The following is a 47,533-nucleotide window of genomic DNA, read 5'->3' as shown; positions in this document are numbered from 1 at the left end:
GAGGCTCAGCAGGCGGTCGCTGTAGCGGTAGTGCGCGAGCAGTGTGTTGGTGCCGAGTGTGCGTTCTTCGAGAATGGATTTGCCGTCGTACAGGTATTCGATGTCGCCGCGTTCGCTGTCGAGGTGGCGTACGCGCATGCCGAGCGCGTTGTAGTCGTAGAGGCCGCGGGATTCCTCGCTCTCAGGTGGTCCACGAATGACTTGGGTGAGCTGATTGCGACTGTCATACCGGAACGTGGTGAGCGCAGGTACGCTTTGGGTGTTGTCGGTTTTGGTGAGCGTGTTGCCGTTGGCATCGTAGGTGTAGTCGATGCTGTTGTTGTCGGGGTCTGAGCTGTCTAGGGCTAAGTTGTCGGTGATGCTGGTTAGACGGTTGTTCCCATCGTAGGCAGACGTGCGGTCTTTGATGGTGGTGGTGACACCGCCAACGGTTTGCTTTTCGACCTCGGTGACGCGGTTGTAGTTAAAGTCGAAAGTGTAATCCGCAGTATGTACGTCGCCGGTCTCCTGGTCGGTGATGACGTAGCCGGTCATGCGGTCCGCGTTGTCGTACTCGTAGGAGGTGGTCTGAATCTTACGTTCCGCAAAGCCATTTTGAGTCTCGGTCTGCAGCACGCGGTTGCTGTTCAGGTCATAGTCGTAATCAAAGCGTGAGATCAGCTCAACGGTGTTGCCCACCACACGTTCGTTGATGGCCGACACGGTGCGATCCGCCGCATCGTAATCGTAGCGCGTGATGGTGCCATTGGGGTATTCGACCTGCGCTTGCTTGCTGTCTGCCGTGTAAGTGTAGGTGCTGGTGCCGTTCTCAGTGGTCGCGGTGCGCAGGCGATTACGGTTGTCATAAGTGTAGCTGGTGCTGCCACCGACGGAGGTGACTTGGGTGCGGTTGCCGTTGTCGTCATACTGGTAGCTGATGACGTGCCCGCGTTGTGTGTCTTGCGTTAGGCGATCGAGCAAATCGAAGGTGCGCACAGACACGTCAGTAACGCCGCCACCGGTGCGGTTATTGACCTTGTGCTCAGTGGTCTGAATCGGGTTGTTATTGCCATCGTATTCCGTTTCGACCAGCTGGACTTGCATATACGGGCTGGGAACCGGCGGATACGACTCGGAGGTCTGACGATTGATGGCATCGTAGGTGTAGGTGAACTGGCGGCCATTAGGGTCTGTACGACCGACCATATTGCCCTCTGCATCGTAGCGGAAGGTAGTGACCACCTGATTGGGCTGTCGATGTTCGATACGTCGATCAAGCGCGTCGTACTCGTAAGTGACGACGTTGCTGTTGGCATCTCGATGTGAGCGTTGGTTGTCGTTAGCGTCGTAGGTATACAGTGTGACATTCAGCTCACCGTCGGTGATGCGTTCAACCCGATTCAACGCATCGTAGGCGTAGCTGGTTTGGGTGCCTTTGGGGCGCGTGGATTTGGTTTTATTGTCGTTAAGATCGTACTCGAAACGCGTGGTTTCGCCGGCGTGGTTAGTCGAAGTAAGCAAGCGATTGGCATTGTCGTAGGTATTGGTGGTGACCTGCCCTACTTCGTCTTTCACCGTTAAGGTGTTGCCCGCACCATCGTAGGTGGTCTCAATGACCGTGGTATCGGGGTTGGTAATTTTGGTTTGCAGATTACGCCCGTTATACGCGTACTGGACGCGATTATTGTTGGCATCAGTAACGGCACTCAGATTGCCTTCACGGTCGTATTCGTTGCGCACAATTTTGACCTGCGCACCGTTGCCATCGGGCTTGGTGCTGGTCAATAGACGGTTTAATGCGTCATAAGTGTTGGTGGTGACGGTGCCGCGCTTGTCTGTTACGGTCAGCGCGTTGCCAACGCCATCGTAGGTGGTTTCCACACGTTGATCCAAGGCGTCCACCGTGGCGGTAACGCGGTCGAGGTCATCGTATTCGTATGTGGTGACGAATCCACGCCGATCTTTACTGGTTAATTTATTACCAACCGCGTCGTAGGTGTAGGTGATGGTTTTAGTGTCGGGATCGGTTGCCGTGACCACGCGGTTAAGCGCGTCGTAGTCAAAACGCGTGGTGAAACCACGGAAGTTTTCAACCGTAATGGGGTTGTCGTTGGCGTCGTAGGTGGTGGTGCGCGTTCGAGCGATTGCCGTGCCTTGCGCTTCGGTTTCAGTCACCAATCGGTCTGATGCGTCGTAAGTGCGAGCGTACACCGTGCCGATCGCATCGGTGGTGGTCAGTACGTTGTCGTTGGCGTCGTAGGTATGCTTAATGGTGCCCGAAACCGGCGTGGTTTCTTCGATCAAGCGATTTAACAGGTCGTAGTCGTAGTGTGTGCTGTGGCCATTACCATCGGTAATCTGCGTGCGATTGTCGTTGGCGTCGTAACTGATTTTGGTGACAAAGCCGTCGCCGTCGAGGGTTTCAGTGATGCGATTAATCGCGTCGTAGGTGTTTTTGGTGGTGATGCCGCGGCGATCGGTGACTTCGATTTGATTGCCATTGCCGTCGTACTTAACGCGGGTTACGAATCCCAGTGCGTCTCGCTCTTCGACCAGTCGGTTTTGGCGGTCGAACACATATTTAGTGGTACGCAGCTCTTCGTCTGTGTACTCGATATTGTTGCCGCGACCGTCGTAGACCCATTTTGAGACGCCGTTAATGGCGTTGGTCTGCTCAACCTTCAGGTAGCGCTTGTCGTACACCACAGAGGTAACGCGGCCCTCAAAATCCGACTCGCTGAGCATATTGTTTTCGTTGTCATAGGTGAAGACACGCTCGTCATCCAAGGCGTTGATTTCTTTGACTTTACGGTTACCTTCGTCGTAGGCGTATTCCGTGATCTGGTTACGATGGTCGGTCATGGTGAGCATATTGTCGACCAAGTCGTAGGTCATGCTCACGGTGTCGCCGATTCGGTTTTTAGTTGACGTGCGTCGATACAGGGTGTCGTAGGTATGTGTGGTTACCTGCCCTTTCCAATCCGTCTCAGTGAGTAAATTACTCTGATTGTCGTAGGTGAACAGTTGCTCACCGCCGCCGAAACTTCGGGTTACTCGTTCTACACGATCTCGTTCGTCATAGGTATAGGTCAGCGTTAAGCCAAGCTTGTCGGTCTCGGTTAACTTGTTGCCTTTGGCGTCGTAGGTAAACGTCGAGGTGTGCTGATCTGGGTGCAGAATTTTGGTAACACGATCCAGGTCGTCGTAGGTGTATTTGGTTTGATTACGGTTGGCATCTGTTTCAGTTAGCTTGTTTCCGCGCGCATCGTTGTTGTACTTGTAATTGCTGCCTTCAGGAAAGCTGACTTGCTCCAAATTACCGTAATCGTCGTATTGATAATTGGTGGTCCCGCCACCGTCTGGATGTCGTGTGGTGAGACGTAAACCTTCACCGGAATATGTATGCCGAGTCGTGAAGCCTTCGGCATCTTCGGCTTCCGTCAGGTTGCCATTGTCATCATAAGAATTGGTGATGGTGTGACCATTGCGATCTGTACGCGACTCTAAAAGACTAAATTCCGGGTGCCAGGTTTGCGTGATGGTGCCCAATGGGTCGGTTTGTTTGACGACGTTGCCTTGATCGTCATACTCATAGGTGGTTACGCGGCCTAAGGCGTCTTTAAGCTCAACCATGAGCACGTCGTCGTCACCATTGTCGATGGTCCATACCATCTCTGTGCGTTTGCCGAGTGGTTCTTCCACCAGGTTCGGGTTACCAAACTCATTTAGGGTGTAGAGCTTTTGGTTGCCGTTCAGGTCGGTCACGCGACGCTGATTGCCGCTGCCAAACAAATACTCGACCTGCGCTACACCAGTACTGCCCGGATATCGAATCTCCGAGATAACGTCTGTTTCGAGCGTGCCTTTCGCAAATTCCAGCAAGGCCGCAGGCACCTGTGACGGCTCTAGATAACCGTATTCCGTGACATTGCCATTGGCGTCGGTGGTTGACGTGAGATTCGGTATTCGGTCGTCCAGTGATTTGAAATAGGTATACGACTCAGTAAAGCTTTCGCGACGAAACCCGGTCAGACCAACAATCGCTGGCGTATAGGTTTGCGAGTCCGGGTCATACTGAATTGGACTTAAGGTTTCGTATTCAAAATCCAGTGTGATGCCCATCTCTGGGCTCTCAACCTGCATCAAACGGTATTGACCAGCTTCAGAAACAAGCTGATAACTGAATTCCAAAGTGCGCCCTGAGGCATCGGTTACCGAGCTAACCAGTTGTCGACCGTTGAACGAAGCGTATTCGTAAACCAGCTCATTGTTATTCCGATCAACAATTTTCTCGACTAAAAAACGTTCATCAGCCGCTGATGAGACATTGGATTGAAAAACATATTGTGTGCCGTCTTTTGAGGTGTAAACGTACTGCCCGTCGACCAGTTCTAGCTTGCCGTGGAAGCCACGCGATGGTCGCCAGGAACCGTCTTTGAAAATAAACATGCCGCCATTGCTGACGGTGATCAGTTGTGGAATCTCAGTAATGTCTTCAAACTCGTCGAGTGGAATTATCTCGGGTCGGTCACCGGTTCGATAATCACGGATCCAGTTTGGCAGATTGTTGTCATACAAACCATCAGCATCACTGGTCGCGAGGATTTTTAAATAGATGTTGTGATTATGATTCCAGCCGGGTCCCATCGGGCCATCGGAATTCGTTAACTGAGCTTCGTTGCTGTAACTGCGAATAAAGTCCGGCTGCGGCCCAACGCCAGACACTTTGATGTCTTCGCGTCGAAGCGTGAGTGCGCCACGTTGAATTAATGAATCGTGCTCAATAACCTGCCCGAGAACCTCGCTGTCGACGCGTTCAGCCAGTTTGCCAGTGAAAAGTTGGCGGGTTTTCTCGCCACTGAAAATGCCTTCTTTATTGATCGCGATATAGAACGTATCTTCTGGGTTAACGTGTCGTTCCATATCACCATAGGTGACGATAAAGCCATAGGCTCCTGAATCGTAATCTTGGTTAAAAACCAAAGACCCTTGTGGACTGAGACCTTCATCCAGCACCTCGATATTGACGATACTTCGCTCATGCAACACAAACGGCAGCTTAATGAAACTGTCGGTAATGTCTTTAATCGTCGCGGTAGATGTCTCCGTCGAATTGAACGTGGCAATCGAAATAGTACGACTAAAACCAATCGTAGTGGCCTCTTCGAATTGGTACTCCCACAACGTATTGCCTTCGTCGCTATTGGCATATAAGCGAATATTTAGAAAGTCTTCGGGCGTAATTTGAGACAACGCGCCCAAGTTTTCGAACCGAAGATTGCCATTATTATCAATGGTGACACGCTGTTCAGACCCACCAAACGATAAAATCAGTTCGCGTTCACCGTCGATTGGGGTTAATGCTTCAACTTGGTCGCCGATAAGCGTGTAAATCACATTGATGACATCTTCATCGCCCGTAATCACCGGATTCGGAGAGTCGATTATGTTGATTTCGGTGGTGTCGCCTTCAGGGTCGGTGAGCTCACGGTTGACTTCTGAGACATCAAAATCATATTGACTAAATTGATATTCCGGTCGGTAACGCCAGGCGTAGACGGGTTCCGGTTTGATCGGAATATTTTCTTGCTCTTCCGACGTATCCACCGTGTAATTTGACAGAATAGACCGATAGCGCCGATATTCCATCCAACTACCGCGCTCGTGCCACAAAGGCGCTAGGAACGGTGTGAGCAATTCTGGGCGACCGGCTAGACCGGGGTCATCGCTGGTGACACTGAAGCTTGGACAACTGGCATCAGAAACGCATTCCTGATCTTTTGGTTTACCAATTACGTGCACGTAAAAGTGATCAGTACCGGCATTGCGCGTACCCGATCGCACGCGCAAAACCTGTGTGTTTCGTCCGGGGGCAATTGGAAACTCGGCGAGGTCGTCGGCTAACGCCACACCGCGTAACTGATTTGGGCTCGCGACTTTCGCCAGTCGGCCAGTCAGTCCGTATTGCGCACCGTCGTCCAACCCGAGCTCTTCGGGTAAGGCCTGACCATACTCGTCCAACCATTCAGTGTAGATGGTCACTTTTGAATCCGAAGTCAGTGCAGCGCCTTCGTTACCGATGGTATTTTGATGCGCGTCTCCTTCATTGAGGCCCGCCTCCACCTCAAAATCGCGTTGGGCCCATATTTTCAAGTTGGGCGGCGTCATAACGATGTGCGGCACTTCAACGTCCAGCAGACCAGCCACCACGTTATTGTTTGCCGCACTGCACAGAAGGACGCGCGCCGTACCCATGTAGCCAGTCGCCCGATTGATGGCAACGACTTTAATGAATTCACCCGGTCGCGGATGGTCTGACTCACGCTTCGCAAAAGGTTCAGTGAGCTGGTAATCGGTTGCCCATTCCTCAAAGCTCTGGCGTCGATTGACGCCACCACCAACATTCAGATTATAGTCATGGCTGCCACGCAGCATGACACGGTACGCAACCTGCTTTGCATCTTCATCGTATTCGACGGCCGTGCGGTATTCGGCCTCTTCAGGTTTCAATCCCCGTCGTTCGAGGATGAGCTGCCCGGTTGACTCGCGGAAGAACAGTAAATCGGTATTACGCATATCCTCCGTGCTGATCGATTTAAGTACGCCCGTATTCTCAAAGCGCTGCTCGTGGTCTGCGACACGCACCAAGTCTGGAAAATCGATGACGTTGTCTTGGCGGCCATCAAAGTACACACCTTGCCAAGGTCCGCCTTCTTCTGGGTCGTATTGCAATTCTGGGTGTTTGTCTTCACAGGTAAATCCCTGTGCGTACACATGCGGACTGCTGTCAATGTCGTCACGACTGACATCGTCAGAGAGAAATATACTTATTTCGCTTTCCTGACTGACCGGCGTCGGCTCGGGAGCTGACCCAGAACCAGGATCCGACGGTGGTGTCACGTCGATGTCGACCGCAGAGCAGTGTAGTATCCGCCCTTGAGAAACTTTATCTGGCACACCGTCCGCATTGAAATCGTAAAAATCCGGAATTTCACGCTCTGCGTCTTCTTCAAATACCGAGTAAGTGGTGTCTCCGATATCTACTGGTTCGTATAGCGGGTTACGCATTGAAATGCGCCCGGTTACGAACATAATATCTGCATAAAGGTTATGCTGAACAAACGGTACCGCGTAACCGGCTTGAATCGCGAACAAATTCGGTGCTATGAGTGCCGGTGCTAGTGTCGCATAACAGTATGAATAGCCAGGCGTTCGTAGGTAATACGGAATACTCGGCGCGCCCGTAGGTAAAAAGTTACGGTATCGAAGTTCGGCCCAAACATCGGTTTTGAAATCATAGCCGCCAAGTGGGCATGGTGGCATCAGGAATTGAAAACTATACAGTCCCTGATTATTGGAGACGTCGACTCCGCCAACATAGGCGTGCTGATCAACGAATACTTTGGTGTACGGAATGGGGCCGAAAACCTGATCATCGGGCCGTACAATGCCGCGTTGATAGCCTTCTTGCGGTTCGTTCGGGTCACCAAAAAAACCGACTCGATACCCAAATGCATTGGGTGACGAATCCATAATAATACCGCGGTCATTGACGATCAGGCTTTTATCGTTGTACGCCGGCGTTCGCCCTTGAGTTAGGTCAAACTGAAATGCCAATAGAATCAGACTCGCGCCGTCAGCCCGAAGACGAGCGCCCTGCCCGCGTACAAACACACTGTTAAACCCTTCAGGTAATGGCAGCTTCTGAATGGGTGTCACATTGTCTGCCATTAGAAACTCGGCACTTTCGTACTGAGCTCTAGACATCAACTCGGCGGTTTTCGCGGTACCATTTGCATGCTCGGTTTTATACGACTCAAGACGTAGTTTTTCAGCTAGGTAGTCATTGGCCGGCATAATCTTCAGGTCGAGCGCGTTATAACCCGGCACGTTGACCACGCGCTGTTCGGTGCCATCCGGCGCGAATTCAACGAGAATTGGCTGGCCGGTATCTGGATCAATCACGATCGAGCGCGCCATAACCCTGCCGACCTTGAAATCCGCGTTTGGAATCGGACCTACGTAGACAAAACCGCCAATTGAATAGGCCTCCGCACAGAATAGAGAAAGCACAAGAACAACCAGCAAACGCGAGTATCTCGCAAACGACACGCGCATGGCGTTGAGTTTTCGCAGCAAGACTACCTTCATTGGGTTCTGGTGATCGTTCATGATGTGCACGTGTAACTAATTTCCATTCGCTGTCTGTGTTTGTAGAGCAGCCTTTAATTGTTCAATTGAAATCTGACCATTGGCATATTCTCCTAACTCATCTAATAAGTCAGGCACCACGATTGCATAGCCCAAATAATCGAGCGACTCAGCGTGAACCTTACCAACACTAGTGACTCGGTAGTTCTCAATCCGCCCAACGCCAATAGGTTCCACAATCTGGCGTGTACCTGAATAACCTAGTAAGACAACATGCTGATACACATCGAGATTAATATAGTCATAGGAACCGCGTAGCCGTGGCATTGCTACATTGAGTGCGATGTTTCCTTCCACCGAGATACCTTTGGGTTGAATACTGTACAGCCAGTGCGGCATTGCGGATTGATACGTCCCGACACCAAGATGTTCAAACGGTAAAAACTGTGCGTGTACCGGCCCAGCGGTACGTGAATTGGGGAATATCAAGCGTGCTTCCGACAGATCAATCAGCAAGTCACCATCGAGCAATGTGTTGGCAGCACCTGAATTAAGATTGGCGAACGGTACATTTCTATCCAGTTCCTGTAAGGTGTATTTGGAGAGCGGATTGATCCGGTTTGGCTGTAAGTGAATAGTCGTTCGAATAGTGCCAAACCGCGGGTTACCAAACTCATCGTTGACAACTAATGTATAGCTTCCACCCGGCAATGTTTGATCTCCGGACTCTTGGTACCCAAAGGTAAAGCCGCCATCGCCATTCGTGGTCGTAGAGCGCGCTAGCTCGAGCAGGCTGACACTGATGCCCTTGAGCGGTTGACCGAATTGGTCTGACACGCTGCCGTTAACGAACGTCGGCAACTCACGAACCTTAAACCGCGAGCGCGAAAGACTCTGGTTGTCGTATTTGACTTCAACGAAGAGATCCGCATCGTACGCGAAATATCGAGATGCGCTGAAGACTGCACTGGTGTTGCCGGGTACCATGTCGGTCTGCCCTGTTACCGTCTCCAAATTACGGTTTACATCAGATAGGACATAACCTTGGGCGTAAATGAAGTCCTCTCCCAAGGCATCCGCATTGAGATAGGTTTTGCCGTTAAAGGTCTCTCGCACAGTCACCTCCAACAGTGTTGGGTCGATCGCACGATTAAAATACACTTCGATGGGCGAATTCGGTTCAACATGGCGTTGGTTATTCGCTGGTTCAATTCTGACCAACTCGACCGGAATGTCTTCGAATCGTTGTACGTTCAGCACACGCGAATCAGAACCAACCACATTTCCAGCGGCGTCGCGAAGCTCGTAAACAATCGTTTGTTGCTCTGCTGTATCAGGCACGGACAGCTCGGTGCTGGCGCGATCACCGCTAACACTCATGGGTTGTTGGCTTGACGTATCGCTGCTTAGATACACAAATGCATCAAGATCGGCGACCTGCCCAGTTAACTGAGCCACGATCTGCACCAACGCAAAACCTTCGCGGGCCACGACCGTGGTATCGGGTCCAGGAAGCAGTGCCGAAATTTGGGCGGGCGAGGTGTTGATGAATACGTACTCGACCACGGTGGTGTTACCACTGCGATCATAGGCATTAAATGCTACCGGAACCGGTGTACTACCGCCAACCGGCACGGTTAATTCAAACCGGTATTCACCTGGCGCATTGCCGGGCGTGAGCGTGAGTGATTGATCATTAACTAAAACGCCACTCAAATTGTCGTCCCGAATGACCCCGCTCAACGTGAGGTTTGATTGTGTCACTTGATTTTGGACTCCATCGGACAGGTACGGCTGATCTAATGTGATCGTCGGCCCGCTCATATCAAGATAATAAGCCAACGTCTGCGTGGTGAGTTTTCCAAGGGCGTCTTCCGCTTCGATTGTGGTAGTAAGTTGCGCCTGACCGCCGCCGAATGTGAGCTCTTCACTTAAGGTGTAGGTACTTCGACCGAGGTTTCGGTCCAGCAGTGACGCACCATCTAGGGTGACTGACAGCGGGCCGGCCAAACTCTCCAGATTCGCGACGATGGTGAATGAGGGCGTATTGAGTACAGCGCCGTTGGGCGGGCTGACACCGCTGATGATTGGCGGACGAATTTCATCCCCGATCTCTGGTAAATAGCGGACCAATAAGGTTTGCTCAACCCCACCGAGTTGACTACTTAAAAGCAAGTGAAATCTATTTTCACCAACCTCGAGTTGAAGGTTCTCAAAATCAAAGGCGTACACGCCAGGCTCACTCGTAGCAGATACATCGACGCGCGACTCATTCACCTCGAGTACGAAGTCAGTCGGTAAAAACGAGGTGCGGACTACACCACTGATATCGACAGTGGCTTCGGTGGTAACAGTGCCATTTACTGGCAGCAAGTTTTCAAAGGTTGGGACAGTTTGACGAGTCACCTGCAAGGTAATTGATACTCTGTTACCCCAATTGTCACTAGCAACCACATTCAATTCGTTTAAGCCGAGCGCCAGCGGCACTTCTATCTCAAAATCACCCGTGGTTTCATTGCGATTGCCGCGAAATACATTGTCTGCAAAGCGACTGGACTTGACCGTTACCTCTTTGAACCCAGAAGTCAGCTTCATGGGGTCAATGGCATGGCCGCGAATAATCAGCATGGAATCGGCGCTGAGTAGCGGCGTCGAGTTCTCTACAGTCAAGACCGGATCAACTAGGTCCGGATAGTCATTGGGGTCATTTGGGTCGGTACTGTTATCAACTTCAACGTCATTGTCCACGCCGTCGCCATCTCGATCTGGATCAACATCATCGGGTATTTTGTCGCCATCGATATCAGGTGGCGTGCTGTTCGGGTCACGCGGATCCGTTCCATATTCGTCTTCCAACTCATTGGAGAAGCCATCACCATCCCAATCATTGGGATCAATATCTTCACCCAGTAGCAAGTGCAACATGGGAACGATATGTGCGACTGTTTGCGGCTTTTCACTGATTCTGATTGAACGAACGGTGCCAGCCCACTTAGTAAAATCAGCCGTATTGCGCTGCAGGTCAGTGCTCTCACCCAAGTAAAATGGCAATTTGAAAAGGCGTGCTTGATACCTAGGGGCGACACGCACCGACCGCGTCTCCACTCTGAGCGGTACAAAGCCTGTATTGGTGGTGGTGCAATATTCTTCGCCATTAAAATCCGCTTGAGAGTACAAACAAACGTATGCACCGGTGGTTTGCGCAACACTGATGCGTGCCACGACCGCTATCATCAGTACAACAACCAGAAAGCACTTCGCAAGTTTGTGGCAGATCTTCAACACAGTCCCTGGTCTCCTATTGTCCTTCGCGCACGACTTCCGCAGATTCAAGAGCTTGCTCAGAAGCTCGTTTCACCAGCGTGCGCATCTGCTCTGCGCCGAGAATTTTGCGGATTTCATCGCGTACTTCGGCCAGCGGCTTAGGTGGTATTGAGCGCACCGACGTGAGACGAACGATATAAGGTTTTCCAAGACTAAAGAAGACATCGGACGCGTTGCCAGGCTTCAACCCGGTCACCACCTGTTCGATGGTCGCATCCATTAATCCTGGTCTGAGTGTGACCTCTTGATATCGCAGATTGAGCGAGCTGCTCTTCGCGTACGACGCCCAATCTTGTTGCTTTTTTAACTCGTCACTCAACGCAATAAATTGATTTCGTTCGGCGTCACCAGCTTGCTTAGTAAGCGACAACATCGTAATTAGGTGTTCGTCACCACCACCAAATTTAGTCGGGTTTCGGTCGTAGTAATCTTGGATGCGGATTGAATCAATCGGCATTGGTTTGGCGTGCACCGAGAGGTATTCTTTGACATACAACTCCTCTTCAAACGCACGTACTCGTTGGGCCAGATCTGTTTTGCGCTCTGTGCTGAGTGTTTTATCCACGACTTGCCGCATGGCGCTCGAGGCAATCAAGCTTTGCAAGGCCTTTTCTTTCACTGAGTCCGTGATGGCAGGTGCTGTGGGGTTGCCGAACAATCGCGTCAGCATAAAATCCACATCCGCCTGCGTAATCGCCTCACCATTCACCGTCGCCAAAACCGGATTGGTTGAATCAGCCATATCAGCCGGCGCGTTCTCATTTACCGAATCGCTACCGCAAGCACCAAGTGCACTTAGTGTTATCAGCACTACCATGAATCGGAACACATTCATGAGTCAGCAGGCTCCGGTGCCTGATACCCGGCTTCTTTCAGTAAGCGCTCGGTTTCAGCTTGTTTGGTTTTATTGCGTAATTGGTAGCGAATGTCTCCTTTGAGGCTATCGAGTGAACGTGTGACTTCTTGCGCGGGTTCAGTGACTTTGATGACATGAAAGCCAAACTCGGTCAGAAACGGTTCACTGATTTCACCAGCTTGCATATTAAAAACTTTGTCAGAAAACGTGGCTGACACAGCGCCTTCATTGATCCAACCAAGGTCTCCACCTTTGGTTGCAGAGATGGCGTCTTCTGATACTGCTTTGGCAACTTCCTCAAACGCTTCACCAGCGTTGACGCGGCTATATGCCTCAGTCGCTTTGGTAAGCACTACATCGCGCTCGGTTTTATCCATGCGCGGATTAGTACGAAACAGGATGTGTGAGACCTTAGCTTTGCGAGACTTATATTGATCAATATTTTCAGAGTAATAGTTTTGAATACCCGCTTCGGTAACCGACTCATTGAGGTACTGTTCGAAGTATCGACTGATAAGCAGTTCTTTGCGGAACTCCGCAACTTCTGCATCCAAGAGTTCTCGGTCCAGCCCGTCATCGTCGTAAATGGCATTGGCCAACGCAGCCCGGCGCTCAAACTCCGCGCGATAACGTGCAACCCGTTGCTCATCGTCCGGTGACACACGTTTTACCTTAAGGTAGGCCTGGAATTGACTGTCGTCGGTTTCAAAATTTTGTTGATTGCACGCGCTAAGCAGCGCCAGACAACAAACAGATAGAATAAATGTAGCTCGCATATTTTTCATAAGTTAAAACGGAGGAAACGTTGAGGACTCTGGCAGCGGTGTTGGGTCGGACAAGGCACCAACACCATCACCATCCCAATCACCATTGCTGGAAACCACGCTCAATAAATCGTGACCATAGTACCCGATCACAAAGTCGTTATAGCCGTCATCATCGATGTCACCAATGGGAGATAACGTTGGCGCCGGACTTTGAGAGCCGTAATCTTGGGGACCCGGTATTGTATGGATTAATACTCCGGTTGCACCCGAAATCGTGAAGACGGTGCTTGAACGGCGCCCGGAGGTGCCATAATCAGCGACCCCATCACCATCAAGGTCGCCCAGATTTGTGACAATCGAACCAGCTTGGCTGTCGTAACTACCCGTGGTTCGGATCTCTACACCGTCAGCCCCCGAATAGACGCCAACTGTGCCCTCGCCGTCCCAACCATAATAGTCACCAACGATCAGGTCGTTAACGGAATCGCCGTTGAGGTCTCCGGCACTATCGATTGACTCACCAAACGCGCTATCAAAGCCACCGCTTACTGCGCGGATAACACTAAAATCACTCCCGGACACAAGACGCACTGAGTTGCTGAAGCGATTTTGCAGGGCAATATCTGGAACGCCATCTCCATTGACATCAGCTAAAGCAGCCAATGCCTTGCCATACGAAATATCTTCGCTTGTTAGGAACTGGTGAATCAATGTGCCATCCACACCCGACAATAGTGTCACCGTTCCGATCGGTGGTGAGTCGAAGTCATACGTTTCGCCAGATGCAGCGATGGCGATATCGTCTACTTGGTCACCATTGAGATCGCCTGCATTTACGACAGTTTCACCGAACAAGGTGCTGCTACCTAGATCTGAAGGCCGGTCGCCAAATACGGTGTAGATCTCGGCACCATCGACACCAGATAATACGGAAACCGCGCCGACAGAATAACCATCGCCATCCTCGGTCCGAGAACTGCCAACAACAACTTCCTGAATGCCATCATTGTTTAGGTCATTAATGACGGTAATTGACGCACCAAACTGCCGTAAAGATGTATTTATTGCCGCTGCGTTAACTTCGTATAACAAGCTTCGAGCGCCTACGGAATAAGCACGCACAACCCCCGCATTTAAGTCGCTGACGAGTAAATCATCCACTGCATCCGAATCAAGGTCTGCAATGCGTGCGAGCGATCCCGCAAAACCGAACGATTTGCTCCCGGATCGAACTTCTAACCATGACGTCGGCAGCTCAATTGGTTTTGATACCGGATCATTCGGGTCGGTGCCTTGTAATACTTCCGCGTAGTCATCGATATTATCCAGGTCTGTGTCTGGATGCAGCGGATTGGTGAAATGCGTATTGACCTCAACACCATCGTTCAAACCATCATAATCGGAATCTCTTTTTGAAGGATCTGTACCAAGCGCGTGTTCTACAAGATCGGATAATAAATCACCATCTGTGTCATCTCCCACATTGGTATATTGCATTGGGAACGGATCATCTAGGTTAGCGAAACCATCGCCATCCCAGTCACCACCGAGCGAGAACACGACCGCTGCCCCGGTGTCCTCACGATGAGAATTAAAGCCTGGCGCGCCAACCACAAAGTCTGCTAACAGATCAGAATTAGAATCACTGAGCGCAGCAATCGCAATTCCAAATTGTGAATCAAGTTGTGATTCCAGCGTGATGAGTTTCTTGCCGTTTACTCCCGAGAAGACCTGCACCGCCGGCGGTAAAGCGCGGCCTGTTTCCTCGTTACTTCGATACGGAACGCCAACCACAAAATCTTCTATTCCATCGCCGTTCTGGTCGCCAAGGGTATCCAAGGCAATACCAAACTGATCCGTTCCTTCCTCACCAAAGATGGTGTATAGGTCAACTCGCGTACCCTCAGCAACGGAATAGGCACTCACTGCACCGACACGACTGCCCTCGTCATTGCGCTGTCTCACACCAGACACAAGCAAGTCACTCACTGAATCGCCATTTAGATCGCCAACTGACGAAACATTCCATCCGAAATTACTCGATTGAATTTGATAACGGTCGACCGAATTCGGATCCACGCCGAGCGGAATGGGATCAAGCGTCGACAGTAAGTTCGCATCCGCTCCGGAGAATATATCAACTCGGCCCACGCTCCCGATCTCAACACCGCCATCTGCATACGGATCGCCAACCACTACCTCGCCATAACCATCGCCATTTTGATCATCGAGGCCAGTCACTGAAAAGCCGAACCGCTGATGCGATAAACGACCATCAATATGGTGCAGCAAACTGCCATCAGCGCCAGAGAATACGCGCACGTAACCCTGTTCGCCATAGGTGTAGTTATACGTTTGCGGCGCGCCGACGATGATGTCGTTGACACCGTCACCGTTAACATCTGTATTCCCCGCAATCGCTGCACCAAAATTATCGTCGTCTGCGATGCCTAGGAACGAATAATACTCACTGCCATCAATTCCCGAATACACGATTAACCGGCCCACATTGCCCAGTTCAGAATGATAGTAATCGGACTCCGATATCATGTACTCATCATGACCATCGCCATTCAAGTCGCCAACATTCCCGCCAGCATCACCAAACCCATTCCAATTTGAATCGGCAACGTGCCGTCGAATGGTAGCGCCTGTATCACCTGATACAACCTTAACTACCTCCTCCAATATCTCACCGTAGCTTATCTGTCGGAGGAACACGAGAAAGTCGTCAATATCGTCGCCATCAACATCACCTGCGTTAGCAACCATACGACCAACATCTTCGTCCATTCTCGTGTCGGTTGGCTTTATGCCATGAACAAAAAATAGCCATTCGTTGATCGTGTCCGCATTGTCAATCAGGCCGTCAAAGTCGGTGTCAGCAAGTGTGGGATCGGTACCATTCTGAATCTCGACAGCGTCCGAGATGCCGTCAAAATCAGTATCTGCTAAATTGGGATTAGTGCCCCAGAAGGCTTCATCAACGTCGGCAATACCATCGCCGTCGCTGTCGGTGTCGTTTATATATAGACTATTAGTCGGCGTGCCGTTGACGACGGCGTAGAGTTCAACAACGCCCGATACCGTCGACGGCAACTGAAATTCAATACCGAACTTTGTACGCTCAAACTCGAAAACGGGCGCGCCATTAAACACAAATTCGGTATCGTTTGGATCAAGGTGCCGACCTAGCACAGTCATTCGGCTGCCTGAATCAAGGCTATCGAAATATAAGCCCGTGAGCTGTGGACTGTTGATCGATGGCGCGATAGATACACTGGCCATTTTTCCTTCAAATTCAATCTTCGCTGAACGGTGATTTTCACTCATCGTAAGATCTATAGTTGTACTGTGTACCCGGCCCTCTGATTGAGTACTTATTGGTGATTGGGATATCAAATTTATCCCAAACCGATCACTAAATAGGCTCATGTTAACTGTCTTACTTACCTCGGCATCCGCCTCAGCTTTAGCAACAACAACGTCTAAGCTGTTGACGTCAGAAAACACCAGCGAGCGAGTAAACACCGAGGTCAACTCATCGCTGTCGAAAACCCGTTGATAAATACCACCAGAGACGCGACTTAACTGTTCGTAGTCTGCCATCGTCGGTCCGCTTGAACAGCAGCTATCCGGTTCCTCCCCATAACCAAACAAATTGACGATCATGCCCGCATCCAGAGCTTTGTCTGCCAACGACATCGAACTGATTGGGTGCGCGTAGGCTTCTGAAATTAACGACAACGTAGACTTGCTCCAATCCGAGCTGTCATAGTTTCCTTGTATCCCCAGTAAGACGGGGGTCGCCGAGGGGTTGCTGCGTTCACTAGCCAGTTCGTTGTAGGCAGCTTCAAGGTAATTCTCAATATTAGGCGTATCACCGTAGTCCTCGACGGTTTGAATATCGTCCAGCGCGGCTAAAATCGCGGGCTCGCTGCTTGTCAGTGGCAACAAAATCCCCGGCCCGGTTCGATAGTAGCCATCACCAATATCAATTTGATGTGCTGACAAGCCAATCGCAACCTGATAGCGCGTTAAATCCACCGTTTCCAACAGCGTGTATACCGCGTCTATTTGCGCATCTAAATCAGCGTTATGTTGCTGCAAGTTGTCGATAAAAATAACCAGGTCCGCGGCGCCGCTGATATGTAATGTTTCTGCACTAGGAAACAAAATCTGCGCACCATCAGATAACGGAATGTTGTTGTATGACAACAATACCGAATTACTGCGCACGCCATCTGAGATTACGTATACTTCGGACCACAACCCAGCACTAGCAGGCAAAGTGAACTGCAGGCTGAATTTGTCAATTGCGTCGATTGCTACCAATTGGCCGTCGACATACAGCTCGGTACTCGCAATGCCTGAACCAGACCTGGATGGCTCATTATTCGCAATCTGAGCCAGATGCCGCGCATTGAGCGTAATCGATACGCCTTCTTCTAGAGCTCCATCGAAGTCCGCAGATTGCAGCAACGGCAATGTTTTTGTTGGCAGTAGTTGTGTACTTATATCGAAATAGCCTGCTTCAAATTCCGTCCACACGTAAGCTTGGATGCCGTTGTTTGACTGTTCGAAAGGCAGGTTCATAAAGTAGCCATTACCTTCTGCTGACACGTCCAATTCGACGTATTCGTAGCCTATCTCGGCTTTGAAAGTATGGGTCGTATCAGAGTCCGCATGTGGTTTGCTGGCAATAACCTCAAAACCGCTCTGATCTAAGAGGATCAAATCAGGCAGGCGCTCGACCAGGGTATGAGCCGATTCATAGGCCTGTATGAAGCCCACAGGCAACGCTGGCAATTCGTCTTGCACATATGCCAACGGTCCATTGACCGGTTCGTCAAGATCACATTCGTACATTGGTGGATTCTCGGTCGCACAGAGCTCATCGTAGTACGGCAACCAAATATGATTCCTGATGCGGTACTCCTCATCATAGAGTTCAAATACATTGAGTTCAGCATGTCCCAAAACTGCGATGTTGATAGCGATGCCGGACTCGCGCGCCTTGGTCATCGGATTAGCATCAAGCCTAGGAGGAATTTCCGAGTCTGGCTCAAAACCTAAAGGTGGAGTGTCGCCGACGATCCCAGGCGTTGTCATTATCAACATCATAGGTGTTGCGTAGAAACGTGAACCTGGCCCAGACAACATCTCAACTGCGCCCGCGACACGCGCATCCAACGTTGTCAAATTCTCCTCATCTGCGGTGCTGATCGACGCAATAGCTTGTTCCAAAGCAACGCGATCGTGTGTGAGTTCCTGCAACTCATTCGCCCCATCGGCCACCGCCATGATGCCAATCTTGGTGGTGCTGAGATTGATCTCATCCAGCAATGCCAGTGCAGCGGCTTTTTGTGCATCTAAGATACTGCCTGCTTGACATTCTGGTTCACTTTCACCGTCACAAGTAGTTAGAGCGGCGTCACTCGAGGTGACAGCAGAATTATCAAACACCAACACCAGATCAGTTGGATTGAAGCCGATTACCGCACCGTCAGTAGGCTTAACAAACCCATACTCGTCGGGCAGTACGATGGCCGGCGCAGTCACTGAAATTGGTATCAACGCATTGAGCACTGGGTTCTCGATAAAGACCACAGTCAATTCAGCACTGCCCTCACCGGTAAAGCTGAGTTCGCCGCCCCCGGCAGCGGTGAGCACCTGAGGATCTGACGATTGATACTCAACCAGCTCGTCGAGGTCGGTAATATTCACCAGTTCGACGCGACCCAACGCCTCGAACGTCGCTGACACGGTAACTTGCGTCGTATCATTATTTTGCCCCAGTGCATGCGTGATCTCGGTTGGCGCAACCGTGATCGCGGTGACAAAGAACGGATCGATATTACGTTCACTTGGATCCATTGGATCCGATTCTGAAATCGCCTCGATAAAATCAGAAATACCGTCAAAATCCGAGTCGCCTTCGGTTGGATCAGAACCATAACGGCGTACTTCATCAATGTCACTCAATCCGTCGCCGTCACTGTCAACAACATCCAACTCTGTACCAGCTTCGAGTTCTTCTATATTGGTAAGACCGTCATTATCGAGATCTTCTTCACCATCAGGAATGCCGTCACCGTCTGAATCCGCATTGGCTGGATCGTATCTAGGCAAGCTAAACTCAAGGCCATTTGGTAGACCGTCTTCATCGTAATCGCCATTCACCTGTAACACGCGCAACCATAAGGCATTGCCAACTGTCAGCGGCTGACCATCGCGCTGCAGATCGTCAATCGTTATCGCCAAAGGCTGACCGTCTGCTAGACCTGAATCAGTATGCACAGGCACATCAATACTGACGGTCGACGCAGTAATTGGGTATGTCACCACATCGGTGAACTCAAGTGGCTCCGTGGCCACGATTCTGCTGGCCGACATCTGGCCGCTCAACACACCACTGGAATCACTCGGCAACTGAATTTCAACCGTAGTGGTGGTGCCTTCCAGCACACTTAACTGCTCTGGAATCGACAATAGACTTTGGTACATACACACATCAATGTCTTGCACCAATACCGGATCATCCACTGCGGCGCCGCGCCACAACGAGCCAGAAGTATTTGCTGAAACACACTTCCCTAACTCAAACGGTTGATCAGGCGTGAAAGCTGCGACTGTGACAGGGTCCACACCAGTATCAAACGTGCCCAGCACTGGCTGACCATCCGACGTTAACGCTGCGATGACATTACCGCTGTCGATCAAATTTAACACTGGCTCAGAGTATGTGAGTTCCAGCGGCGTAATTTCGCTGTTGATCGCTTTGATAAACTGCTGATGGATTATCGCCGGTTTTCGTTTAGCGAATTCAACCTCGAGCGAGCCGAATTCGACCAGCGTCGTCGGCACATTGCTACCCGTCACACCGTCGATGGAAACACGCACAGATTCGGCTAAGTTATTACTCAGCTCAACAAACCCGTTGCCTTGAGCTGTGCTCAACGTGCTGTTGCTCAGCACTGCATTGCCGTCGACCGAGAGCTGTAAGCCAAGGTTTGCGTCAACCGGCTCCACCAAGTGGTTGAACGTTGTCACTGGGTTGAAATACTGGTCCAGTATCTGCGCATTCACTTGGACCGACTCACCAGCTTCCAATTGCCCCGCTTCGCCGAATTCGTGATTGGTTTGACCAGTCGCAGTTAACTGAACTTGAAATGCATCGGCTGCTGTCACCGTAATGGGTAACTGTGAACTCACCGCATGGCCTTGTGGGGTCGGAATCAAGGTCTCAAGGCCGTTATCGGGTAGAAGCTCAACATCATACGTGCCAGCAATGCGAGCGACTGACAGTGGAATACGAGCTTCACCGTGTTGCATCTGTAAAATGGCCTTCTCACCACCTGTTGGCAACAGGCTCACGCGCGTGTAATTCGCGAATCCAAAATTGAATCCCGGATACGGAACTTGGATCTCTAGCTCAGACTCGGAGTCGTGCACCACAAGATTGCCACCACGATCCAGTGCTCGAACAGATATTTCAGTGTGACCGCCCGCTTTCACGCTGGTATCGGCATTCAATTCAAAGCGAGTGGTAATACCACTATCGATGCGAATACGCCGTGCCACAGTAATGTGATCTCGATTCACAAGTGTGGCCGACAAAGTATAAAGGCCCGTTATTCGGCGTGGATCGAGGTTGATCGAACTCAGACCATGTAAGTCGCTGCTGGTTTGTGCGAGTACCACACGCTGACCTGAACCGACCGGGGTCAAACTCCATTCGAGCACCTGATTGGGCACACGGCGACCTGCATTATCTAATACCTCGACTTGGTAGACCGGGTTGGCGTCCACACTAACTGCGATCGGATTGAACTCCGTCTGGTCGCCCGCTTTATAGAATCGAAGCTCATTCGGCACACGCGTCAGCGCAACCTTGTGCAACGCGGTTTCATCGGTTTGACCTAAATGATCCGTAATTCGCACGCGAAAGCGATATTCATCATCTGGTATTTCTTCGTTAGGCAGGCGGAAACTGAGCGCCGTAGTCTGATCTAATGCAACAACCTCGGCCGCCACAATGCGTTTACCAGCTTGCGGTGATGCTTCAATAATTTCGAGCTTGACGGGATCATCACCATCATTCGATGCACGAACTTGAGACAAACTCACCATGAACGAATTACCGTAAAAGTCGTTGGCGTTGTAGTCGACTGCAAGGTTGTCAGCGATCGGCGGCAAGTCAGGCGTCACATCAACGTCGATCACTGCTTCTGAACGTTGTCCTAAGTCATCAATAACCGCTATCACCGCCGTCTGCGACTGCAAGGCCGGTAGTCGACTGGCGCGTCGGTCACGCATCTGAGCAGTGAGATTGAGCGATACCGGCCCATTCTGCGAACTGCTTACTGGCACATTAGTGGTAAAACCGTTCCAAATAACCTCTGCCGCAGCGATGGCTACTTGGTCCTCTGCTCGGAAGCGCACATTGAACTGTCCACGCTCCAACACGGGTTGTGGCGATATCACAAGCTCGGACAGGCTTGGTTTGGTGTCCTCAATAATGGTGTACGACCGAGTAATTGAGTCCTGATTTCCAGCGTTATCGCGGACGGTCAATGTGTAATTCAATACCTGATCGCGCTGTGCCGTCGTTTCCGTAAAACGGAGTGGTCCATCCTCGAATACGGCGGCAACGACTACCCCGTTGCGCGTCAAAATAGCCGAGTCGATACTGCTCTGTGCATCTGAGACATGGCTTGCGATCATAAAGTCATGTCGTTCTACTATTTGGCCACCAGGCATCAGCGGCCCCTCAATGGTAAAGGGTGTGATGACGGGCAATTGCGTGTCTGAACGTCGCTCGATGGCGATCGGGGTTGAACTGGTCACATTGCCGAACACATCGATCGCGCGAACCTGCAAGAATTTGCCGGAATCAGCTTCGTCATACTCACGAAAGATGACGTACTCTGGACCGTAATGCTTGCCAATGATGCGAAATGGACCATCAGCGTTGTCTGCCTCATAGTATTCAACTTGATACACCGGCTGTGTTGAATTACTGACTTGTGCACGAATTTCGAGAGGTTTCGGTGTAAAGGTCGGCACATCGGTGACCGGGTGCGTGATATTGACGCGGAAACTGTTCACCGGCAGGTCTTCGCCCTGGAGCAATACCTGGCGTGGCTCAGAGGTAACGAGTCGACCATCGGGCATTTCAATACGTGTACGCACGGTAAACGGTTGGCCATTGCGTAGGTTCGCAGGCACCAGTATACGACTCGCAAAGGGTGACTGGTCCGAGCTCACCACCAGCGTGTCGTTAATCAAATACTCGGCAGCCACTGTGCCCACGGGGTCGGCGATAGACAATGACAGGTAGTCGCCTTGCACCACTATTTTATCTGCGCGCGGAGCGACCGTTGCCGCGTTAGTGGAAGCTTCAGCGCTGTCGATCTGATAGATGCTCACACCTTGGCTACCTGTGGCAACGGCTAACGTCCCGGCATGGTAAGCCAGACTGGTGACCGCTTGATTCAGAGAGATCGATGCGTCTGGCAAGAATTGCCAACTGGTCACATCGATCGCGCGCAAGCGAACGGCGGTGCTGGTGCGGTCTGCAAGCCAGACTAAACCATCACCATAAACGAAATCGAACACGCCAACCGAGTCATTGAGCGACAAGGTGGCATCCGTATCATCGTTCAAACCAAGCCTGTGCAACACGCCATCGGAGGCAAAGAATAGAAAATCACCTGAAGTCGCGAGTGCATCAATTGAACCACCACCGTTTAATAAGGTTTTAGGCGCAACTAACTCAGGCACGATCGGCAGTGAAGTCAACTCATAGCGCAGTAGTGTATTGGACAACGTGGCTACAAACACGGAGTCGCCGAACACCACGAGATCTTTGACCTGTGCATTATTCGGCAACGTGATCGTGCCGGTGGCATTTAGGTTTTGTTTATCTGCGATATAAAGCTGATTCGCCGCCGCTGCCACCACAAATCGTTGGGTGAGTGCAAGCTGAGTCGCAACCAATCCACTGAAGACAACGTTCGGCTGCGTAGCCTGGCGAGGTGTTGTGCTAGATAAACTTACTGCTTCAACGACTCGACGGTCTTGTTGCGCGAGATACAGTCGCTGATCATCAATCGCACTGAGGTGGCTAGCGAGTGTATAGGCTTGCTGCGGATAGTGGCTCGACTGCCAGCTGCCGTTTGCTGTCTGGATAATCTGTGCACCGAACTCACTCGCAGCCGCGACCACCAAACCATTGTGGATCGCCACATCTTGCGTAAAGCCCCGTGCATTGGAATCCGCATACAATGTGGTAATTGGCTGCGCAGCGCGTGACATGAGTAACGCTTGCCCTGCGTCACCGCCAAACTCAATTCGACCATCGACTAAATCAGCCGACTGTCGCTCTGGCAAGCCACTGATTGGGTAGACGCCGACGCGTACCGGAGAGGCAGGATTAAGCGCGTCAATAAACACGAGTTGTGTGTCATTGAGGCCGAGCAGGTAGCGCCCGTAGGTGTGCAGCCAGTCAAGATTAACACCGAGATCAAATTGGCGTGCGCTTTGGCCAGATTGAATACTAAAGATGGTTTGGTTGCGACTAACCACAAGAAAACGCCCGCCCTTCTCAACCGCAGCGACCGCATCGGCGACTTCATAACTAACTGACTGCGCGGTGGTAAATTCAAGATCAAACTCACTCAGGTTGTCTTCGAACAAGACAGCAAAACCCGAGCTGGAATTGAGCAATTGAATCGCGTTAGATGTTTGTTCGAATGCGGTGGTTCGCGTTGCACTGGTCCGCAAACGTAGCCCCTGTGGGCTCAATTCGTTACCGGAACTGTTGAAGGCCGACACATTGCCGCCAATATCGCGCGCCAGAATACGATCACCGAAGGTCACCAGCTCGACCACGCGCGCACTGTGACGATAGTTGCCGACAACTTGGTAGTTTTCTACCGGATCAAGCACCACCAGCTGTTGGTCGGACAGCGCGACCAGCAACCGATCTGTCAAGTTGGCGAGGGCGGTAATATCGGCATCCAACTCTGCCAACTGGTGTCCGTTCTCGTCGAGCAGTAAGCGGCCTTGCGCCAACCAGGCACCAGCTGGTCGTGGCAAAATATGGTCATAGTCCAATGCGTTTTGGGTGGTCAGCGCGGGTTCAAACCCAGAGACCACGTTCACTCGCTGTTCAGTTCGACGCTGATTGCCAAACTCGTCTCGCACGGTTGTCACTACCGTGAGGAACGCCGTACCCTGCGGAACAACAAAGCTAAGTAACTCGTTTCCTGCAAACAACAGCGTGCCTTGATCGTCATAGACTTCAATAGACACACCCGAAGCAGCACTAACGACACTCGGATCCAACATGAGATCGAGTGTACTGCCTGCAAACACCTCACTCGAGAGCCCAATCAAACTCGGCGCGGGCACACTCAATCTCGGTGTGATGCGTAGACCGACTTCTCGTTCTAGGAAGTTCAGCTCCTGGCCATAATAATTGCGAATCCGCAAATAGTAAGTATCAAGCTGTTGTACCGCCGGTAATTGAATTTGCAACTCACCATTTGGTGCAGACGTCAGTACTGAGGTAATGAGATTTCCATTAAAGTCCGTGAGTGCGATGCGGGTATAACGATATTCGCTTGAGGCGGGGCCGCTGGACTGGTACGCCACAGCAACACGCGCGCCCTCCTCAAACGTATTGTTATTCTGTGGTTCAAGGATTCGTAAGTCAGCGTCTGGAACAGCATTGGTGGTCACATTTGCGACCAATGCCGGTTGACTTGTTTGATTCATTTGTAAGATCACCGCTTCAGAAACGGGATTCACAATGTCAGTCCAACCAAAGGCATGCCCATTGGTATCGCTCACCAGCTCGACACTTGTTCCAGACTGGGTCAGCGACTCGTCGATAATTCGTGCTGTATCACCGTAGACCACGACAATCGGTGCGTCCGCGCTCTGCGTCAGTACCCCTGTTGGCGCCCAGTTAGTCGATTCAACGTCAACGTGGCTCGCACTTGAGATCGGCAATATCGCTGAAGCTTGCGCGTGATGATCTGCGGCAAACACCTGCACATTCGACACAGCCGCCAGATGAAGATTGTCAATCTGGTAGGACACCTGCCCTTGCTGCCACACGGGTTTGGCTGGCAGAGCGCGACCATCTTGGTCAGTGAACCACAGCGCGGTAACGCCGAATGGGAAGCCAAGTGGCTCAACCTTAATCCTGACACCGTGTGTAACGATGTCGTGTGTTGCATTGATGCTTGGGGTCGCACTGGCCTCAGCCGTGGTATCCAGGGTGTGCAGTACAATCTGATCTACGCCGTTGTGAGTAGAGCGTGCTAACAGCCCACCTGGCGATACCGCGCGTACTGTATCGCCCTGCTCGGCTCGCTGTACGCCAACCAATTCGCCATTCAAGTATGCGTGCCACCAATCACCCTGTTGCGCTGCGGACTGCAACCAGATCAAATCGCCATCACTCACTACTGCGTTCACCGTGCCGGAATGCGCTGCCGGTGTGGAACTTACCAAGGAGCCGTCTTCAAGCAGCGTGTGTGTGGTCACGGTTGCATCATCCCACGTTACCACTGTGGCACCTGACACACTCAAGCCTCGCTGATCCGGTAAGGCAACGAAGTCGGTTACGTCGAGTTTTGGTTCGTCATCGACCACCAAACTCAAGCGCGTGATGCCGCTCTCAGTCAAGATTAACAAATCCTGGCCATGTGCCGCCGCCGCACGCAGCGGTTCTGACATACCGTGCGCAATGGCAGGAACAAAATCAGTGTCACCAGCAAGCTTCAAGCCAACAGTATTGCCATACGCGAGCCACACCGACGAACCAGCAGCCGCAAGAAACTCGCCAGCGAGCGGGCTAACAATCGGTGCCGCGAATGTGTTCCCAGATCGACGTCGATATTCCAGTAAGCTTACGCCGTCCTGGACCACCACGGACACCAGGCCAGTACCGGTATCAACTAGATCTAACAGCGTGCCAGTAGTTGATGCCGCAATGGTCGCGGCTTCTGAGGCAATACGGTAGCCACCAGCCTTGTTGTTGATGCCGGCAATAAAGCGACCCGAGCTAGCCGAATCCGGCATCGCCACGATAAAGTCGATTTGCTCGCCAACCTCGGCAGTAAACATCGTGCTCGCTGGTGTCGAATCAAAGTAACTGAGTTTTTCCAGTCGCTTACTTTCAAACCGCGCATTGGCCGATCGATCTCGTAACTCTGCAGTGATATCGAGGTGATCACCGAGAGTCGATACCTGACTCCAGAACGACGCACCGAATGAACCAGATGCGGTCAAGTTATCACCAACAGGGTCATCTACCCGCACTGAGGAGTTCGCTGAAAAATCCGCCATGTCCGCAGGCACAGGCACGTCCACCTGCAGCAAGCTGCCGCTCAGCACGCGTTGGTCTGGAATTGATTCGATGGTCACAGACTCGGAGATTCCGCCATCATCTGCCACATTCAGATAGCTAAATCCGCGCAGATTGCCGCTCTGAACACGTGCGATCACCACAATACTCTCGTCTACCGAAGGAAGCTGTGCTTGCACAATCTGGCGCTCAGGCTGGTCCGCACTACGGCTGATGCGAATTGCTGTTTCTGGTGCAGCTTCAATGCCGCCGATATCAAACAACAGCTCAGCCTCCAGCACATTTCGCATCTGGATGTCGAACTCAACAGTTTCATTTTCGTAAAAATGCGTGCCGTTCTGCGGCGCGATAATGGCCACCTTCGGGGCCCCTGACTCGGCGTCGTATGGATACACCTTGATTTGTTCAACGCTGCTCTGATTCTGGTTTGAATCAAAGGCGCGCACCCAAATCTCCACACCTGACTGACTGTCTTCAACAGTTGGCACAAAGCTGTAGCGATTTGGATCCTCCAGTACGGTGAAGTTAACACCATCTCGAGACACCTCGACACGATCAATGCCGTATTTGTCGAACGACTTGATCAGAACATCGGTGCGCTCTCCAATCGCCACATAATCGCCGTCTTCGGGTGACACAATCGATAGACTCGGTGGGGTCTTATCCAAAGCCAACAGATAAGGCAGATCAAACGAAGCGAAGTAACCTACCCCGAACTCGACTTCCACCTTCGCAGTCATCGGGTATGGCACGGGGTCACCCGGTAAGGATGGTAAATCACGGATTTTGGGATTCAGAAAAGAACCGCTCAAGGTGCCTGTTACTGGGTCATAGGTGTCGACTACATCGTGCATCAAGCCGTTTTGAATTTGCGCCACGCCAAGGTGCACGGTATTGACCATATCCGTGTCTTTGCCAAGATCGACATTTAGGACAACGCGCGTCGACTCCTCAGGCTCCACCGGATTAGTCGTGAATGTTTCGACTTCAATCTCAGGGTCTCGCAATTCGATGATAACTGACTCAAGTAATTTATTCCCGGTCAGGTCTGCCACGACCAGATCCAGTTTAAAGTGCTCGAAGTCTGCGCCCATTAACTGCGTAAACTGCTGTTTTTTGATTGCGATGGATCGACCAAGATCAGTACTGAAGCGAGTCGAATACTTTGCACTGTAATTCAGCGCGTCGTCTGGTTGATAGTTATCTGCGGCCTCGAGTTTGAAAGTATAAGATCGACCTTTCGTCAACTCAGTTGCCGGATCCACGGGTGTGAAGATACCCGCTCGTTTGACCAGAATTCGCGGCGTAATTGGTGCTAAGGTGTCACGTGCGACGTAGGTATCTCGATACTGACCAGCACCATCACCAACATCAACGGCGAGGTTACCTGCGACGTCACGTATATTGCTCAGCGAAACAGCATAACTGGCGTTGTCTTCCAGTGTCGCGCCTGTCTTCAGCCTTAAACTCAGCGTGGTCGGTGTGAGATTAATCAGCTCGAATCGACCCGATACATCTTGATCTTCTTGCTCGGAATAATCATTAAATGTTTTAGTCACCAAGAACTCGGTGGCAGTCACCGGCTCATTGTAGGCGATCACTAAGGGTCTACCACGCCCCAGAGTCTGTACCGCCCCAGCTCGCTTGGGCGCGGTATCGTCAACACCAGTCAGCAGGTACGGCGACGTCAGGGCAACATGTTCCTCAGTGGCTTCTCGAATGATCACCAACTGATATAGCTGGTTTGGGAGCACCTGTGGTGTTGGCCCAATCACCAGGTTGCCAGTGACATAGCGATGTGCAATTCGGTTGGCAGCCGACACGGGCACACCACCTTGATACGGAACGAGGTGTACTTGAATATCACCATCTAACCCGAGGCCTGCGACCTCTATTTGATCGCCACCACTGTCGCTTAATGACTGAGCGTTCACTGAATTGGAGGTCACTACCGCCTGCACGTCGATGGCTTGAGAAATCAAGACGGCTGCTGGCAAAGTAGAGACGGCAGCAAAGTCACCTTGGTCAATTTGCAGTGACTTATAACCCGGTTCGGTTTGGGTGTTGGTAAATGCTAGCCCTTCGCCATTTGCTTCCACGGTCAGCTCGGCCACCGGAACGCTATCGCCACCTAACCGTAACTCAGTTACCTTATGCAGTGCCTGCCCACGTACTGAATAATCGATACTTCGGCCGGTGATGCTGTTTGCAGGGTTGATGTCTTGCAGATGCGCATTCGAATTGTCAAACAACGGCGCAGTGCCGAGTGTCCACGGTAAATCCAGTTCAACTTCAGCACCAACGATCGGCTGAATCGGTGGCACCGCGAGCGACACTGAGTAAGACTCACCTAGGTTGTATTCTGCTCCGAAAACCTCAAACACCAGATCTCGTCCAACCACATGTTGATAACCAGGCAAACGTACCCCGGTTGACGCTGGAACCACATCGACCACGACGGTCTGCCAATTGTCGGAGTCGCCGCTGATTTCGAGCTTTATAGGTTGTGTACTGGCACTGAGTCTATCTGGACTAAGTCCAACTAGATTATTAAACGGCAGCGAGATATTGCTGTACACCTGCCCCGCACTCACCCATTCCAGTAGGTCATTACGGAATGCCAGTTGTGGTGCGCTGTCTGACAGTCCTGGCGAGAAGAGCGTCAGTGGCTTGAGTGACAATTCCTGACCGAACCGATTAATGTCATAGACCGTCAGTTCGCCACTCTGATTGACCAATCCGAGGAGTTCGCCATTGAGTTGCGCTGCTTCATGCGACACAAATGCCTTGCCAATCAGGGCTTGAGTACTATTGGCCCTCAGGCGCACGAGATCGACCAACTCGAACTCTTGATCCGACCGAATCGCCAGTCGTTGCCCATCGATGAGTACTTGCTCAGCGGCAAAAACGGTGTGCGCGTAGCTAGCAGCGCGCTGATCCAGATTTGGTATGGCGTAGAACGCCACCTCCGTATCATCGAGCACATACGCACCCGTATCATCAAATGCGATATCAACGACGGGGAACGCAAACTCTTGTGTCGCCAAATGATCACCGAGCACATGTCCGCTCACCAAAGCATTGCCAGCACGCGCCATCAACACATTGCCAGATAAGTGAATCTCGGTGAGTGCCAAACGCGACGGGTTTTCGAAACTATTGACGATTTCCGGTGCATACACATTGCTGATGTCATACACGGTGATTTGTGCGCCATTATTGTGACTCAGAAGCGCCATATAGTGGCCGCTGATCGATGCGCTCGTGATAGTGCCAGGGCGATTGCCACTCGATAGAGTCAATGGCAGCAATGAATCTTGCGTGGTGGTTAGCCGCCAAACGTCGCCATCTGACTCAGACTCTGTCAGTATGAGAAAGCGATCGGTACGGAACAGCTTGGTTACACCGTGCCATTGATCTTCGGCCTCCAAGCCAATCGACAAACTGGTGTTGGTATATAGGTCTACACCGTCTTCGTGATTCGATACGGTGATGACAAGTTCACCGATCGTGTCGACTGGCAATTCAAAGCTGATCAGATTAGGGCCTTCTAAGCGCACTCCGCTTGCGAGGACGCCGTTGATATACACCTGTGTTTGCTCGCTAAAACCAACACCCTGGATTGCAACTCGGTCACGTCCATTGAAACGGAAATGCGTCTGGTCAGCGTCGAATTCACCAGTTTCGGCGTTGTAAGCACCAGCCTGTTCAATGATCGGGTCGGCAATGTAGCTGAATGCAGCACGCAAGCTGGCAGACAGCTTTCCATTTCGCACTTCGACACCCATCAGGACATTATCGTCCGGGGAAGCCTCTAGAGCTGGCAAACGGAATCGTAACTGGTTCTTTGAAACAGAGAGTATCTGCGCTGAATCAATCGGGTTGGCACCAACCAACACCTCGGTCTGTAAGTCAAAATTGTCACCAACCAGGGTGACCTCGGCGCCGCCACGCCAGCTGGCAAACGGTGGACGTACTTCGCTCAAAGCTGGTTGTGCATTGGCGTCTGCATGGAATCGGAAGTCAAAATCGCTACCCAGCGCCACACCTTGATTGTCACGCACAGCGCCCGACAATTTAACCCGATACCGCTTACCGTCCTGCCATTCCGTCAATGGCGCGAATTTGAGCAAGGAACCATCGCGCGTCGTTAACAAGGACACGAATCCGGCTTGTTTGACGCCATTTTGGTAGACCTCAAACAGGTCTGAGCCCAAAGATTGTATCTGCGCTCGATCCAGATGGCGGTTGCACTGCAGTTCGATCACCGTATCGCTGGCGACGATTGTTTCTGGGCGTGGATGTTGCGACACAATCGTGAGTTGATCGTTAGTCAGCGTACTTAAACGCCCGCCCAACTGACTTGCAGCTTCTGGGTCATCCAATGGGTTTTCAGCTGGCTCGCCAGCCACGTATGGGAATGCGCTGCCCACATAGAGTGCGCGCGGATGGAATGCAAAGGTTTGCGCATCACCCTGAACGGAAAAGTAATTTCGTAAGGTCGGTTGTGCCTGGAAATCGCGCTGTAGCCAGCCGGACACATCGAATAATTGCAGATCGCCCTGCCCGCCAGTGATGTACAGTGTTTGGCCGCGCAACTCTATGCCGCTGGCATTGAGACTGCCGTGGCGAACCAGATACGCGAGGTTCATGCTCGCGACCACCTCACCGCCGGTGTCATCCAGCACAAACAACTCGACGGTTCCAAGCTCGCCGGTCGCGACAAATAACTTGTCGGCTTGTACCACGAGATCACGCGGTTTAAAACGTTTGCCAGCAAGATTCGTCGCTGGGATATCACGCACCAGATTGTAGTAACCACTCATCAGCTCGATTTCAACAATGCGCCGAGAATTTGGCATCGCTGCCCATAGGCTATTGCCTTGCAAGAACAAACGGTCTGTAGTGCCGCGAAGCTCCAGGCTGGTGATGGTTTTGAGTAAGCGCAGACGACGTTTATCGGTCAATTGGTATATCTGGATGCCACGTGTGTCGGAAATAAAGATCAGGCTGCCATCAACCACGATATCCCGCGCTGTGCCCGGCAACTGCACGGTGTCTAACAAGTTTGGTTCGGCAGGCAGGGTGGTGTCGTAGTGATACAAATTGTTACCACCGATCAGATACAGATTAACGCCCTCTCCGGCGATTGCCTGGAAGCCAGAGGTCCCCAGACCGCCAGTTACGTCCAAATGATACGGGAAGCTCGCCTCGGCCAACTCACGCTCAATGATAGTTGGGCGAACCGGGTCTGATACATCCGCTACAACCAAGCGCGCTACGTTAGAAAACAGTCTTCCGTCAATCTGACCCGATTGACGGTTAATCAGTTCGTATTCACCGCCAGTCACCGAATACAGAATCTGTTCACCCAGATAAATTCCCGACACCGGACTCGGTTTTTCATCATCGAGATCAACATAGCCTACTGGGTTCGCAGTGTAGAAATAATCCACCGGCGCGACGGTACGTTCACCTTCGAACTGGGTATTTTCGACGCTGATTGCGACTGGACCAAAGTTGCCAGAGGGCGCACGAACGCGAATATGACCGCTATTCACAACCTCTAGTCCACCAGCAACGGTCTCCCCAAACCGCACGACCGATGCGTGGTTGAACCCAGCACCAAATAGTTCAACACCATTGCCACCCTGAGGTGGACCTCGCGTCGGCTGCACGTCATCAATATCAACACGTGGTAACACCACAATGGCACCTTGTTTAACCGCTCGTAATGCATTGACTTCAACGCTGACCGGCAGACTGGTAACACGGCGACTGAGGAACAAGTTGGGCATGTCGATTTCCAATTCGTTGTCGCTCACGCGCGTGATCATGGCGCTAGGCAGCGCTAACTCACCGATGCGCACGGTGATATCACCGGCCTGTGTACCAAAGCCTTGACCCCGGATCAATGCACGCTCGGTGCCGTCTGCATGGAAAAAGTGGTTTGCAGCCCCGCCGCTCACAACTCGGTTAACGCTATCGATGACTGGGCGTGTACTTGTACGCAGCGTGTATGTTGCTTCTACCGGCGCAATCAAAGGCCGAGTATCGAGCGCCCGAATCTCGGTGTTGACCATCAAGGTAAATTCACCGGCGAACTGATTCTGTTCGGTAAAGTTGACCTTAATATACGCACCGCTAAGCGTGTTGACGGGATCAAGTTGATACGCGGACGCTGGCAATGGCGTGGATGTACTATCCAACAGTTGAACACCTGACTCAATGACGTCAGACTGCGTATTGATCAATTGATTAAACTGAATTCGAATTTCGTCGTTCGCCGCGATTTCTGCGCCGCTCGCCGGTGATATTTGACTGACGACGAGTGCCGGACTCGGCGTTGTGACCGCACCTCGACCGTCAAACGCGAGTACACCGCCGTGATGCGTGAACAGCTCCGCGCCGGGCACGCCAATGCTGTTCCAGTAAACAGTCTCGTACGCACCGCTCTGATCCAGTTGCAGCACGATAATTTCATTGGTGGTCGTGATCGTCACTTGACCATGTTGAACCAGCATGGAGGCACCGTAGAGGCCATCTACCGCGCCACGTTCGATCTTGGTGACTTGATAGCTGACTGGTGCTTGATCCAATGACTCAAAGACGGCCAAGTACAATGCTCGATCACGCTTGATCAACACATGGAGTTTGCCTGCCAACCATTGCAAATCAATTGGCTGCCCCAGTAAGTCGCCAGAGTTGAATTGCAACGCAGTGTAACCAGCAGGTGGTGCCAGACCATCATCCGTCAGATCGTAAAATCGTACGAATCCAGTACCGAGTTCGTCGGCTACAGACATCGCCAAAATGCGGCGCACTGGATCGACATCCACATCCGTCGCCACATGACCGGGAATGGCAAAATTCTGCACCAACAGTGGTTGCGTCAGATCTGTGACGTTCACCACACTGAGTCCATCGCGTCCAGTTGCCATGTAAAGTGTGTTATCCAAAGCGGCCACACCACTTACTGGCTGATCAGTCCGCAACTGAGCCAATCTGATCGGATTTTCCCAGATGCCGATATCGAATATCTCCAGACCAGACTCCATCAAGAAGCGGTTGCTCGTATTGGGTTTTGCACCGTCCAACACGCCAGCAAACAGAATGTCATCGCGAATCTCCGCACCTCCCAACACGTGCGGAGGATAGTTTGGTAACCCAAACCCAAGGCCATTCGCCAGTGTATAGACCAGTTGACCGACTCGAACTTCCTGATCTCCAATCGCGAGGTATACCTGGTAACGTTCCGGTTGCACCACGCTTGGTACTCGGAAAGTAAATTCGGTTAGGCTACGCACATTGTCTTTAAGATCAACATCGTAGAAGCCAAGCGGATTAACCGTGGTGCGGATTTCCTCTGTCGCCGAGCGCATGATAACTCGAGCCCCAGGCAAGATCACCGCGTGCGAGGCTTGGATCGTCGCTTCGTTTCCACCACGTATATCCACGGTTTCGGTATCCAACTCGAATTCAGCATCGCTCAACTTGTCGCCAATTAGAATCGCGCCGGCCACGGTCGTCACGAACTCCTCGTTAACTACCCGAAGGGTGTGCTGCCCACTCGTCAACGGTAAGAGGCCAAGTGCCGAGGCTGGTATCTGCAATGTGTGTTGGTCGACGAACACGCTACTCACCAAATACGAACCAATCCAGACTTGGGTGGTGGGCTGAAAGCCGTCGCCATGCACAGTAATCACGCCCTGATTCTCAGAATGGAATACATTACCATCCAGTTCATTGACGATAGGCTTAATCGCGCCAGACGTGGCGGCAATAACCTGCTGCGAGTACGGGCGCCATTGTCCAGAGCCGCGTAAATTTTGTGCGCCATCAATGGCCACCTGATACTGCTCTCCAGCCTGTCTTGCAAAAGCTATTTCAAATTGACGTGCGCTGGCGCCATCTTGGTTAACCGCAGTAACTTGAACATCCACCGCACTCTGCGTGCCAAGCGCGGTGACAGAAACAACCCCAGACGCCATCATGGAATCCACATCCATGGCTTCATTAAAGCTAACCAGCAACGACGCCGAGTCGCTCAGATAGCCGAGGTGCGGGGTCGAGGATGAAACAACAAACGATGCGGGCAATTGCATGGTCCGCAAACCGGCTGAATCAGCACCGACAATTAAGCGATCTCGGTACACATCGACCACGTCCGCAGACTCCTTATTGCCAGCCGAGACCACGTACGGCGACCAAGGGTCCGTGATGTCCAACACAATCACACCGGCCGCATCGGCACTGACAAACAACAGGTTGCCAATCACCTTAACACGCCGTGCGGTTGCCTGTTCATTCTGTAAGGCATTCAGGTCAATACGCAGTGCGGGTTTCACGCCATGGATGTCAACCACATCGACGCCTTGTTGGCCGAGCGCGGCAAACATCACATCGGCATAAAAACCGACATCGAATACCGTGCTATCAAAATTAAAATCTCGGGTTAATTCAGGGTCATCCAGATTGACGGCCGAAATCTGATCTGGGCCTGCCGATGTTGGCTTTGAAGCCGTCTCTGAAATCCAGGCTGGTGGACATTGCCCCCAAACGGCGGACTGACCGTTACCACCGGCGTACAACCATTGGTCGTGATACGCCATCAACTCACCGCCTCTGATTTGCAACGAACTCGGCAGGCTTATTGGATCGTCTGGGACGATAAAGCTGAACTCCTGCAAACTGCCGGAAAGAGACCGACCTGCCTTACTCGTGCACTCTTTGGGCGGATCATCCACATCCGCGCCGCTGGTTTGCGTGCTGTAGACGCTGTAACCAACTTTCTCTAGGTCGCGCGTGATCCCGCCACTGGAAACACGATTCAATACTTGCAGTCCATTTTGCTCATCAAAATTAAGGCGCATCACACCCGAGTTACCAGCGGCAACATACAAGCGCTTATGAGCAACCCCGTCCTCGTGCTCGGTGACTGGCTGCAGGCGTAATGAGTCTACCGAAAAGGCCAAATCATCAGCGCTGCCGCGCAAGGATTCAAGTTCGACCTTTTCTTCCGGTGTGAGCGCAGGCTTATCAATTAGATGCTCGTGTTCGATGAGCTTTTTATTGAGTGCTTGGTACCGCGAATAACGATCCAGCATGGCCCTTCCCGCTTCACCACTTGGCAAGGAAGGTACACCACCGACTAACAGTGGTTGTGTCGGATTTTGTACGTCGAAGGTCGCAGCCAAATTCGACTCATTGAACTGTGGCAATCGAAGCACGTCTTCGAACGACCAAGAACGGAAATAGCCAGCGGTGGTCGCAGCAACACCGGTCTCCTGATCGACATACACATCCAGTGGATTCACCAGCGCCGCAGAAATTTGCGAAAGCTGCGTGATTCCATAACCAAATCCATCTTCACCGACAAGGCGAGTGGTATTGCCGTAGCGATCCGTGCCATAGACAGTGTTTAGCCCACTCACGCCGCGCGGCGTAACGAACTGCAGAGTATCACTCGCCAGAACACGCAGCGACTGCACTGGCATCGAACCAATGGTCACATTCAGGCCAGTCATGACTGTATTGCCGGGCTCAAAACCTTTGCCGTGGACGGTCACGAGCGTGCCGCCCTGAATCGGGCCCCAACGTGGTGTAAGCGCTTCAAACTCTATCGCATCGTCCACTTGTAAACCGGCACGATACACAGCGCGTTGAGCAATACCCAGCCGAGCGACAATCACACTCACATCGTATTGGCCGGCCTCTGCGATTGGTGTCACCTCGGCGGTTATGATTGCGATTCGAGGATCCTCTGAATCGGCTTGAATCTCGGTGACATCAATCTGCTGATCGCCAACATACACGGTCACATCATCGATTCGACTCGGTATGCCCGTGCCTGCAATCGTAATCGTTGCTGGTTTATTCGTTACGATGCGTCTCGGTTGTACAGACTCAATCGCACTGCTCGCCGCGGTACCACCACGATAGGTAAATGGCAGCCGTTGTGTGGATCTCAAACGATACAGTTCCAGATTAATCTGCTCGCCATTACTGAGTATTGGCTTACTTGCCACCAAACCAGCGCCGACCTCAAGCAACAATGTATCGCCCGTTGTCAATGCTGAGGGTTGGACCAGCTGGATCAGAGCATCATTGTTCACGATGGATACTTCAATCGGCACTGGCTGGCCGCTGGCATTCAACAGAGTGAAATATTGCGTGTTTTCCGCAAATTGATCGATCGCTTTATTAAACCGCACACGAATTGCGGCCAAGCCATCAACGTCAAAGTCAAGCAGGCCATTACCTGGATCGACGCCGTGGATTTTGAGCACCGCATCCGGTGTTTCCTGCAAGACGCCAAGACCCAGTGTACTTACACCACCACCAAGCACGGAATACGGGGTCGCTAATACCGTATCGATCGAATTTCCGTTGTAGGCTTCATAGCTATCAACGTATACCGGACGCTGTGGGTCCGTCACGTCGTAGCTGGCGATACCTGCTGTGCCGGTAGCCACATACAAGGTGTTGCCATACAAAGCGATATCCAAGCTTGGCCCGGGAATGCGATACGCGATGCGCGGATTGAGAATGTCCTCGATGTCCACAACCACGGTACCCATGCCACCGGCGGACAAATAAGCGTATCGAGGTCTTGGGTACGCCTCGTTACTGTTCTCGATTAATACTTTGCTGGCTGGGATATCCAGCGACGAAATCACCTCAAGCCCTAAGGTGGTCGAGTTTCGAATTAAGTGGAAGCCACCAGCACCAACGCGTTCACGATCCGTCAACCGGTTGCTGGCCACATCGTAGGTACCGCCAACGGCCGCGTAAATCTGCTGAGGTTGATCGAAATAGAGAACCGGCTCGACATCGAGGGCAGAACGGCCACCCGGCAACTGGATGTGCTGTGACAGATACAATTTGCTGTGCAGATACATATCCACAAAGCCAACACCACGTTCACCGAGCGCGACAATTGCCTGATTATTTTGGGTCGTGATTCCCTTTGCCAGATTACTGCCTAAACTAAGTGTATTGATTAGGGTGTGCGAAGTGATATCCAGATCATCAACCGAATAAACAAAGAGCTTTGCATCACCAGAATTTGAACCTGGGCGCACACCGGTAACAAAAATCCGGTCATTGTTGCGCTCAAAATAAAGGTCTACGCCGACCGCATAGTAACCGGACGGCAGTTGAATACGAGTCACCAGCCGATCATCCACACCGTCGTTGTTGTGATCAACCAGTTCGCGTAGTTGATCTGCGTTCGTGACGTCTTCGACATCGCCAATTAATGTTGAAGAATTGATATTAAAGATGAGAACGCCGCCGGAACCCGCCGCAGCGACCGCGTAATCGCCGCCCGTATCGAGCACCAGGTCATAAAACCGATCTGACTCTGCGCCCGTAATATTGGTCTTAACCGGTTGTAAGAAAGTAAATGCATCTTCTAGCGTTACCGATTGTGTTGCCGTTGCAACACGTACGTCCGTACTACCCAGTTGCCCTGGAATCGTGGTGAACTCGAGAGTTTCAGAATCCAATACCTTAACCAGATGATCGGGGACTTGAATGTCACGCATGAATACCGTGGTCTGATGCGCACCGGCTTGGAAGCCTCGACCTTTGACGGTAACTCGTGTCCCACCAACAACCGAGCCTTCGGCCGGACTCAACGATTCTAAGACCAACGGCTCAATATACTGAAACGCGCCCAAAAGATTGGTTTGCTGACCATTCGCATTACGCACCAGAAGGTTCGCTGGGCCAGCGAGGCTAGACGGCACGCTTAGCTGAAACTGCTGCAGGGTCGGTGAAAGATCGACTGAATTTAGCATGGCCGCGGCTTGCCCTGACACTTCGAATGCGGGTAAATCAGCGTTCTCGACCACAACAGTGATCTCGCCACCAGCAATATCCACTGTAGCTGGTGCCACCGACATAATGCGTGGCGGCTCACCAGCGGCAGAAGCGGTTGAAAAGTGTATGTCAAGATCAAATAAGCCGGTTGAGCGTCGTCCACCATCCGTGGGCTCCGCTTCCATACGCACGACATAGCTGGTATCGGCTTCGAGCGCTTGGTTGGGCGTTATGAGCACTGCATTCTCTGCGGCCGGATCAATGGAAATCACGACTTCAACCGCCTGCCCTGCACTCGTCCCGTCTGCCTTTATCAGTGACAGATAGCGCGACAGATATTGTTGCACAGTCTGTGTGTCTGGAATCGTGAGTCGACGATTAAAGCGCAACATCAACGGCGCATCCGGGTTAACCGCCTGCTGACCCTGGGCTGGTTTGGACTCGACCAGGTCCAGCACATAGGTATTAATCAGCTTTAAGGTTGAACTGCTGCCCTCATAAACGGCCGCTGCCACGAAACCATCTGCGGAATGAGTATGTGCCCAGCGATCTAAAGAGTAATCTTTGTACTGGACATAACCATACACGGCATCCATCAAGGCAATCGAATCCTGAATTGAAACTTCAGAATCACCGCTGGCATCGAACAAGTTTAAATACAGCTGGGAGGGTTGCTTTGATTGCCCTGCATTGAGATTTAGAGCCGTCAGTGACGTCGACCAACCGCCGAGTGCGACCGGGCCGCCTGGCAGGTCAAATCCATTCGCGCGGTACTGTTGTACTTCTCGCACATTCGCTATGTCGCCGTCATCAAAGAGTCCGATGCCCTCTGCGTAGAACGCGGTGGCTTGCATGGTCGGTAGCCCAAGCAGCTCAGTTGATTTATCGGCAAGTGAATAATCGGCTACCTGAGGTGTACTCGGCTTACTCAAGTCGAACACGGCACGACGGTACTCCACAGCATTTTTCGAACCGATTGGTGTCACAACAGACAGATAATGGCCCTGGAGACTGATCGAGCGCGCTTTCAATTGACGCGGCGCGCCGTTCGCCACAAAGCGCGTTAGGCTCCGTAACACGGTTGGGCGTAGCGGATCTGCCAGACTAACGAGCAACACACCGTCGTCGCCAGCATTCGCTACGAGGATGCTGCCTGCAACCAACATTTGACTCGGTGGCTCACTCACCGGTAGCGGCACGCTGTAGAGAATATCTCGATCTCTAGCGTCTTCGCCCTGTGTTGGGAGGCGTGTTTCGCGATCATAAACCAGCAGCCAGTTTGCATCTTCGTAAGGCACTTCAATATGCGGAAAATGCATACCCTCAGCCGACACATAGAGCTGCTTGTCACCCAGCGTCAAACCGGCAGCATTGAGGCCTTGTGGTAGGTCAAAGTACCCAAGGTTAACGGCCGGTGATGCCGCCGACAAATTTGCTTCGTCATAGGTAATGAGTTCCAACCAACTGGGCGAAATGTAATGTTGCAGCGCGGTTTGGTTTTCAGTGTTAGATGGGTTTGGAACTGGGTTGCCACTTAACGGCGCGCCGCGACCCAATACGTAAATGAGATTTAAATCCGCATCATTAGCCAGTCCAACAATACGTCCGGCTGGTAATTTGCTCGGGTCGCGGACAATGAGGGAGCCAGTACCATTGCTAATCGACGCCAACTCATCATTAATCTGATTTACACTTAATGGCTGACTCAGATCGATGCCTGCGTTTGCACCTAGACCACCGTAAAATAAAGCCCGGGGCACATACACAAACCGGCCAGTGTCGTCACTCAACTCGATATCAACGTAACCACGGTAATCGTCGCCAATACTCGGCACTGACCAGCGCATACGTTGCGGCGACTCGACCACGAGCGAGTCTTGGTCTGCCGCGAATTGCGTAGCAGCATTTACGTGATCGCGGTTGGCACCACTCGGGAATGAACGCAGCTGGACTTGTTGATTAAAGCCGTATCCAACAATATCCACGACTTGGTTTTCACCTTGTTGGCTAATGTTTACCACGGCCGGGGTTATAAACGAAACTTGCAGGTCATCAACGTAGGTAAAACCGCCGATCACGAAATCACGCAAGCCGTTTTCCGTCGCGATCTCAACCGCAGCCGGACCCGCCACATTTGGCACCGTCACTGCAGTGATACGGTCGAACTCGTCATCCGCTGTCGCCCGATCATACGATTCAATGACCAACTCGATTCCACCAATACGGACTTTAGGTTCAGCACCAAAGCCAGCACCCTGAATCAGTATTCGGTCGCCACCCAAGGTCGTGCCCGAAGCAGGCGTGATCGACTGTATCTCTGGCTGCATAACCGCGCCAGCCACGGAGGTGTAAAAACTGAAACGATAATCTTGACTCAATGCATTACCGGCCAGTGGTTCAAGACCGGCTTTGACCACCACGACATATTCAGTGTCCGGATAAAGCGGTTCATTGATCAAAACGCGCAAATCACGTGTGCTGCTTGGATCTGGTCCAATCACGTACTCAAAACTGACACTGTCTGTCAGTTTTTCACCTAAGGCATAACCGCCGTCAGTACTCGGCAACACTGCACCACGATACACATGGATCACTTCATTTAATGCTCGGCTAGTCGTGACCGGAACGGATAACTCAATGTCGATCTGCGACAGTGCAGTTGTCACGTTGGACTCGGCTGCAGTCGGCGTATGTCGCACGACCGTCAGTTCCGGAAACTCTATTCGGTTTAACCCTGATTTACCACCTGCGGCATGCACCGCGCCACGCGCCACGACCATGTCGCGAACCGCAAAATTAGAGTGATCTGCTTGCGGAATAATCACCGAAGGTACGGTGGCGTCAACCAAGGGCTCACCAAGCGACTCCAGATCAATAATTTCGACCACCGACTGGCTGGGCTTGTCCTCCTGATCCGAGTACATCACCGACACGTAGGCTTTGTTGCCAACCACGGCCACATCGTAAACGCCATCGCTCACCCAGTCTTGTCGCGCTGGTTGCAGTTCCACGGTACGTTGCATGACCAGATTGTGCGGATCGGCAATATTGATGATGTTCAATTGTGAGACCGTGCCGGTACCCGACATATCGGTGACAAATAAACGGTTACCGTCGATATGCAAACGATTCGCGACGCCCAGCGTATCAATCACGTCAACGACCGGAAGATGAGGATTGGCAATATCGACCACCACCACGCCTTCTTCTGAGGCCGCGATATAGGCATACTGACCTTTGATCTTGACGTCGCGGGCATAACCATTTGGCTTCACAAATCCAACACGATATGGGTACGCTGTGTTCGAAATATCGAACACCTGCACACCGCCATGGCCGTTCGCCACTAAAACCAGATCATCACGTCGATCCAACCCGTACGCTTGGCTAAATGGCAAATCCACCCGACCTTGCAGCAAATACGGTAGACCAAACTGCTCGTCCGCGTTCTGATTGGTAAAGATTAGCAGTTCGCCGCCGGTATTCTCGTAGTGGAGGTTTTTGTCTCCGGCTGCACCTAGGATTTCGTGGCGCAGCGCCGTAACGAAGGGTGCTTTTCCATCCGCTGCTGGTGATAGATTCTGAACACCCGATTTTGCTGCCAGGACGAAATTAGCATCGGTATGAATATTGCCGATCGTACCCGCAAAAATCTCACTATTACCTGCCAACAAGCTCGTGTGCAACAGAATGTTGCCTTGATCCTGAACCTCGTCTTCGATGTCCGCGAAGAAAATGCCGGTACACTCGATGCAATCAAGACCGGGTAGCTCCTCGGGGATATCGCCAAACAGACCCTCGTAATGCGCTGGGTCATGGGTTGCCCAGGCGCCGATCATCGCGCCTTGACGAGTCGGGCTTATATATTGATCAACCGCTGTGTAATGCACGCTTTGCATCACGTCTTCGCGCGGTGGCAAATTCAATTCAGGTGGCGTCAACGGCGCAAAAAAGCGTCGTTCCGACACCGGTGCAGCGACCTCATGATAGGTCGTGTCGCTGGTTGTGTGATTCGGCGAAGTAACACGCGTTTCAATGCGAACACGTTCACGATCGTAGCCGCCACGTTGTAGCACTTCACCATCAGCCAACGTGTGCCAATAGATAAAATAGTAATTATCCGGGTCGCTCAGCGGTAGGTCTGGTCGACCTGTTGGATTGTCGTCTCTGGATAAGTCGACCCAAGCATCTGGATTACTTGGATACCACGCAATTTCAATCCACTCGCCTTGCGCGTTTTGGTGCTCTCTCACCCATTGCTGCGCGACTCGCCGCTCGGATTCCAATCCAATATCAAGCACCGATACCGCAGCGACAATCGGTTTAGCATTACTGAAATTTAAAATGTCGTTATCAAATGGTGTCAATACCGAGAGCTTCGGGGCGACCGTATCATCAATATTACCCAGATTGACAACGGTCGACTGCCCGGCCTGATTCCGTTGATCGTACGCCACGGCCTGCAAGGTAAAACCATCTACGCCTAACGGTGGTTCGAGCGTGGTCGAATAATGACGTTCGGCACTCGCGGCACCGGTGTTGGTGGTGTCGTGTTGATAAACTGTCGTAACCAGCTTGTCATTCAAATAGAACTCGACTCGGTCGATGCCATTAAAGCCTAAGTCGTCCTTGGTACGCGCGGTGACTTCCAGCGCCTGACCTTCGATAAACACCGCGCCATCCAGCGGGCTGATAATCGTGACTTCGGGCGGCTCATCTTGTTTGATAGTCAAGCTTTTTACTGGGCTGACTGCCAAATCCGAGACCTTGCCATCAATGTCAGTTGCCACCGCTTTATACACAAGCCGTTGGCCGATCTGACCAACCGGCGCAGTTTCACTGAATTGAAATGGCGCTGCTCCGTCGCTTGCCACGGCGACAAACGCGTTGGAGTCCGGATTATCGCCAGTCGCTCGGTATAAAGTGACATTGTCTACGCCAATCTCTTGATCAGAGGCCAAAACATGTACGATAAATTCACGCCCCTCGGTTATTTCTTGCAGTGCACCCAAGGACTCACCGCGTTGATCCAAGACTTGGAACCCAGTCACCACCGGTGGTTGGTTACGTACCAAATTGAGTGCTCGCGTAACAACGCTTTGGTTACCTGCACCATCCTGCGCAATGACCGTGAATTGCAATGGCAAGAGGTTCGTCGGTTGATCGGTGTAATCCTCAATCGATTCGACCGACATCGCACCCGAGTAAGGCGGTGCTAACAACACCTTGGTGTGCTTAATTTCAGTGTCATCAAATAACCCATCTCCATTACTGTCGGCCGCAAGCTGCAACTTAACCGATGTCACGCGCACATCGTCCAGCGCGGTAATGGCGTAATTAAAGAATCGTTTCTCTGCCACACTCGGCAGTGGGCTGGTTTCTGCTGGCGCGGTCACCGTCAGTGTCGGCGGATCCACATCTTCATTCACTATCAGGGTCACTGATTCAAGTGCTTGAACCGTGCGTGCGGCACCGTTCTGCCGTTGTTCGGTCGCGGATGCTGTCAACTCCAACGCATTGCCCGCTTGTCCATACGGCAATTCCAATAGAAACTCATATGGGAACGTGACATCAGTGAGGACTTTGTCACCACCAACCAGATTTTGCACATTAAGTGTGACCTTATCGATGCCAACGTCATCAATGGCGGTGAGCTGCACCAAGACAAACTCACCTTCGGTGACCGCGGTGCCATCGACCGGTGTCGCAATTTTCACTTCCGGCGGGACGTCGGCAACCAGTCTCGCAACAATTTTCTCGGTAGCCTGATGATTATCCAAATCACCGTACACGGCACCGTACGTGTCCAATGCTGTGGCGGTCACCACCACCCGATTACGCTCGGGGTTTGCCAGATCAGCAGTCGGTAGTCGAACACTGATACTGTATGGCGGTTGTCGCAAAGTGAAGGGATTACTTAAGACTGATGTCTCTTGACCATCAGCGCCAACCAACACATCGATTTCAAGTGAATCGATCCCAACATCGTCATACGCCGCGACATTAATTTGCAGATCGGTCTCTTCTACAACAGACGACGCGTGCAGCGGTTTGAGAATATCCACCACTGGTCTTTCGTCGCTACGGACCGGGAAGCTAAGTTCACGTGTTCGTTGGTTATCCGACGCATCACGCGCGACAACCCGCACCCAGATATCAAATCGCGCCACGTCGTCCAAGATCAAGCCATCAAACTGAGACAAGATATCGGCCTGACGGTCTACGTGAATGAGCTGATCATAGATGAGCGTATCTATGTTGTTCGTTGTGACTGGCTCGTGATCAACACTCTGAATGTCAGAGATGGTCCGTAACGGCACGCCAAACTCAAGCTTCTGGTAGCCGCCATTTTTAAGCTGCGCGCCGTAGCTGGTGTACACTTCGAGTTGTTTGACCTTAACGTTGTCATAGGCGCGATAACGAACAGAGAAGTCGGAAAACTCAGGCGGTCCATACCCGACGGTGGGATGAATGATGGAAATTTCCGGGTTAATATTGTCTGCTGCTCCAATGAACTCGACAACATGCGTGGCGACCGCATCATCCGTGTCCTTAATCTGCGCCATCAATTCAATGGTTTCATTGGCTTTGATCAATCCACTGGGAACATCAAAAAGAGCCACATTTGAGATTGAAAACTCGCTGTTTTGTTTGCCGTAGTCATCCGCCACATCGATGCTGTACTTTCGCTCATAAGCATCGTAAATCGAGTCAAACGCGCGCGCTATTTCAGAATCCGCGACGCCACTGACCGCGGCTGTTCGCAAGTTGAGGCGCACACCGTTTGCGAACAGCTTAATATCTTGTTGCGACAATTGACGATCATCCGCGGCCACCACGCCAATTGCCATATTGAAAGTGCCAGCCGCCACCAGCTGGTTTGGCGCTGGTTTGGTGATACGAATCTCGGGTGCCACATTATCTAATGGATGGATTAGAATCATGCGTGTCGTGACATTACCGGTATTGTCCGTCAATTGTATTTGGTATTGCGTCGGCTCAGACTCGCCAAATACCAGCGCCACTGTCTCCTGTGGTTGGAAGACAACCGGCAGCGCAGGACAGGTATTTGGGAAACTACGATCGTGCTCAAGCACCAGGTTGCCATTCGATTCAATCCGATGAATCGTATACAAACTGAGCCCGGCATCATCACGCAGCTCGGCCCCAATCTCGAACCGTTCGCCAATCCGAAGCCAAAACTCGCCGTAGTTAAGTCGTTCAGGGTCGGTCAGGACTTTTTGAAAGACATCGTTGACTTCATAGCTAGCAAAACGCGTAAAATTGATCTCGGGGGCTTCATTTGGCACGATCGGCAACACCAGTTCCGCCGCACGCTTGCGCCCAGATGGGTCACGCGCGACGACGCGGAGATTCAAATCCCCTGCTAGACGTGCTTGCGGCACGGTGTATTGGAACGGGTACTCGCCTTCAAACTGAAATACACCAACTCGTTCTGCGACCTTGCCATCGTTGTCGAATAACTGAATATCCTCAACCACATAAGAATCATCCGTAGTGAGCACACCGAGTTCGATCGTTTGTCCCGGTACCACATTGGTTCCAGCTACTGGTGAGGTAATTTGAATTGCCGGATCTGTCTCATCAATCGATAAATCCACGGTCAATAACTCGGCAGGGCTAAACACACCACGCTCGTGACTAAATCGGTCCGTCGCTGCAGCAAACATTTTGAGCACGTTTACATCTGGATGTGACACCAGCTTGAGTGCGTGATTACTCACCTGCTTCAAGCGCGACACGCTGGTCTTCGGTGGCACGGCTATCAAGGCCGATTCGTTAGGGCCAGCCAGATCCTGAACCAGAAGTGTAAGTGCCTCAGTCCGACCAACGCCAAAGTCGCTGCTGTCGAGACTAAACTCTAAGTCAGCGGGTTGCTCCGTTTTGCGGATTATAATTTGTTTCAAAAACTGTGCCTGATCATCGAGTCCGACGATACGCGGACGAACAACAATACGGCCAGCAAAGCCATCGAGGTTGTAGTTATTTAAATTGAGTTGGCCACTGTCTGCGGCCAAATCTGCGCTCTCTACCGTAATCTGCACGTGTTCAATGTGACACGGGTCATTTGAATACAGGTTCAACTGATAATCAACTTGGTGTCCGACTACCTCGAATTGCAGGGTTTTTATCTCGTCAATAGAATGCGCCTTGATCGAACTCTGGCCCGCATTGAAGGTCCAAACCGGACCACCGTTAACGTGCAGTTGGCCACTCAACGCCTGAGCTTCTGGATAACGAAACTGCCACGCATGTTCCAGCCGATTGAGAGCTGGTAAGAAATTTAGATCTCGTGCTTGACCCTGCGCCAGTCCACTCATAGAGCTATACAACAAATCAAGCGTGTTTTGACCACCTTCAACTAAATCATCTGTGACTTGAACACGTGTAAACAACAACCCGCCTTTCAACAGGTTGGCATTGGGCACCGCAGCCATAAGTTCAACACTCGGTGGTTGATCCTTAACGATCTTCACCAACCGAGTTAGGTGCCCTTCATTTCCACTGAGATCTTTCGCTGAAACATCGAGGTTGAACTCATGACCAGTGTCCGGAATTACGCCAAAACTGTTCAGATCAATGGTTTGCTCTGGATTCAGCGGAATGTGCTTGGCGTTCTCGCCGCTGACCTGTTCTATAAGCTGAGCACTATCGCCATCGAGCACCGACACACTGTAGCTCTCAATGCCTAGATTGTCGGTGATTTCACCACTCACCTTCACGATTTGACGTTCCACCACAGTACTCGGCGGGTTGGTCAGTTTTATTTCAGGCACTTCCTCATCATGCGCGATGGTGAGTTTTACTGAATTAGAATCAACTATATTGACACCGTAGTCACTGGCGCGGACTACGAGCTCATAGGTATCACCAGCCGAGTCAAGAAAAGACTCTGGTATTCGAACACGACCATCGAATTCAGTGTAAAAACGTTCTCCGACCAGTACTGAGCCCAATGAGTCGGTATTGCCAACACGGATTTCCTCGATTCGATCGTCGCGCGACAATGTTTCCCAATCGAGCGTCCGCTCCTCATTTTCGCCTACCAAAATGACTTGCAGGGTTTGGATGTAGATATTATCGGTTGAGACCCCGCGCAAGCGAAATGCGTCGCCGGGCAGTAGCGTCAAATCCTGATCTGGCTCGGAATACGTAATGGTCGGCGCTTCTGCGTCGTCTAGAAAATCCAGTTCCAGAGGGATGCTATGGGTCTGATTATTGTCA

General features: G+C 51.7%; 5 protein-coding genes (1 of these 5 running past the window's edge). All 5 read right to left on the bottom strand.

The features are described 5' to 3' along the window. Positions 1–8,151: hypothetical protein (locus tag IE055_RS05080; protein ID WP_229794138.1), on the bottom strand; the 8,151-nt coding region annotated here is incomplete at its 3' end. A 15-nt stretch (positions 8,152–8,166) separates the two neighbouring features. Continuing rightward, positions 8,167–11,352, bottom strand: a complete 3,186-nt coding sequence (locus tag IE055_RS05075; protein WP_189398887.1) for a carboxypeptidase regulatory-like domain-containing protein — start codon at positions 11,350–11,352, stop codon at positions 8,167–8,169. A gap of 76 nt (positions 11,353–11,428) precedes the next feature. Beyond that, complete coding sequence (locus tag IE055_RS05070) at positions 11,429–12,196, bottom strand: peptidylprolyl isomerase (protein ID WP_189398886.1); 768 nt, start codon at positions 12,194–12,196, stop codon at positions 11,429–11,431. 89 nt (positions 12,197–12,285) lie between these two features. Continuing rightward, positions 12,286–13,095, bottom strand: coding sequence for a peptidylprolyl isomerase (locus IE055_RS05065; protein ID WP_189398885.1), 810 nt, complete (start codon positions 13,093–13,095; stop codon positions 12,286–12,288). A 3-nt stretch (positions 13,096–13,098) separates the two neighbouring features. Next, positions 13,099–47,533: the 3' portion of an Ig-like domain-containing protein gene (locus IE055_RS05060; RefSeq protein WP_189398884.1), read on the bottom strand. It continues 3,938 nt past the right edge of the window; the window shows 34,435 of its 38,373 coding nt (coding positions 3,939–38,373); the start codon falls outside the window, past its right edge; its stop codon occupies positions 13,099–13,101.

It is taken from the genome of Arenicella chitinivorans, assembly GCF_014651515.1.
Classification (GTDB): domain Bacteria; phylum Pseudomonadota; class Gammaproteobacteria; order Arenicellales; family Arenicellaceae; genus Arenicella; species Arenicella chitinivorans.
This window is presented reverse-complemented; position numbering and strand designations above follow the sequence as displayed.

Coding starts and splice junctions, on each gene's coding strand:
- IE055_RS05070 (WP_189398886.1), bottom strand. CDS start 12,196: ATGGCTGATTCAACCAATCCGGTTTTGGCGACGGTGAATGGTGAGGCG.
- IE055_RS05065 (WP_189398885.1), bottom strand. CDS start 13,095: ATGAAAAATATGCGAGCTACATTTATTCTATCTGTTTGTTGTCTGGCG.